The sequence below is a fragment of the Streptomyces sp. NPDC002958 genome (genome assembly GCF_055563255.1).
Genome location: NZ_JBVHDS010000010.1, coordinates 170,470 through 227,351, shown reverse-complemented (window position 1 = coordinate 227,351; position 56,882 = coordinate 170,470). Strand labels below are relative to the sequence as shown.

At 69.0% G+C, this 56,882-nt stretch carries 50 protein-coding genes and 5 pseudogenes (2 of these 55 only partly in view); 30 read left to right on the top strand and 25 right to left on the bottom strand.

The window, feature by feature from the left end:
• Positions 1-1,266: the 5' portion of a pyruvate, phosphate dikinase gene (locus tag ACZ3IC_RS20120; RefSeq protein ID WP_467417855.1), read on the bottom strand. It extends 954 nt beyond the left edge of the window; only the first 1,266 of its 2,220 coding nucleotides appear in the window; it begins with the start codon at positions 1,264-1,266; the stop codon falls past the left edge of the window.
• 4 nt (positions 1,267-1,270) lie between these two features.
• On the bottom strand, positions 1,271-2,098 hold the full coding sequence (locus ACZ3IC_RS20115; RefSeq protein WP_467417853.1) for a MaoC family dehydratase: 828 nt from the start codon (positions 2,096-2,098) through the stop codon (positions 1,271-1,273).
• 232 nt (positions 2,099-2,330) lie between these two features.
• On the opposite strand from ACZ3IC_RS20115, the gene ACZ3IC_RS20110 reads away from it, so the two are divergent.
• From ACZ3IC_RS20110 to ACZ3IC_RS20075, 8 genes are read left to right on the top strand one after another with little or no spacing between them, the layout of a single operon-like run.
• Positions 2,331-2,753, top strand: a complete 423-nt coding sequence (locus ACZ3IC_RS20110) for a phosphopantetheine-binding protein (RefSeq protein ID WP_467417852.1) — start codon at positions 2,331-2,333, stop codon at positions 2,751-2,753.
• Positions 2,746-3,906: a beta-ketoacyl-[acyl-carrier-protein] synthase family protein gene (locus ACZ3IC_RS20105; protein WP_467417851.1), complete on the top strand. Its 1,161-nt coding sequence runs from the start codon at positions 2,746-2,748 to the stop codon at positions 3,904-3,906. Before ACZ3IC_RS20110 ends, ACZ3IC_RS20105 begins: the two co-directional genes overlap by 8 nt.
• An 8-nt stretch (positions 3,907-3,914) precedes the next feature.
• Complete coding sequence (locus tag ACZ3IC_RS20100; protein WP_467417850.1) at positions 3,915-4,634, top strand: hypothetical protein; 720 nt, start codon at positions 3,915-3,917, stop codon at positions 4,632-4,634.
• Positions 4,631-5,356, top strand: a complete 726-nt coding sequence (locus ACZ3IC_RS20095; RefSeq protein ID WP_467417849.1) for a 3-oxoacyl-ACP reductase family protein — start codon at positions 4,631-4,633, stop codon at positions 5,354-5,356. The genes ACZ3IC_RS20100 and ACZ3IC_RS20095 overlap by 4 nt, the downstream gene beginning before the upstream one ends.
• Positions 5,353-6,267, top strand: coding sequence for an ACP S-malonyltransferase (locus ACZ3IC_RS20090; RefSeq protein ID WP_467417848.1), 915 nt, complete (start codon positions 5,353-5,355; stop codon positions 6,265-6,267). The genes ACZ3IC_RS20095 and ACZ3IC_RS20090 overlap by 4 nt, the downstream gene beginning before the upstream one ends.
• On the top strand, positions 6,264-7,325 hold the full coding sequence (locus tag ACZ3IC_RS20085; protein ID WP_467417847.1) for an SDR family oxidoreductase: 1,062 nt from the start codon (positions 6,264-6,266) through the stop codon (positions 7,323-7,325). The genes ACZ3IC_RS20090 and ACZ3IC_RS20085 overlap by 4 nt, the downstream gene beginning before the upstream one ends.
• On the top strand, positions 7,322-8,323 hold the full coding sequence (locus ACZ3IC_RS20080; protein WP_467417846.1) for an NAD-dependent epimerase/dehydratase family protein: 1,002 nt from the start codon (positions 7,322-7,324) through the stop codon (positions 8,321-8,323). Before ACZ3IC_RS20085 ends, ACZ3IC_RS20080 begins: the two co-directional genes overlap by 4 nt.
• Positions 8,320-9,825 (top strand): PEP-utilizing enzyme, encoded by a 1,506-nt coding sequence (locus ACZ3IC_RS20075; RefSeq protein WP_467417845.1) that lies wholly within the window; start codon positions 8,320-8,322, stop codon positions 9,823-9,825. The genes ACZ3IC_RS20080 and ACZ3IC_RS20075 overlap by 4 nt, the downstream gene beginning before the upstream one ends.
• 14 nt (positions 9,826-9,839) lie before the next feature.
• On the opposite strand, the gene ACZ3IC_RS20070 is transcribed toward ACZ3IC_RS20075, so the two are convergent.
• Positions 9,840-10,307, bottom strand: coding sequence for a hypothetical protein (locus tag ACZ3IC_RS20070; protein ID WP_467417844.1), 468 nt, complete (start codon positions 10,305-10,307; stop codon positions 9,840-9,842).
• Between the two features lie 91 nt (positions 10,308-10,398).
• Between ACZ3IC_RS20070 and ACZ3IC_RS20065 the strand changes: the two genes are divergently transcribed.
• The 6 genes from ACZ3IC_RS20065 (at position 10,399) to ACZ3IC_RS20040 (ending at position 17,755) form a co-directional block, all read left to right on the top strand.
• The gene (locus ACZ3IC_RS20065; RefSeq protein ID WP_467417843.1) at positions 10,399-11,352 is read left to right on the top strand and encodes a prenyltransferase; all 954 of its coding nucleotides are present in this window, start codon (positions 10,399-10,401) and stop codon (positions 11,350-11,352) included.
• Positions 11,339-12,796 (top strand): NAD(P)/FAD-dependent oxidoreductase, encoded by a 1,458-nt coding sequence (locus ACZ3IC_RS20060; RefSeq protein WP_467417841.1) that lies wholly within the window; start codon positions 11,339-11,341, stop codon positions 12,794-12,796. Before ACZ3IC_RS20065 ends, ACZ3IC_RS20060 begins: the two co-directional genes overlap by 14 nt.
• Before the next feature lie 22 nt (positions 12,797-12,818).
• The gene (locus ACZ3IC_RS20055) at positions 12,819-14,036 is read left to right on the top strand and encodes a cytochrome P450 (protein WP_467417840.1); all 1,218 of its coding nucleotides are present in this window, start codon (positions 12,819-12,821) and stop codon (positions 14,034-14,036) included.
• A 13-nt stretch (positions 14,037-14,049) separates the two neighbouring features.
• The gene (locus tag ACZ3IC_RS20050) at positions 14,050-14,820 is read left to right on the top strand and encodes a hypothetical protein (protein ID WP_467417838.1); all 771 of its coding nucleotides are present in this window, start codon (positions 14,050-14,052) and stop codon (positions 14,818-14,820) included.
• Positions 14,817-15,362 carry an ester cyclase gene (locus ACZ3IC_RS20045; protein ID WP_467417836.1) on the top strand — a complete coding sequence of 182 codons (546 nt, stop codon included), beginning with the start codon at positions 14,817-14,819 and terminating at the stop codon, positions 15,360-15,362. Before ACZ3IC_RS20050 ends, ACZ3IC_RS20045 begins: the two co-directional genes overlap by 4 nt.
• 137 nt (positions 15,363-15,499) lie before the next feature.
• Positions 15,500-17,755 (top strand): MMPL family transporter, encoded by a 2,256-nt coding sequence (locus ACZ3IC_RS20040; protein ID WP_467417834.1) that lies wholly within the window; start codon positions 15,500-15,502, stop codon positions 17,753-17,755.
• A gap of 52 nt (positions 17,756-17,807) precedes the next feature.
• Here ACZ3IC_RS20040 and ACZ3IC_RS20035 read toward each other — a convergent pair whose 3' ends face one another.
• Positions 17,808-18,215: a CoA-binding protein gene (locus ACZ3IC_RS20035; protein WP_467417832.1), complete on the bottom strand. Its 408-nt coding sequence runs from the start codon at positions 18,213-18,215 to the stop codon at positions 17,808-17,810.
• Between the two features lie 58 nt (positions 18,216-18,273).
• Here ACZ3IC_RS20035 and ACZ3IC_RS20030 point away from each other — a divergent pair, with 58 nt between their 5' ends.
• From ACZ3IC_RS20030 to ACZ3IC_RS20015, 4 genes are all read left to right on the top strand, one after another.
• Positions 18,274-18,900 carry a YigZ family protein gene (locus tag ACZ3IC_RS20030; protein ID WP_467417831.1) on the top strand — a complete coding sequence of 209 codons (627 nt, stop codon included), beginning with the start codon at positions 18,274-18,276 and terminating at the stop codon, positions 18,898-18,900.
• 226 nt (positions 18,901-19,126) lie between these two features.
• Complete coding sequence (locus ACZ3IC_RS20025) at positions 19,127-20,293, top strand: exonuclease SbcCD subunit D (protein WP_467417830.1); 1,167 nt, start codon at positions 19,127-19,129, stop codon at positions 20,291-20,293.
• A complete protein-coding gene (locus tag ACZ3IC_RS20020; RefSeq protein WP_467417828.1) occupies positions 20,290-23,481 on the top strand; it encodes an AAA family ATPase in 3,192 nt (1,063 codons plus the stop codon). Before ACZ3IC_RS20025 ends, ACZ3IC_RS20020 begins: the two co-directional genes overlap by 4 nt.
• Positions 23,481-23,852, top strand: a complete 372-nt coding sequence (locus ACZ3IC_RS20015; RefSeq protein WP_467417827.1) for a rhodanese-like domain-containing protein — start codon at positions 23,481-23,483, stop codon at positions 23,850-23,852. Before ACZ3IC_RS20020 ends, ACZ3IC_RS20015 begins: the two co-directional genes overlap by 1 nt.
• Positions 23,853-23,932: 80 nt before the next feature.
• Here ACZ3IC_RS20015 and ACZ3IC_RS20010 read toward each other — a convergent pair whose 3' ends face one another.
• Positions 23,933-25,618, bottom strand: a complete 1,686-nt coding sequence (locus ACZ3IC_RS20010) for a DUF885 domain-containing protein (protein WP_467417825.1) — start codon at positions 25,616-25,618, stop codon at positions 23,933-23,935.
• 48 nt (positions 25,619-25,666) lie between these two features.
• Positions 25,667-26,164: an Lrp/AsnC family transcriptional regulator gene (locus ACZ3IC_RS20005; protein WP_467417824.1), complete on the bottom strand. Its 498-nt coding sequence runs from the start codon at positions 26,162-26,164 to the stop codon at positions 25,667-25,669.
• Between the two features lie 59 nt (positions 26,165-26,223).
• Here ACZ3IC_RS20005 and ACZ3IC_RS20000 point away from each other — a divergent pair, with 59 nt between their 5' ends.
• Positions 26,224-27,540, top strand: a complete 1,317-nt coding sequence (locus tag ACZ3IC_RS20000) for a trans-sulfuration enzyme family protein (protein ID WP_467417822.1) — start codon at positions 26,224-26,226, stop codon at positions 27,538-27,540.
• Here the strand turns inward: ACZ3IC_RS20000 and ACZ3IC_RS19995 are convergent.
• The 4 genes and pseudogenes from ACZ3IC_RS19995 to ACZ3IC_RS19980 all read right to left on the bottom strand — a co-directional run.
• Entirely contained in the window at positions 27,476-28,915 is a 1,440-nt protein-coding gene (locus ACZ3IC_RS19995) for a GNAT family N-acetyltransferase (RefSeq protein WP_467417821.1), read from the bottom strand. The two genes, ACZ3IC_RS20000 and ACZ3IC_RS19995, sit on opposite strands and share 65 nt — an antisense overlap.
• Before the next feature lie 310 nt (positions 28,916-29,225).
• Positions 29,226-31,895: a DUF7824 domain-containing protein gene (locus ACZ3IC_RS19990; RefSeq protein ID WP_467417819.1), complete on the bottom strand. Its 2,670-nt coding sequence runs from the start codon at positions 31,893-31,895 to the stop codon at positions 29,226-29,228.
• Entirely contained in the window at positions 31,892-33,265 is a 1,374-nt protein-coding gene (locus ACZ3IC_RS19985; RefSeq protein WP_467417818.1) for an SWIM zinc finger family protein, read from the bottom strand. The genes ACZ3IC_RS19990 and ACZ3IC_RS19985 overlap by 4 nt, the downstream gene beginning before the upstream one ends.
• 126 nt (positions 33,266-33,391) lie before the next feature.
• A pseudogene (locus tag ACZ3IC_RS19980) lies at positions 33,392-33,769 on the bottom strand (alpha/beta fold hydrolase); the annotation flags it as partial.
• Positions 33,770-33,922: 153 nt separating this feature from the next.
• On the opposite strand from ACZ3IC_RS19980, the gene ACZ3IC_RS19975 reads away from it, so the two are divergent.
• Together ACZ3IC_RS19975 and ACZ3IC_RS19970 are read left to right on the top strand one after the other, a co-directional pair.
• Complete coding sequence (locus ACZ3IC_RS19975) at positions 33,923-34,807, top strand: RNA polymerase sigma-70 factor (protein WP_467417816.1); 885 nt, start codon at positions 33,923-33,925, stop codon at positions 34,805-34,807.
• Positions 34,808-35,111: 304 nt separating this feature from the next.
• The gene (locus tag ACZ3IC_RS19970; RefSeq protein WP_467417815.1) at positions 35,112-35,879 is read left to right on the top strand and encodes a GntR family transcriptional regulator; all 768 of its coding nucleotides are present in this window, start codon (positions 35,112-35,114) and stop codon (positions 35,877-35,879) included.
• A gap of 225 nt (positions 35,880-36,104) precedes the next feature.
• On the opposite strand, the gene ACZ3IC_RS19965 is transcribed toward ACZ3IC_RS19970, so the two are convergent.
• Entirely contained in the window at positions 36,105-36,755 is a 651-nt protein-coding gene (locus ACZ3IC_RS19965) for a response regulator (RefSeq protein WP_467417814.1), read from the bottom strand.
• Between the two features lie 4 nt (positions 36,756-36,759).
• Entirely contained in the window at positions 36,760-37,932 is a 1,173-nt protein-coding gene (locus ACZ3IC_RS19960) for a sensor histidine kinase (protein ID WP_467417813.1), read from the bottom strand.
• A gap of 108 nt (positions 37,933-38,040) precedes the next feature.
• Between ACZ3IC_RS19960 and ACZ3IC_RS19955 the strand changes: the two genes are divergently transcribed.
• The 3 genes from ACZ3IC_RS19955 to ACZ3IC_RS19945 all read left to right on the top strand — a co-directional run bounded on the left by ACZ3IC_RS19955 (position 38,041) and on the right by ACZ3IC_RS19945 (position 40,270).
• On the top strand, positions 38,041-38,985 hold the full coding sequence (locus ACZ3IC_RS19955; RefSeq protein ID WP_467417812.1) for an ATP-binding cassette domain-containing protein: 945 nt from the start codon (positions 38,041-38,043) through the stop codon (positions 38,983-38,985).
• A gap of 2 nt (positions 38,986-38,987) precedes the next feature.
• Positions 38,988-39,725 (top strand): ABC transporter permease, encoded by a 738-nt coding sequence (locus ACZ3IC_RS19950; protein WP_467417811.1) that lies wholly within the window; start codon positions 38,988-38,990, stop codon positions 39,723-39,725.
• A gap of 107 nt (positions 39,726-39,832) precedes the next feature.
• Positions 39,833-40,270, top strand: coding sequence for a hypothetical protein (locus ACZ3IC_RS19945; RefSeq protein ID WP_467417809.1), 438 nt, complete (start codon positions 39,833-39,835; stop codon positions 40,268-40,270).
• 270 nt (positions 40,271-40,540) lie between these two features.
• Here the strand turns inward: ACZ3IC_RS19945 and mug are convergent, their stop codons facing one another.
• The 3 genes from mug to ACZ3IC_RS19930 form a co-directional block, all read right to left on the bottom strand.
• Positions 40,541-41,104, bottom strand: a complete 564-nt coding sequence (gene mug, locus ACZ3IC_RS19940; protein WP_467417808.1) for a G/U mismatch-specific DNA glycosylase — start codon at positions 41,102-41,104, stop codon at positions 40,541-40,543.
• A gap of 19 nt (positions 41,105-41,123) precedes the next feature.
• A complete protein-coding gene (gene purB / locus ACZ3IC_RS19935; RefSeq protein ID WP_467417807.1) occupies positions 41,124-42,566 on the bottom strand; it encodes an adenylosuccinate lyase in 1,443 nt (480 codons plus the stop codon).
• A gap of 386 nt (positions 42,567-42,952) precedes the next feature.
• Positions 42,953-44,287 (bottom strand): aspartate aminotransferase family protein, encoded by a 1,335-nt coding sequence (locus tag ACZ3IC_RS19930; protein ID WP_467417805.1) that lies wholly within the window; start codon positions 44,285-44,287, stop codon positions 42,953-42,955.
• 90 nt (positions 44,288-44,377) lie between these two features.
• Between ACZ3IC_RS19930 and ACZ3IC_RS19925 the strand changes: the two genes are divergently transcribed.
• On the top strand, positions 44,378-45,127 hold the full coding sequence (locus ACZ3IC_RS19925) for an SDR family oxidoreductase (RefSeq protein WP_467417804.1): 750 nt from the start codon (positions 44,378-44,380) through the stop codon (positions 45,125-45,127).
• Positions 45,128-45,166: 39 nt separating this feature from the next.
• Here the strand turns inward: ACZ3IC_RS19925 and ACZ3IC_RS19920 are convergent.
• A pseudogene (locus tag ACZ3IC_RS19920) lies at positions 45,167-45,604 on the bottom strand (DUF6309 family protein); the annotation flags it as partial.
• A gap of 32 nt (positions 45,605-45,636) precedes the next feature.
• Positions 45,637-46,434 (bottom strand): phytanoyl-CoA dioxygenase family protein, encoded by a 798-nt coding sequence (locus tag ACZ3IC_RS19915; protein WP_467417802.1) that lies wholly within the window; start codon positions 46,432-46,434, stop codon positions 45,637-45,639.
• Positions 46,435-46,787: 353 nt separating this feature from the next.
• Here ACZ3IC_RS19915 and ACZ3IC_RS19910 point away from each other — a divergent pair.
• Both ACZ3IC_RS19910 and ACZ3IC_RS19905 read left to right on the top strand, forming a co-directional pair.
• Positions 46,788-47,877, top strand: a pseudogene (locus tag ACZ3IC_RS19910) (RNA-guided endonuclease InsQ/TnpB family protein); the annotation flags it as partial.
• Between the two features lie 131 nt (positions 47,878-48,008).
• Positions 48,009-48,887 (top strand): hypothetical protein, encoded by an 879-nt coding sequence (locus ACZ3IC_RS19905; RefSeq protein ID WP_467417930.1) that lies wholly within the window; start codon positions 48,009-48,011, stop codon positions 48,885-48,887.
• A gap of 288 nt (positions 48,888-49,175) precedes the next feature.
• Here the strand turns inward: ACZ3IC_RS19905 and ACZ3IC_RS19900 are convergent.
• A pseudogene (locus ACZ3IC_RS19900) lies at positions 49,176-49,424 on the bottom strand (dTDP-4-dehydrorhamnose reductase); the annotation flags it as partial.
• 137 nt (positions 49,425-49,561) lie between these two features.
• Here ACZ3IC_RS19900 and ACZ3IC_RS19895 point away from each other — a divergent pair.
• Positions 49,562-49,894: a hypothetical protein gene (locus ACZ3IC_RS19895; RefSeq protein WP_467417800.1), complete on the top strand. Its 333-nt coding sequence runs from the start codon at positions 49,562-49,564 to the stop codon at positions 49,892-49,894.
• 118 nt (positions 49,895-50,012) lie between these two features.
• Here ACZ3IC_RS19895 and ACZ3IC_RS19890 read toward each other — a convergent pair whose 3' ends face one another.
• The 4 genes and pseudogenes from ACZ3IC_RS19890 to ACZ3IC_RS19875 all read right to left on the bottom strand — a co-directional run.
• The gene (locus ACZ3IC_RS19890) at positions 50,013-50,861 is read right to left on the bottom strand and encodes an SGNH/GDSL hydrolase family protein (protein ID WP_467417799.1); all 849 of its coding nucleotides are present in this window, start codon (positions 50,859-50,861) and stop codon (positions 50,013-50,015) included.
• A gap of 581 nt (positions 50,862-51,442) precedes the next feature.
• Positions 51,443-52,462, bottom strand: a complete 1,020-nt coding sequence (locus ACZ3IC_RS19885) for a hemolysin family protein (RefSeq protein ID WP_467417798.1) — start codon at positions 52,460-52,462, stop codon at positions 51,443-51,445.
• On the bottom strand, positions 52,459-53,793 hold the full coding sequence (locus ACZ3IC_RS19880) for a hemolysin family protein (protein WP_467417796.1): 1,335 nt from the start codon (positions 53,791-53,793) through the stop codon (positions 52,459-52,461). Before ACZ3IC_RS19880 ends, ACZ3IC_RS19885 begins: the two co-directional genes overlap by 4 nt.
• A gap of 174 nt (positions 53,794-53,967) precedes the next feature.
• Positions 53,968-54,183, bottom strand: a pseudogene (locus ACZ3IC_RS19875) (GNAT family N-acetyltransferase); the annotation flags it as partial.
• A 79-nt stretch (positions 54,184-54,262) separates the two neighbouring features.
• Here ACZ3IC_RS19875 and ACZ3IC_RS19870 point away from each other — a divergent pair.
• Both ACZ3IC_RS19870 and ACZ3IC_RS19865 read left to right on the top strand, forming a co-directional pair.
• On the top strand, positions 54,263-54,490 hold the full coding sequence (locus ACZ3IC_RS19870; protein WP_351077676.1) for an antitoxin: 228 nt from the start codon (positions 54,263-54,265) through the stop codon (positions 54,488-54,490).
• On the top strand, positions 54,487-54,858 hold the full coding sequence (locus tag ACZ3IC_RS19865) for a fic family toxin-antitoxin system, toxin component (protein WP_467417795.1): 372 nt from the start codon (positions 54,487-54,489) through the stop codon (positions 54,856-54,858). The genes ACZ3IC_RS19870 and ACZ3IC_RS19865 overlap by 4 nt, the downstream gene beginning before the upstream one ends.
• Positions 54,859-54,888: 30 nt before the next feature.
• Here ACZ3IC_RS19865 and ACZ3IC_RS19860 read toward each other — a convergent pair whose 3' ends face one another.
• From ACZ3IC_RS19860 to ACZ3IC_RS19850, 3 genes are all read right to left on the bottom strand, one after another.
• Entirely contained in the window at positions 54,889-55,566 is a 678-nt protein-coding gene (locus ACZ3IC_RS19860) for a class I SAM-dependent methyltransferase (RefSeq protein ID WP_467417794.1), read from the bottom strand.
• A 275-nt stretch (positions 55,567-55,841) separates the two neighbouring features.
• Complete coding sequence (gene bioD / locus ACZ3IC_RS19855; RefSeq protein WP_467417793.1) at positions 55,842-56,531, bottom strand: dethiobiotin synthase; 690 nt, start codon at positions 56,529-56,531, stop codon at positions 55,842-55,844.
• 1 nt (position 56,532) lies between these two features.
• Positions 56,533-56,882, bottom strand: the 3' end of a protein-coding gene (locus ACZ3IC_RS19850) for an adenosylmethionine--8-amino-7-oxononanoate transaminase (RefSeq protein ID WP_467417791.1). 955 nt of this gene lie beyond the right edge of the window; the window shows 350 of its 1,305 coding nt (coding positions 956-1,305); its start codon lies beyond the right edge, outside the window; it ends in the stop codon at positions 56,533-56,535.

Sequence of the window (56,882 nt, the reverse complement as noted above, 5' to 3'; positions counted from 1 at the left end):
GTCGAAGACGCGGGTGATCGCCGAGCGCAGTTCACGCAGCGCGTGTTCCCTCGGCGAGGACCCGGGGGCCGAGGACAGCGCGGTGGCGCGGCCATGGGCCCCATACTCGCTCAGCGCTTCGCGCAGCCCGGTCGCGTGCCGCTCGACGCCGAGCCACTCGAGCGCTGCCGGGGTGAGACCGACGTTCAGCAGCGTGTCCATCATGCCCGGCATGCTCACAGGAGCTCCGGAGCGCACCGAGACCAGCAGCGGCGGGGTGCCCCCGAACCGGGTGCCGGTCCGCCGCTCCAACAGCTCGATCTCGCCGAGCACCTGGTCCCACAACTCCTCGGACAACTCGTTGCCCTGCTCGAAGTACTGGCCGCACGCCGTGGTGGTGATGGTGAACGCCGGCGGCACGGGGATGCCGAGCTGATGCATCTGCTGGAGGCCCCAGCCCTTGCCACCGAGCAGGCTGCGGTCCGCGGAGACCGAACCGTCCAGCGGAACCGTCAGCGGGACAGCGGAGGGCAGTGTGTTGTCGCCCATGCTTCGTGCGCTCCAGATCTCGGGGAAGAACCATTTCGTCGTGGTGTCGCGCAGATAGCGCGCCCCAGTGCTGCCCGCGGTGCCCGGGTTCGCCCCGATCGCATGGACCACGAGCAGATAGTGCCGGTACCGCCAGCGGTTGAAGGCGATGTCGTACTCGATCAGTTCCTCGGCGAACGCTCGGATGCCCGCGACGGATACGTCAGCGGTGGAGTAGACCTGGTTCACCGTGATGTCCGCCCTGGCCAGGAAGTGCCCGAAGGCCTGGCGGATGCTCGGCATCAGTGGGGCCCTGCCCAGCCGGCTGTCGGCGGAGCCGACCGCGTGTGCGATCCGCAGCGTGTCCTCCTGAGACAGGCCCGATGCCAGTTCCAGCGCGCGGAACTGCGAGGACTGCAGACCGCTCGCCGTGCCGAGCGCTCCGCGGAAGGCGTGGAACTCCCGGGTCGGCATGGTGTCCAGCACATCCAGGTGGGACGAGCACAACTCCATGATCTTCCGCAGGCGGCCGACCTTCCGCCCGGCCGTGTCCAGCCGGTCGGCGTTGAGGGCGATCACGATTTGGTCGATCTCGTGCAGCGCCTCGGAGAACCACAGCTCCAGCGCCTGGTGGGTGACGATGAAGAGGTACTCGTCGGGCACGTCGGTGCGGGGCTGCTGGCGGCTCAGCAGTCCGTCCAGGTCCAAATAGGCGGAGTAGGAGACCGGTTCGTCTGCGCGGCTTTCTCGCGATGCCATCTCGTCACCCGTTCCCGGCCAGCCGCAGCCAGCAGTTCTTCAGCACCGGTCGGCGGTCGAGACTCGCGCCGACCAGATAGGTGTTGGCGGCGGCGGACGTGTGCGCCGCGAAGTCGACGGTGCTGTCCGGGAACACCGGCCGGCTGAACCGGGCCCGCAGATAGTGGAGCCGGTTGTGCCGCTGGTCGCGCAACACGTTGACCAGCGCGCTGATCCCGGTGGCCAGCGTGCACATGCCGTGCACGATCCGGCCGGGGTGTCCCGCCTCGCGGGCTGCCTCGTCGTCGAGGTGCAGGGGGTTGTGGTCGTCCGCCGCGTCCGCGTAGCGACGCGGGGCGTCCGCGTCGAACTCGCAGCGCAGCGTGGTGGCAGGGGCTCCCTTGCCGGGCTGGGCCGCGCGGCGGCCGGCCGGCGGGAATCCGCTGCTGCCCTGCACGGCCAGAGTGCTCTCCATGGTGATCACCGGCCGTCCGTCGGCATCCAGCAGACGGCTGCGGATGATCGCCGCGTCGTTGAACCCGAAGCCCACCACATCGGCGACCGTCGCCTGCGCGGTCAGCTTCTCGCCCAGGTGCAGCTCGCGGTGCGCCAGCAGGCGTTGTTCCGCGTGCAGCACCCGCTGGTCCTCGGTACCCAGTTCGGGTGCCTGATAGATCGACCGCCACAGCGGCGCGACCAGCCGCACCGCGTAGAACGGCGACGCGGTGCCCCGGTCGATGTGCCGGCCGGGTTCGTCGTCGATCGCCTCGTGGTACGCGTTGCTCTCCTCGGCGTCGACGCGCAGCCCCACCGACTCGTACCGGCGGCCGATCAGAGCTCTGCGGTCTGGCATTCATCCTCCCCGTCCGGTCGGCTCGTAGCCGCGTGATCACCTTGCGCGACTGGCGTAGTCGCGACGGACGATAGGCGCTGCTGCAGATCGCTACAAAGATGCAAGTGCGGATGTATCTGTTGCATGCCACATCCTGCTTGTCGCCCGGGATTGCATGTGCGGTTTTGGATTTCATCCCCGGCAAGTGCGGTTCTGGGTTTGATCGGCCGAAGACGCCCGTGCTGAACTGCGCGTGCATGACACGTTCATCGGGTTCATTTCGAGTTCCTGCGTTTCCCGACGCGGGATTTCGACCCAGAGGAGGCTTGTGGTGTCTGTTGATCGTGGTGAGATCTTTGAGCGGCTGCGGGTGCAGATGGCGAAGAACTTGGAGATCGGTGTGGAGGAGATCGAATTGGAATCTCGCCTCGTCGATGATTTGGACGCCGATTCACTCGATCTGCTCGAGCTGATCCTCGCTCTGAAGGGCGAGTTCGGTATCGCGGTGAATGACGGTGAGGTCAAGCAATTGCTGACCGAGCTGGCCCGATTCCTGCCCGATGGGTTGGGCACCGACGGCCAGCTGTCCGATCAGGATCTGGCCGAGGTCTCGCGTCGGCTGTCGGTGGGGAACGTGGTCGAGTTCATCGCCGACCGGGTCGGTGCCGGTGTCTGAGCGGGTATTCATCACCGGGCTCGGCGCGGTGACCCCCGGCGGCTGGTCGGTCGAGGAAACCTGGGCCGGCGTGGTGGACGGCAAGCGGTTCGGTCAGCGCCTGGATCGGTTCCCGCTGTTCGACGCCGGCACCCGGGTGGGCGCCCCCGTGCCGGGCCGGGCGACCAATTCGGAAACCGCCTCGCACGCCATCGAGTTCGGGACCCATGCGGCGGCCGAGGCGCTGACGATGGCCGGGCTCGCGGGCGCGGACCGGGCGGTGGACATCGCCGTGATCGCGACGCACGGTGAGCGGCAGCTGCCCGGCCAGGGCCGGGTGGCCCAGATAGGCCCGGCCGAGGACATCGTGGCAGCCATCAGGCTCGCCTCCGGAGCACGCCGGGCCACGGGCCTGTACGGTGCGTGCGCCGGCGGCGGACTGGCCATCGGCTCCGCCATGAAACTCATCGAGTCCGGCCAGGCCGATGTCGTGCTCGCCGGAGGTGCCGACTGCCTGCTTCGCGAGATCGACTTCTTCTCGTTCTGCAGCCTGTACGCGATGACTGCGCGGGACTGCGATCCGGCCGAGGCCTCCTGCCCCTTCGACGCACGCCGGGACGGATTCCTGCTGTCCGAGGGCGCCGGGTTCGTCGTCCTCGAGTCACAGCGCCACGCCGAAGCACGCGGTGCCGAACCCCTGGCCTCCGTCGACGGATTCGGCTTCTCACAGAACGCCTATCACATGGTCGCTTCCCCGCCCGACGCGCTCGGCCCGAAGTACGCGATGAGCAGAGCGCTGGACGATGCGGGAATCAACCCGGCCGACGTGGACTACATCAACGCGCACGGCACCAGCACAAGAGACAACGACTGGTGCGAGACGCTCGCCATCCGGCTTGCGTTCGGTGCCGCCGCGGAGTCGATCCCGATCAGCTCCGTCAAGGGCTCGCTCGGCCACAGCATGGCCTCGGCGGGCGCGGTGGAGACCGTGCTGGCCGTCAAGGCACTGCGCGAGAGCGTGATCCCGCCGACGGTCAATCTCGGCACCCCGGATCCCAGGTGCGACCTGGACTACGTGCCGAACACCGCCCGTGAACGCGGCCTGCGCAAGGTCGTCAACAACAGCTTCGGGTTCGGCGGCCACAACGCGTCCCTCGTTCTCGGAAGTCTGTGAGGGAGAACATGACCAGCGAATCCACGCACGATTTCGCGCTGCTCTCCTCGATCAGTTCTGCCGAACTGCCCGAGGACCTCAAACAGCGTGCGAAGGCCGGTGTACCGCGCAAGGTGAGCCGGCTGCTGGAGCGCGCGTTCTACGCGCCGTTCGTGGCCGCGGTCGAGCTGGCGGACCGGGCCAAGGCCCTGGACAGCACCATCGATCTCGAGCGGTTCGCCCTGTTCACGGTGAGCAACTGGGACCCGTCCATCCCGATCCCGGACTTCGCGCAGGAGGACGCGCCCGACCTCGTCGAACGGCTCAGCCACTTCTACACACACCCGGCCAACCCGACGGACTGGCTGCGCCGGATGCCGAACAACCCGCTGTGCAACATCGCCATCACCACCGGCTTCCGCGGCCCGACCATGCACTACACCGGCGGCGCCGACTCGCTGTCCCTGCTGACCACGGTGGCCCTGTCCACACTGGCCAACGGCTCGGCCGGCGCGGCCATGGTGGTGGCCTTCGACCTGCCCGACGGCGACGAGCACCTGCTCGCCGAGGAGAGCGATTCCGCGGCCTGCGCGGTGCTGCTCGGCACCGGCGCGGGCGAGCGGACCGCCGCCGATCTGGCCGGCTTCGCCGCGGCGGCCGAGCCGGGAACTACCGCGGTGGGCGCGCTGGACGCCTTCATCGAGCACAGCAGGACCCGCACCGCCGAGCCGGCCGGGGAGCCCCGATGAGCACACAGGTCGCACTGGTCACCGGGGCGTCCGGCGCCCTCGGCGGGGCCTGCGCGAAAGCGCTGGACGCCAAGGGATACCGGCTGGCCCTGCACTGCACCAGTCACGAGGACAGGGCGCACAAGCTGGCCACCGAGCTGACCAACCCCTCCACCGTGGTACGCGCGGACGTCGGCGACTGGGCCTCGGTGACCGAGATGGTCGAGCGCGTGACCGACGAACTCGGCGCGGTGTCCGTACTGGTCAACTCCGGCGCCATCCGCCGGGACGGCCTCATGGCCACCCAGTCGGTGCAGGACTGGGCGGCCACCATCCAGGTCAACCTGATCGGCACGTTCCACACCAGCCGTGCCGTACTGCCGGCCATGCTGCGCGCCCGTTGGGGGCGCATCATCAACATCGTCTCGCCGGCCGGACTGATGGGGAGCAAGGGGCAGACCGCGTACTCGGCGTCCAAGGGCGGCGTCATGGCGATGACCCGGTCGCTCGCCCTGGAATGCGGGCGGCGCAACGTCACCGTGAACGCGCTGTCCCCGGGGTTCATGGCCACCGAACTCACCGACGATGTGCCCGACGAGGTGCGCAAGGGCTTCGCCGACCGCACTCCGATCCGCCGGTTCGTCACCCCGGAAGAGGTCGCCGAGGGCGTTGAACTGCTGGTGGATTCGGCCGCGATGACCGGACAGGTGCTGTCCATCGACGGAGGGCTGTCCATCTCATGACAACCAACGGCATCGACTTCTTCGGAGTCGCCTTTCCCGGCCAGGGCAACAAACGCCCGGCCGTGATCGAAGCGCTGGAGAGGTATCGGACGCACCCGGTGATCGCCGAATTCCTCGCCCGGTTCGGTGACGACCCCGAGGCGCTCGACTTCAACGACACCGCCGTCGCCCAGCCGGCGACCTACGCGGCCGGTATCGCCGCCGTTCAGGCCGCCTACGGCGAGCACCCCTCGGTGCCGCTGGTGATCGGGCACAGCCTGGGCGAACTGACCGCGGCGGCCTGCGCCGGAGTGATCGAGGTGTGGGACGGGTTCCGACTGGCCGTCCGACGCGGTGAGGTGTGCCGGGACCACGGCCGCGCCGGCGCGATGATCGCCCTGATGGGCGCCCGCGGCCCGGCCGTCGAATGGCTGCGCCGCAACGCGGTCGCGCAGACCGGTGGGGTGCTCGAGGTGGCGGGGCTGAACAGCACCCGGCAGACTGTGCTCTCCGGCGACCTGCGCACGGTGGACGCGGCCATCGCGCTCGCCGGTGACATGCAGCTGCTCGCGGAGGTACTGCCGATCGGCGGCTCGTTCCACAGCCCGCTGATGTCCGACGCGCTGCCGCACTGGCGCGCCGAGGTGGAATCGGTTCCCTTCCACCCGGCCCGATCCGTGTACATGTCCACCGTGGACGCCGAGGTGCACGACATCCCCGACGAGATCAGGGAACTGCTGATCCGGGCGCTGCTGCTGCCGGTGCGCTGGACCGACGCGGTGCGCGCGACCGGCGTCGACCGGCTCTACGACGCCGGGCCGGGCGACGCGCTGACCAGACTGGGCAGGAGAGAAGGCACTGTGCGATTCGCACCCGTTCCCGTGCCGGTGGGCGTCGGCCGGGCCGACGCGGACGTGGAGGCTCCGGCGTGACTGTTCTGATGTCCGGCGCGACCGGATTCCTGGGAATGGCGCTGCTTCGCAAGATCAGTGAGGCGAACGAGCCGGTGGTCGCCGTGATCCGTGGCCGGGACCATGACGGCCGGGCTCGGTCACTGGCCCGGCGCAGCGGCGCGGAGATCGAGTCCCTCCAGGGCGACATCCGCGCGCCCAAGTGGGGGTTGACCGACGCACAGGTCGATGGACTCAAGGGGCGGGTGCGGATCGTGCTCAGTGTGGCCGGTGATGTCGGCTGGTCCGCGCCGTGGTCGCGGCTTGCCGAGACGAACATCGACGGCGCGGCGCACGCGGCCGAACTCGCCCATGCCCTCGGCGCGAAGCTGATCCACGCCGGTTCGCTGTACGTCGGCTACGACTACGGGGCCGAGGTCGGCGAGTACCTGCTCGACGAGCGCGATCACCTGACCAAGTACGAACGGGCCAAACTGCGTGGCGAATGGTCCATCGCCAGACTCGCCCGCCGGTACGACCTGCCCGCGTTCATCGCCCGGATCCCGGCACTGTCCGGAGACCTCGAACCGGTCGCGGGCGGCGACAACGGCGCGCGCAAGGTGCCGCTGTCCCGGCTGATCACCAGCGGGCGCTGGCCCGTACTGCCATACAGCACCGGTGCCCGTCTGGACGTCTGCCCGCGGGACCTGGTCGCGGCCAAAGTGGTCGAGCTGTTCGACACCGAACCAGTGGACATCCCGGAGGTCCGCAACATCGGCCAGTCGGCCGCCGCGCCGATCGTCGAGGCCTTCATCCGGGAGGCCGCGGTGGCCAGCGAACGCGAGCCCAGTACGTTCCCGCGGCCCGTGCGGCTGCCCGCGAACTGGCTGAAGGCGGTGTCCCGGCAGGCCGACCGGCTCGAGGAGAGCCCGACCAACGCGGCGGCCATCGGACTGCGTTACTTCGCCTCCCGGACGGTCTACACCGGGGAGGGGCTGGGCCGGGACGTATCCGTACGCAGCCTGGTGCGCACCTTGGGCATGCCGTTGTCCGAGGAACCGGTCAGGCTGAACAGCTACTACTCGGGGTGGCCGACATGACCATGCTCGTCGTCGGGATCAGCGGTCACGTCGGCTCGTCCGTGGCCGCGCTGGCCGCGCAGCAGGAAGTCCCCCTGGTCGGTCTGGCCCGGAATCCTGCTCCCCACGTGGAAAAGTTCGCCAAGGTTCACCTCGGTGACGCACGGCGCGTCGATCTGGGTCTGGCTCCGGAGGAGGCCGACGCGCTGGCTGCCGAGGTGACCTCGATCGTGGTCGCGGTGGGCCGCTTCGACCTGTCCCTCTCGCTGGCCGACGCGCAGGCCGATCACATCGCCCCGCTGCGCGGGGTGCTCAAGTTCGCCGTGCGCTGTCCCAACCTGCGCACGGTGGTGCTGGTGTCCAGCCTGCTGGCGCTCGGGGACACCCGACAGCGGCTGCGCAGCGACCTCATCCCGGACACCATGCGGCACCGCAACTTCTACGAGTGGGCCAAGCTGCACGGCGAGCGCATCGCCCGCGCCTCCGGGGTGCCGGTGGACATCGTGCGCGCCGGGCATGTGGTGGCCGACGAGGACAACGGCGACAGGCCGGGCGAGCCGCAGGCGCTGTTCGAACTGTTCCGGCTGATGACTGCGGGCTGGCCGCTGGCCGTGGTGGGCAGCAACCGCTACTGGTCCTGCCCCGCCGACTTTGCCGCGCAGGTGGTCCTGGACCGCGCGCGGCACGGCACAGGCGGCTCGGCGGTGTGGGCTCTCGACCCGGCCTCGCCGACCTACGCGGAGATCTTCGATCTGATCAACGCTCGTTACGGGTTGCGGGTCAAGCGGGTACGCAGCGCCGGCCTCGCCCGCGCGCTGGCCGCGGTGGTCCGGCCCAAGTGGGTGGACCTGTCCATGAACCGTGAGGTGCTGGACTACTGCAACGCGCAGTGGGATCTGGAACTGCGGTGCCTCGACCAGTTGGTCGCCACCGGCCGGGTGACCCCGCCGCCGGACCGGGACTATCTCGTGCGGTCCCTTGACTACGAGTTCGCGCGACTGAGGGAGCAACTGCCGTGACGAGTCTGCCCGCCTTCTCGCTGGACACCCCGGCGACCGAGCGTGTGTCGGTCCACAGCGGACACAATTTCCGCGAGGTGGCACCGGAGCTCCTGTCCCCGCTGAGCTGGTCCATCATCGGACCGGGCATGGAGCGTGGATTCCGCGACGCCGCCGCCGACTTCGGCCGGGAACAGCCCACAGGGCCCCGGCCGCACTTCGTCAGCTACTTCGGTTTCCGCCCGTTCTTCAACATGACCACCGTCGAGCGGCTCGCCGACGAACTGCCTGTTGTCGACCCCGAGGACATCTGGGAGCTGCTGCTCGGCGGTGCCGGGCCGGACCGCCGACGGGAGAAGCGGCCCGGAAAACTCCATCGCGCCCGCCGGCTGCGCGGCGCGCTGTCCTTCCTCGGCAGCAACGCGCACGCCTTCGGCCGGGCCCAGGCCGACCTCGCCGCAGCCGAGGCGGCCACCCTGGACGCGATCAACTCCGGCGGCAGCTGGCAGGCCGGTTCGGCCTGCGACGCGGCCATCAGGGCCGGTCGGACCGCGTGGGCCCTGCACATCAGGACCACCAGCGTCGCTCTGGTCGCCGCTTCGGTGACCAAGCAGGTTTTGGGCCTGCAGTACGACCGGAGCACCGCGCTGGAACTGTTGCGGGCCAGCGCGCACCGCAAGGACGACGGCGGCGGTGCGAGCGCCCGCGGCGGCATCCTCACCGAGGACCTGCACCGCCTGAACAACTACGAAGTCACCGACGGCGGCGGGCCGTTCACCCGGTTCTCCTCGGCCGTACTGTCCTCGGCCGCGTCCGTGCTGCGTGGCAAGGGGGTGGCCGAACGAGCGGACACCGGACTCGACGAGGTCGGCATTCCGCTGGGCACGGCGCTCGGCCCCGTCTTCGACCGGACGGTCAGACTGCTCGGCCTCGCACTGGGCGAGCGGGAACGCTCCAAGGAGATCGGCCTGCGCGCGCTGCACTGCACCCGTGTGCTCCTGGACCGGGGCGCCTTCGGGGCCGATCCGGCCGAGGCCGCGCTGCTGGCCGTACAGGAGCTGCGCACACTGGATCCCCGGGCCCGCAAGCGGCTGGTGGACGAACGGGCCGAAGAGCTCGACGCGGCCGCCGCGCTCGACTACCCGGTGGATGTGCAGCAGAGCAACGGACTGTTGTCCGCCGCCCACCGTTCCCGGCGCGGCCGGGCCGCGAACGCCGGCCAGGCGCTGGCCCCCGGCTGGGCGGAGGGAGTGCTCGTCGAGGAGAGCGACGGTGAGGCCGGCCGCATCGTGGTCGGCGACCGGGTGGACGGCAACTATGTGCTCGCCGTCCTGCCGGACGGGGTGGTCAGCAAGTACGGCAGCGTGCTCTCGCACGTCGCGATCGTCTGCCGCGAACTGGGCATCCCCTTTGTCGCGGGGGTCGCCACCGACCCCGCCGACCTGGGGAAGCGGGCTGTGGTGGACGGCTGGACCGGCACGGTCGCAGTGGACGCCGGCAGCCCGACGGAGAAGGTGGCCTGACCGTGGCCCAGCGCTCAGCCGTCGGCGGCCGGGGACAGCAGGTGGAACGTACGACCGGTGACCAGCACGTACACCAGGTGCTTGCCGCCGTCCACGAGCAGCACCCGGCCGCTCACGCGCTGTCCCTTGCCGGACAGCGCGAGCAGCGCCAGCCACGGCAGCCAGATCGCGCCCAGGTGCGACAACTCCAGCTGCCAGCCGGACACACCGCGGCGCACCAGCGCCGCCCGGCTCAGGCCGCCGAGTGCGCCATAGCCCCAGTGCAGCGCCGCGTTCACCAGCTCGGGGGTGGCCTTCGCCGTGGCCGCCTCGTCGGCCGGGGCCCGCTGCCCGGTCAGCGCGGTGGCCACTTCGCCGGGCTGGGTGGTGATGCCGCCGCCGATGCCCCTGCGCTTCAGCTGGGCGCTGACCACGGAGTATCCGGCGGTGCCGACAATTCCGGCTACAACGGCCCTGGCTGGAATTCTGCCGAGCAACGGCATGATTTTCTCCCGGAGTTGATGAACTGACGCATCGAATTGACGCTGAGCAAAGTATTGATGTGCGAACCGCGATTCGGCAAGGGGCAAGGAAATGGTGACGGAAAACGCACCCGCGGCGCGCTTCGGTGCGGATAATTCGATGTGGGGCGTCATGGGTGCGCTCGGCCGGCTGGGAAAGGTGAAACTGTTCGAGATCTGGCTCGGACCGGTCATCGCCTGGGCACTGATTATCGGCGTGGACGGACTGCACCTGCGGTCCAGTGCCTTGTGCGCACTTTTCTTCGCGGTGATCGCTTTCGGCATGTGGGCCACTCATGCATTCGACGACATCACCGGATACCGGGACGGCAGTGATCTGCGCAATTATGCGCCGGAGAGGAATCGAAGCCAGGTCAAACCGCTGGTGCAGGGCCAATTGACGGTTCGGGCCGCGCAGATATTCGCATTCATCTGCGCGACGATAGCGTCGGTCTGCGTCGTACTGTTCTGCGTCATCGCGGATTTCCGACCGTGGTGGATCTTCGTCGGTGGCCTCGCCGTCGTCGTGCTCGGCGTGCAGTATTCGGCCGGCATCAACTTCAGCTACCGGTTCATCGGCGGCGGGGAAGCCGTCACCGGGGTCACGCTGGCGGCCAGTGTGCTGCTGCCGTACGCAGCCGCGACACAGCGGATCGGTGCGGCCGCCCTTATCCAGTCGGTGCTGTTCGGGGCCTGGCTCGTACAGGTGCTGATCTGCTCCAACAGCGCGGACGCCGACGACGACCGGCAGGTGGGGCGGCGCACGGTCGCGGCGCGCACCTCGCGGCGCGCCAACAAGGTGTTCGTGGCCGTGGTGTTCGGTTGCACCTGGCTGCTCGCCCTGCTCGGCACGGTGTCCGGTGCGCTGAGCCCATGGACACCGGTGCTGTTGCTGCCGGCCTGGGCGCTGCAGGCGTACGTGCTGCGCAACGGGATGCGCGGCCAGTGGCGGAACCGACGCAACTACAGCTTCCAGGCTCTGCGCCTGGCCGTGCTGGGACTGGTGATCGTCAATGTCCTCAACTGACCACGACGCGGTGGAAGCATTCGACGTGGTCGTCGTCGGTGCCCGGATCGCCGGGGCGGCGCTCTCGGCCCACCTGGCCAAGCAGGGCCTGTCGGTGCTGGCCATCGACCGGGCCGCCTTCCCGAGCGACACGCTGTCCACCCACCTGATCCAGGTCAGCGGAGTGCGTTCGATGCAGCAGCTGGGCGTGCTGGACCAACTGCGCCGGACCGGCGCGCCGTTCCTCACCGCGGCCAACGTGGTCTACGACGGGGTCGACCTGAGCACGCCGGTACGGGCCGAGGACGACTGGCCCCCGGGCGGCATCAGCATCAACCGGAACCTGCTCGACGAGATCCTGGTGAACGCCGCCCGCGCGGCCGGTGCCGAGATACGCACCCGCACCTCCCTGCGGGAGGTGCGGCGTGACGGCACCGGCCGGATCAACGGCGTGCTGCTGCGCACACCCGAAGGTCAACGCGCAGTCCACACCAAACTGTTGATAGGGGCCGACGGCCGCAACTCCAAGGTGAGCGAGCTGGTCGGCTCGCGCACCTACAACGTCACCGAAAACCAACGGTTCGTGTACTGGGCCGAGTTCGAAGGCGTCGTGGAGACCGGTCCGGCCTGTGTGCACCACCACCGGGACGGCGCCGCCCTGACCGTCGCGTTCCAGTCCGACGGCGGCCGCTTCGTGGTGATGATCTGCCCCGGACTTGAGGACTTCGCCGAATTCAAACGGGATCTGGAAGCCAGTTACGACGCCGCGGTGGCCGACTGCGCGCCGCTGAAACCCCTGTTGACCACGGCCCGCCGGGTCAGCCGGCCCATCGGCACCGCGTACGCGCCCGGCTACTTCCGTGACTCGGCCGGCTCGGGATGGGCGCTGATCGGGGACGCCGGCCACTTCAAGGACCCCACCCTCGGCCAGGGAATATCCGACGCGCTGCGGCAGGCCGAAATGCTGGCCGAACACCTGGCCACGGCCGATGTCGCGGACACCGGGCAACTGGATCGCAGACTGCGCCGCTGGCGCCGCTGGCGGGACCGGGATGCCGCGCCGATGTACTGGCTGGCCTGGGACTTCTCCAAGTCCGGCGAACTCCAACCGCTGGAACGGGCGTTGATGGCCTGCATCGCGACAGATCCCGTCATCCGCCAGCGGTTCGTGGACGGCGTGCTTTCCCACCGGGTGTCGCCGTACGAGGTGATCGGTCCCCGTCTGCTGCTGCGCACCGCCCGGCACATGCGCCGGACCGGACTGGGCGGCCGGGAAATCGCCCGCGTTCTCGGTGCCCGGCTGACCGCGGAACTGCGCCACCAGGTGCTGTTGCACCGGCCGCGCTACCAGCCGCTGCCCAAGCCATCCGGTGCGTCCTCGGCGGCCAAGGTGCGCTCCGGCGACGCCTGGGGCGGGGACATCGACGACGACAACACCGGTGTCGCACCGGCGGAGCGGACATGACGCACAAGAACAGGGAGCAGCTGTGAGGACAGACATAGAGTCGGTCGAATTCGCGCTGAACGCACGTGACTTCCGTGCCGACCCCTATCGAAAATACCGGGAACTGCAGGAGAACCACCGGATCTTCTGGCATGACGGCTACGCCGCGTATGTGGTGCCGCGCTACGCCGATGTGATGGACGTGCTCAAGAGCTCCAAGTGGAAGGTGCGTCCCGGCTCCAACTTCCTGGATCGCCAGCTGGCCGCCAACGAAACCGTCAACCAGCTGATGCAGGGCTTCTATTACTTCCTCGACGAGCCGGAGCACCGGCGGCTGCGCAGCATCGTGTCCACCACCTTCACCCCGCGGATCGTGCTGAACTTCCGCGAGCGGATCCAACAGATCCTGGACGAGCTGTTGGACGAGACGCTGGCCAAGAACGGCAGCGTCGAGTTCATGAGCGAGATCTCCTACCCGATGACCATCAGGGTGATCACCGAGATCCTCGGCGTGAGCAAGGAGGAGGACCACAAGTTCTTCGCGGACCTGGGCCTCGCACTGGCCGGTCTGCTGGAATGGGACGCGCCGGTGGACCGGGTGCTGGCCGGCGGCGAATCGATGATGGAGATCAGCAATCGCTTCGTCGACGTGCTGGAGGCACGGCAGGAGCAGCCACAAGGCGACCTGATCAGCGCGCTGATCCAGGCTCAGGCCGAAGGCCGGGCCTCGGACAGCTTCGAGATCATCTTCATGTGCGTGCTCCTGGTCACGGTCGGCTACGAGACGACCATGAATCATCTGGGCAACGGCGTGTTCTCACTGCTGTCCAACCTGGACCAGTTCGAACGGCTGCGCACCGAGCCCGGCATCACCTCGCGGGCCGTCGACGAACTGCTCCGTCACGAGGCGCCGGTTCAGGTCACCTCCCGGGTGGCCATCGAGGACATCGAGGTCGCCGGCACCACCATCAGGACCGGCGAACAGGTCGTGGTGCTGCTCGGCGGGGCCAACCGCGACCCCCGCGTGTTCACAGACCCGGATCGGCTCGACCTGACCCGGGAGAACGCCGGCAAGCACATGACGTTCGTGCACGGCCCGCACTACTGCCTCGGTGCCGCGCTGGCCAAGACCGAGGGCGAGATCATGTTCGACACCCTGGCCCGGCGTTTCCCCGATCTCCGGCTGAACGATCAGCACGAGTGGCGGGACACCGCCATCCTGCGGTCGCTCGACCGGCTGCCCATCGCACTGGAAGGCTGAGATGACCACCGACATGACACAGAACGTGCACGCGCGAGCCGCGCTGCGACTCGGGGGCTGGCTGGCCATCGCCGGCACGGTTCTCTCCCTCGTGGTCAATGCGCTGCATCCGCACCAGGACATCCCGACCGGGCCGTTCATGCACGAGGTGCACCACACCTCGGTCTGGATCCCGCTGCACGTCGGCATCGTCTTCGCGCAGATCCTGGACATGATGGCGATGCTTGCCATCGGCCGCACCCTGCGCAACACGGTCCGGTCCGACCTGGCGCACTACGCCGACGGCGCGGCGGTGCTCGCCGCCGGGGTGATGCTCGTCCTGATGGGACAGGACGGGTTCTCCACCAAGCACCTCGCCGACTACTACATGAACAGCACGGGCGTGACGCAGCAGGCCGCGTACCCGGTGGCCTACGCGTTCCTGCTCCTGCTGCTGGCCGGACTCGGCCTGTGGTACCTGGTGTTCTTCGGCGTGGCCATGCCGCTGTACTCCCTCGCGATGCTGCGCAGCGACCTCTACCCGCGCTGGCTCGGGCTGCTCGGTGTGATCGCCGGCTTCTGCGGACTGGTCACCGGCACCCTCATCTACGCCCTGGGCTCCTCCTTCCTGGTGACCACGCTGATGTTCCTGGTGTTCTCCGTGCTCGGCTTCGGCTGGCTGGCGTCCACCGGCGTGTGCCTGTTGCGGGCCGGCGGGAAGGGGACCACACCCACCGAGCGGCCGGCGGCCGATTCGCCCGATCAGTCACCGGCCGCGGCCGGCGTGACCGAGGAAGGGAAGTGACCGGGGTGAGCGCCGAGCAGCCGACCGGTACGAGCAGCCCAACGGCCAAGCAGGCGGCGGTCGCTGTCGTGCACCGGCTGTACGAGGCGTACAACGAGCACGACCTGGACGGTGTGCTGGCCTGCTGGCGGCCCGGTGGCGTCGAACACCTGCCGCTCGTCGGGGACATGGCTGTACCGGACCAACTGCGCGGACACCTGGCCGGTTTCTACGGCGCGTTTCCCGACGCCCGCACGGAGATCCTGGAACTGATCGCCGACGAGGACGGCAGGGTGGCCGCCCAGGTACGGCTGACCGGCACGTTCACCGGCACCCGGTTCGACGGGCTGCGCGCCAACGGCAGCCCATGGAGCGCCCGTATGGCGGAGTTCTTCGTCACCCAGGACGGACTGATCACGCGGATGGATGCCTATATGGACAACATGGATCTCGCGCGGCAACTCCAACTCCTGCCGCCCGAAGGCGGTCCGATGGAGAAGGTGCTTCGCGGCGCGTTCAACATGAAGGTCGCTCTCCGAGGGATGATCGGCTCGAAGTCCTGAGCCCAAGTGCGGATTTGGTGCCGTTTTGGATTTTCTTGTCAAGCGTGGGCACCGAAATCCATATCCCGTGGAATTGCGGCTGATACGGTCGACCGATGTCTGCTGGGGGTGGATGTGAGTTGGGGGAGAAACCACAGGTGAGAGACCGTCGGGTCGGTGCCCTCGAACGCAATCCGAAGTCGGTGCTCGCCGTCGCCGCGATCATTCTGCTGGTCACCCTCGGCTTCGGGGTCGGTGTCATCCCATCCCTTTCAGGCGGCGGATTCGATGCCACCGGTACCGAGTCGGACCGAGTGACGCAGGTCCTGCAGAGCGAGTTCGAGGTCGGGGACGTAGACGCCGTCTTCCTGACCACAGCCCGCGAAGGCTCCGTGGACAGCGGCGCGGCGAAGGCCGACGGCACCCGTTTCGGGAAGGAGCTGCGTGCCGAACCCGGCGTGGAATCGGTCACTTCCTACTGGGAGACGCCCGATATCGGCGGACTGCGCAGCCATGACGGCAAACAGGCCCTGGTGCTGGTTCAGCTGGACGGCAGCCAGAACGACAAGAGCTCGTGGCTGCGTGCGGCACACGACCGGTACGACCACGCGAAAGGTGCGCTCGGAATTCGGATCGGCGGTAATGCCGAGGTATTCCGGGCCATCCAGGACCAGATCGTTGTCGACCTGGTCATCTCCGAGGCGATCGCGGTCCCGCTGAGCCTGATCCTGTTGCTGTTCGTGTTCCGCAGCATGATGTCCGCGCTGCTGCCCCTGGCGATGGGCGCACTGTCCGCCGGTATCACATTCTTCGTGCTACGGCTGTTGTCGATGTTCACCGAAGTGTCCATCTTCTCGCTGAACCTGACCAGCGCGCTGGCTCTCGGGCTCGGCATCGACTACGGCCTGCTGGCGGTGACCAGATTCAGGGAAGAGCTGGCGGCCGGCCGGGCCGTCCCGGACGCGGTGCGGCGCACCATGCGCACGGCCGGCCGGACCGTGCTGTTCAGCGGCCTCATCGTGGGCCTGTCGCTCGCCACTCTGCTGCTGTTCCCCCTGCCGTTCCTGCGGTCCTTCGCCTACGCCGCGGTTCCCTCCGTCTTCGGGGCGGTCTTCGGCGCGCTGGTGGTGCTGCCCGCGATGCTGCGGCTGCTGGGCCACAACATCGAGAAGTGGCAGCTGCCCAGGCTGCCCGGACTCAATCCGAGCGAGGCGAGCTGGGGCCGGGTGGCCCGCTGGGCGATCCGCCGCCGGTACCCGGTGACCGCGTTGCTGGTCGTCGCGCTCGCGGTACTGGCCCTGCCGTTCCTGCACGTGAAGATCGGCAAGGACGATGAGAAGGTGTTGCCGGCCGATGCGCAGGTCCGGGCGGTGCAGCAGCAGATCAGGAGCGGCTTCGCCAGCAACACGGCGTTCCCGGTCCATGTCTACCTGCCGGGGCTCGGCGACACCCCGGACGGCAGGCGGGAACGGGCCGAGGTGCTCGCCGAGGTCACCTCGTTGCCCCACGTCAGCATGGCCCGCGCCGCGGACGGGATCTGGCAGGACGGCCGGCCGGCCTCATCACCGCCCGGTTCCGAGGCGGCGATGTCCAACAAGAACAACTCGTACCTCTCCGTGCTTCTCAAGCCGAACGTGGACGTGTATTCCACGCAGGCCGAGGAGACGGTGAGCGACATCAGGACAATCAGCTACGAGGGGCGGCACCCGGAGGTGTCCGGCGAATCGGCCCGGCTGGTCGACGACAAGCAGGTCATCGGCGATCGACTGCCATGGGCCATCGGGCTGATCATGGTCTTCAGCTTCGTACTGACCTTCCTGCTGACCGGCAGCATCGTCGTGCCGCTGAAGGCGCTGTTCCTCAACCTGCTCAGTCTCACCGCGACGTTCGGTGTGATGGTCTGGGGCTTCCAGGACGGGAATCTGGCGCAGCTGCTCGGGTTCACCTCCTCCGGCTATCTCGACAACGCCATGCCGGTGCTGATGTTCTGCGCCGCGTTCGGGCTGTCCATGGACTACGAACTGTTCCTGGTGTCCCGGATCCGTGAGGAATATCTGAAGAGCAAGGACAACAACGCCGCGGTGGTGGAGGGCATCAAGAAGACCGGTGCGGTGTTCACCTCGGCCGCGTTGCTGCTCGCCGTTGTGTTCGCCGGACTGATCGCCTCGCACGTCTCCATCATCAAAATGGCGGGCCTCGGTATCGTGCTGGCGATCCTGATGGACGCGATCGTGATCCGCTCGCTGCTGGTGCCCGCGCTGATGGGCATGATGGGCAGGGCGAACTGGTGGGCACCCGGATCCCTGCGCCGACTGCACAGCTCCGTGAATCTGTCCGAAGCGGACGACGAGGACGATGAAGCCGCAGGAACGCAACCGGCGGCCCGGGCCGGACACACCGCCAAGGTGGACTGAGACCATTGTGTGACGCCCGGCGTCCACGGCTCACGTACGGGCGAGAGTGCCCCTACGTGAGCCGCCCCACTTCGATGGCCGGGCAGCGGTCCATGACCATGTCGAGCCCGGCCGCCCGTGTGCGCTCGAACGCCTCGGTGTCGATCACTCCGAGCTGGAACCAGACCGCCTTCGCGCCCGCCGCCACCGCCTCGTCGGCCACGGCGCCCGCCAGTTCACCGTTGACGAAGACATCCACCACATCGACCGGGAACGGTATGTCGGCCAGCGAGGCATAGCCCTCCTCGCCATGGACCCGCTCCGCCTTCGGGTGCACCGGGACCACCCGCTTGCCGAAGCGCTGAAGCACCTCGGCGACGCCGTAGGCCGCGCGAGACCGGTTGTTCGACAGGCCCACCACCGCCCAGGTCTCGCCCGTGTCCCGGAGAATCCTGCGGATCGTCTCTGCGTCTGCGTACATGATCCGGACAACGGACGGCGGCTCCGGACCATTCCCGGCCGGGGCATAGGGTGGCCGGATGCAGGAGCAGTACCGGACAGTCGCCCGAGCGGGCGTGCACGAGACCGAGATCAACCGGTCGCGCTTCATCTGCGCGCTCGCCCCCGCCGCCACCGAGCAGGAGGCGCAGGACTTCATCGCACGCGTGCGTAGGGAACACCCGACCGCCACCCACAACTGCTTCGCCTACGTGATCGGTGCCGACGCGTCCGTGCAGAAGGCCGGCGACGACGGGGAGCCCGGTGGCACCGCAGGCGTACCCATGCTTCAGATGCTGACGCGCCGTGAGATGCGGTACGTCGTCGCCGTCGTCACCCGCTACTACGGCGGTGTGAAGCTCGGCGCGGGCGGACTGATCCGGGCGTACGGGGGAGTGGTCGGCGAGGCCCTCGACGAGCTCGGCACCATCACCCGGCAGCGTTTCCGCCTTGCCACGATCACCGTCGGCCATCAGCGCGCGGGCAGGCTGGAGAACGACCTCCGAGCCACCGGGCGGACCGTGCGCGAGGTCCGCTACGCGGAGGCTGTCATCATCGAGATCGGGCTGCCGGACGCCGATGTCGAGTCATTCCGCGGCTGGCTGGCCGACGCGACAGCGGGCGAGGCCCGGCTGGAGCTGGGCGGCGAGGCGTACGGGGACGTCTGACCGGGTCCCGACTTCCCCAAGAGGGCTTGCCAGTGGCAAACGACGATCCAGATCACCGCTGATATCCATGGCCATCTCACGCCGGACGCCGGTGGCAGACTGAGGTCCGTGATGGACCAGGTGCTGACCGGCGCTAGCGTAGTCGGCGATGTCGGCGGGGCCGGTGCTGGTTCGGCGCTGGTTCTGAGAGCGGAGTGAGGGGAAACGTGCAGGTCGGAGTGTCACATTGAGGATTCTGCACACATCGGACTGGCACCTCGGGCGCTCGTTTCACCGGGTCTCACTGCTAGAGGCCCAGGCCGCGTATCTGGACCACCTGGTGACGACGGTGCGCGAGCACGAGGTGGACGCGGTTCTCGTCGCGGGTGATGTGTACGACAGGGCCGTCCCGCCGCTGTCCGCGGTCGAGCTCTTCGACGATGCGCTGCACCGGCTCGCCGCCGTCGGTGTGCCCACCGTGATGATCTCCGGGAACCATGACTCGGCACGCAGGCTGGGCGTCGGCGCAGGCCTGATCGGGCGGGCCGGAATCCATCTGCGCACCGACCCCGCCCACTGTGCCACCCCCGTCGTCCTGCGCGACGCACATGGTGAGGTGGCGTTCTACGGGCTGCCCTACCTGGAACCGGCCCTGGTGAAGGACGTCCTCAAGGCGGAGCGCGCCGGACACGAGGCGGTGCTGGCCGCAGCCATGGACAGGGTGCGCGCCGACCTTGAGAGCCGCCCGGACACCACCCGGTCCGTGGTGCTCGCCCACGCCTTCGTCGCGGGCGGCGAGCCCAGCGACAGCGAGCGCGACATCACCGTCGGCGGGGTGGCCGCCGTACCCGTCGGCGTCTTCGACGGCGTCGACTATGTGGCGCTCGGGCATCTGCACGGCTGCCAGACGGTCACCGACCGGGTCCGCTACTCGGGCTCGCCGCTCGCGTACTCCTTCTCCGAGGTCGCCCACCGCAAGACGATGTGGCTGATCGACCTCGACGCCGCGGGCACGGTCGCCGCCGAGCGCATCGACTGTCCGGTGCCCCGTCCGCTCGCCAGACTCCGCGGTCGCCTTGACACCCTCGTCGACGAGCCCGCGCTGGAACAGCACCGGGAATCCTGGGTGGAGGCCACGCTCACCGACCCGGTGCGGCCGGTCGAGCCGATGGCCCGCCTCGTCGAGCGGTTCCCGCACACCCTCAGTCTCGTATTCGAACCCGACCGGGCCCCCGACGACCCGCTCGCCTCGTACGCACAGCGCCTCAAGGGGCGCGACGATCAGCAGATCGCGGAGGACTTCGTGGCACATGTGCGGGGCGGGTCCGCGGCGGATGAACAGGAGCGCACGGTGCTGCGTGGCGCTTTCGACCACGTACGGGTGGACGACGGTGTGCGCGAGGTGAACCGTTGAGACTCCACAGACTCACGCTCACCGCCTTCGGGCCGTTCGGCGCCACCCAGGACATCGACTTCGACACGCTCTCCTCGGCCGGGCTCTTTCTGCTGCACGGGCCGACCGGTGCCGGGAAGACCTCCGTCCTCGATGCCGTCTGCTACGGCCTGTACGGCGCGGTGCCCGGCGCCCGCCAGAGCCCCGGCACCTCGCTGCGCAGCGACCATGCCCCGGCGGAGCTCCCCACCGAGGTCAAGCTGGAACTGACCGTCGGCGGCCGGCGCTTCGAAATCACTCGGCGCCCCGCACAGCCCCGCCCGAAGAAAAAGGGCAACGGCTTCACGACGGAGAAGGCCCAGAGCTGGCTGCGGGAGTACGACCCCGACGACGGCTGGCAGCCGCTGAGCCGCTCACATCAGGAGATCGGTGAGGAGGTCACCCGGCTCATCGGGATGAGCCGGGACCAGTTCTGCCAGGTGGTGCTCCTGCCGCAGGGCGACTTCGCGCGCTTCCTGCGGGCCGATGCCGAGGCGCGCGGCAAACTGCTCGGCAGGCTCTTCGACACCCGCCGCTTCGCTGCGGTCGAGGAGCGCCTGGCCGAACTGCGCCGTACCACCGAAGCACAGGTCAGGGCCGGGGACGAACGCATCCTCGCGGTTGCCCAGCGGATCGCCCAGGCCGCCGGACCGGCCGCACGCGAATCTCCGCTGCCCGATATCCAGCCCGGCGAACCGGGGCTCGCCGACGGCGTGCTGGAGTGGGCCGCGACGGCCCGCAGCAGTGCCCGGGAACTGCTCGACATCGCCGCGTCCGTACTGTCCACGGCCGAAGGCCGGCAGGCGGCCGCCCGCCTGGCCCTCGACAGCGAACGCGAACTCGCCGACCTCCAACAGCGGTACGAGGAGACGCAGCGCCGCGCCACCGCACTCGAACTGAGCCGCCCCGACCACGACCGACTCCACGAACGCCTCGCGCGGGCCCGCAAGGCGGACCTCGTCGCCCCCGCACTGGAGCTGCGCGACGATGCCGAGCGCGCGTACCGGACGGCCTGCGAGACCCGTGACCACGCCCGTACGCTGCTGCCCGAAGCCCTGGCCGACGCCGGTGCCGAACAGCTGGCGGAACTGGAGCGAAGGCTCCGACAGGAACTCGGCGGACTGGACGCCGCGAGGCGCGCCGAGCGGCGCAGCGCGGAGATCGACGCCGAGAGGGCCGGACTGGAGCGCCAGGCCCGGGCCGACGACGAGCTGATCCACGAAGCGAGAGGCTGGCTGGCGGGCTGGGAATCCACCCGGCACGACCTGAGGGCACGCATCGAGGAGGCCCAGGAGGCCGCGACCCGCGCCGAGCAGCTCGCGGGTCGGCTGGAGCCTGCCCGCGCACGGCTGGACGCGGCCCGCCGCCGCGATGCGCTGGCAACCCAGGCGTCGGCCGCCGCCGAGCGGCTGGCCGTGGCCCGTGAGCAGGCCTCGGGCGCGCACGAGTCGTGGCTCGAGCTTCGCGAACGACGACTGCGCGACATTGCTGCGGAGCTGGCTGCGGAGCTGGTGGACGGCGAGGACTGCAAGGTCTGCGGCTCGGCCGACCACCCCAAGCCCGCCCGCGCGGCCGACGGGCATGTCGACCGGGCCACCGAGGAGCGGGCTCTCGAGGCGTACCGGTGGGCCGAGGAAGCGCGCACAAAGGCGGACCGGGAGCTCGGGGTCGTACGCGAGAAGCACACGGCGGCGCGCGCCGCCGCACAGTCGGCGGTGCCGCAGCCCAGGGACGGCGCCGATGCCGTTGAGCCGGCCGGTGCCGGGTGGGTGGCCGGGGCTGTTGCTGTTGAGCCTGCCATATCCGGGGAGTTGGCCGGCGGCGAGGCGGTTGTCATCGGTGTGGCCGGTGTCGAGAAGCCCCTTCCCGGTTCCGACGCCGAGACTGTCGCCGACCCCACCGTCACCGAACTCGGCACACTTGTCGACCGGTTGACGCGCATGCACGCCGAGGCGCACCGGACCGCCGCCGGTATGCACGCGGCGCGTGAGGCCCTCGCAGCCGCAGAGCGGGAACAGGCCGAGCGTCTTGAGGATCGGCAGCTGGCCGAGCGCCGGGCCGCTGCGCGTACCTCTCTGCGCGAGGGGCTGGACCGTGAACAGGCCGCGTTGGAAGCCGAGTTGGTGGCAGCCCGCAGTGAGTCCGGCAGCGTCGCCGCGCATGCCGGGCTGCTGGAGCGCCGGGTCGGTCTGCTGGCCGCGGCAGCCGAGGCGGTACGCGAGGAGGAGACGGCCGCACAGCGCCGCAAGGAGGCCGACGGCCGGCTCGCGGACGCCGCGTTCCGGGCCGGGTTCGACACTCCGCAGGCCGCGGCCGCGACCCTTCTCACCGATGCCGAACAGCGCGAACTCCAGCGCGTCATCGACGTCTGGCAGTCCGAGGCGGCTGCCGTCGCCGACCGTCTCGCCGAGACGGAGACCCGAGCCGCTGCCGACAACCGGCAGGCCGCGGTGGACGTCGCCCAGGCCGCGTACGACACGGCCGAGCGGGTGCTGCGGGACGCCTCCGCGACACTGGCCGCCGCACGCGAGCGCTGCGCCGAGCTCGGCCGGCTTTCGCGCAGCGCCACTGACGAGGTGTGCAGGCTCGGTCCGCTGCGCGAGGAGTACGACCGGGTGGCACGGCTGGCCGGGCTTACCGCGGGTACCTCAGCGGACAACGAACGCAGGATGCGGCTGGAGTCGTACGTGCTCGCCGCCCGCCTCGAACAGGTCGCCGCAGCCGCCACCGCACGGCTGCAGCGCATGTCGTCCGGCCGCTACACGCTGGTGCACTCCGATGCCCGCGCCGGAGGCCGCAGGTCGGGCCTCGGCCTGCATGTCGTCGACGCCTGGACCGGCCGCGAGCGCGACACGGCGACGCTCTCGGGCGGGGAGACGTTCTTCGCCTCGCTCGCTCTCGCGCTCGGCCTCGCCGATGTCGTCACCGACGAGGCGGGCGGCGTACGGCTGGACACCCTCTTCATCGACGAGGGCTTCGGCAGCCTGGACGACCAGACCCTCGACGAGGTGCTCGACGTACTGGACTCGCTGCGCGAGCGGGACCGCAGCGTCGGCATCGTCAGCCATGTCGCCGATCTGCGCCGCCGTATCCCCGCACAGCTCGAAGTGATGAAGGAGCGGCACGGATCGGCGGTACGGCACCGCACCACGGGCGAGGGCAGCGCCTGATGGCGCGCCGGGGGCTCACGGCCGGCAGCGAACCCGGCTTCGTACTCCTCGATTCGCGCTCCACCGAATCCTGGGACCAGGGGCAGGTCTCCGGCGCGGTCCCTCTGCCGACCGCCCTCATGACCGAGCAGGCTGGGAATCTCCTCGCCCCGGACGTTCCCGTGGTCACATACTGCTGGGGCCCGGGCTGCAGCGGCGGAACGCGTTCCGCCCTTGCCCTCGCCGAACTCGACTACCAGGTCAAGGAGATGATCGGCGGCTTCGAGCACTGGATGCGTGAAGGCTCCGAGTTCGAGACCTGGCAGGGACACGAAAGGTGCGAGGCCGATCGGCCCACCGCGCCGGTCGACTTCGAGGACTGCGGCTGCTGACCGGCCGGGCCGGACGGATGCCCCCTCCCGGCTGCTCCCGCCGGGGCGTTGACAGCGGCAGGGAGGGGGCGAGCGACGGGTCAGAGCTTGGACAGCTCGTCCACGAGATCGTCGAGTCCGAGCGGCCCCTGCGACAGGGCGGCCATGTGCCAGGCCTTGGCGTCGAACGCGTGACCGTGCGCCTTGCGGGCGTTCTCCCGGCCGAGCAGCCATGCGCGTTCGCCCAGCTTGTAGCCGATGGCCTGCCCCGGCATCGAGAGATAGCGGGTGAGTTCGCTCTCCACGAAGTCGGCCGGGCGGCCGCTGTGGTTGCCGAAGAATTCCTGGGCCAGCTCAGGAGTCCACCGCTCGCCGGGGTGGAACGGGGAGTCCGCGGGGATCTCCATCTCCGCGTGCATGCCGATGTCCACGATCACCCGGCAGGCCCGCATCATCTGCGCGTCCAGATAGCCGAGGCGGCGCTCGGCGTCCGGCAGGAAGCCCAGCTCGTCCATGAGCCGCTCCGCGTACAGCGCCCAGCCCTCGGCATTGGCGCTGACACCGCCGATCGACGCCTGGTAGCGGGAGAGGCTGTCGGCGACATGCGTCCACTGGGCGATCTGCAGGTGATGGCCCGGCACACCCTCGTGGTACCACGTGGAGACCAGGTCGTACACCGGGAAGCGGGTCTCGCCCATGGTGGGGAGCCAGGTGCGACCGGGGCGCGAGAAATCCTCGGACGGGCCCGTGTAGTACGGGGCCGCGGCGCCACCGGGCGGGGCGATGCGGGACTCCACCTTCCGTACCCGTTCGGCGAGTTCGAAGTGCGTACCGTCCAGCGCCTCAATGGCCTCGTCCATCAGACTCTGCAGCCAGTCCCGGACCTCGTCCACCCCCTCGATGTGCTTGCCGTGCACATCCAGATGGGCCAGCGCCTCCCAGGGGCCGGCGCCGGGCAGGACCTTCTCGGCCTCGGTCCTCATCTCGGCGAGCAGCCGGTGGTACTCGGACCACCCGTACGCGTACGCCTCGTCGAGATCCAGGTCGGTGCCGTTGAAGTAGCGCGACCAACGCGCGTAGCGCTCGCGGCCCACCGTGTCGGGCGCGCCCTCGATCGCGGGGGCGTACACATCGCGCATCCAGTCGCGCAGCGCCACGACCGACTCCGTGGCCCGTCGGGCGCCGACGTCCAGATCGGTACGCAGCGACGCGGGGCCGACGGCCGCGAAGTCCTGGAAGAAACCTGTCCCGCCGTCGCCGGCCCACTCGCCGAGCTGGTCGATGAAGGTGGCGGTGGCGCGCGGACCGCCGTACAGCTTGCGCTCCAGGCCGAGCGCGAGCGATTCGCGGTAGCCCTCCAGCGCGGCGGGAACCGCTCGCAGCCGGTCCACGACCGACGCCCAGTCCTCGTCGGTCTCGGTCGGCGTCACCGTGAACACTTCACGGATGCTGTGCGCCGGGGAGGCGAGGTTGGAGACCGTGCGAAGCCCCTCATCCGCTTCGTGGACGGCCAGTTCCGCCGTGAGGCGCTCACGCAGCAGGCGGCCGCAGCGGCGCTCGGCATCGCTGTCCGCGCCGGGCAGCTGTTCGGCGGCATCGAGCTTCACCAGGGTGGTGCGGGCGAGCTCGGCGAGAGCTTCCTGCCCCGCGGGGGAGAAATCGGGAAGGCGACGCGAGCTCTCCGCGACACCCAGATAGGTGCCGGCGATCGGGTCGAGCTCGATGAATGCGTCGACGTAGGCGTCGGCGACCTGACGGGGCAGCGCGCTGCTGGGAAAGTCTGACATGCGGACATCCTCGTACGGCGGAGGCCTCCGCGTCTTCATTCTTCGGACTCAGTGGCTTTTCCCGGACGATCCTACGGACGGTGGCAGCAGCGGTCCGCACTCCCACTGCTGGAATATCAGCCGGGTCTCGACCCGAGCCACTTCACGGCGTGAGGTGAATTCGTCCAGCACGAGGCGTTGCAGATCCGCGGTGTCGGTGACCGCGACATGGACCAGATAGTCGTCGGGCCCCGTCAGATGGAAGAGCGCGCGGGACTCGGGCAGCGTCCTGATGCGTTCGACGAACGGGCCGATGAGCTCTCTGCGGTGCGGACGGACCTGTACGGAGAGCAGCGCCTCCAGGCCGCGGCCGAGCCGCGCCGGGTCCAGCCGCAGCCGGTGGCCGAGAATGACACCGGAGCGGCGCAGTCTGGTCACCCGGTCCAGACAGGTCGACGGGGCGACGCCGACCTCGGCGGCCAGTTCGCGGTAGGTGGTCCGGGCATCGTTCTGCAGCAGCCGCAGAATGTGCAGGTCCACCGGGTCAAGAACGACTGAATCGGCCATCTGTCGAACGTAGCACGGGACATGCTCATGAAGGCCCGGTGTTTGTTCAGAGTGGTGTCATGGACACCGAATCCTCGATGGCGCCCTCGACGACAACCCGGTCCAGGGCGCTGGCCACCGAAGCCGTGCACGCAGGCCGCGACGATCTCGCGGCCCTCGGCCTGCACGCCCCGCCGATCGACCTGTCCACCACGTACCCCTCGTACGACTCCAGGGGCGAGGCCGAGCGGATCGACACCTTCGCCGCCACCGGCGCCAGGCTCGAAGGGCCGCCCGTCTACGCACGGCTGGACAACCCGACGACGGCCCGCTTCGAGACCGCCCTCGCCCGGCTCGAAGGAGCGGAGAGTGCCGTGTCGTTCGCCAGCGGAATGGCGGCGCTCACCGCCGTCCTGCTGGTCCGGGCGAGCATGGGGCTGCGGCATGTGGTCGCCGTCCGCCCGCTCTACGGGTGCAGTGATCACCTTCTCGGCGCCGGTTTGCTGGGCACCGAAGTGACCTGGACCGACCCGGCGGGCATCACGGAGGCGATCCGTCCGGACACCGGTCTGGTGATGGTGGAGACGCCCGCCAACCCGACGCTCGCCGAGGTCGACATCCGTGCGATCGCGCACTCCTGCGGTTCCGTGCCGCTGCTCGTCGACAACACCTTCGCCACGCCCGTACTCCAGCGACCCGTCGAACACGGCGCACGGATCGTGCTGCACAGCGCCACCAAGTACCTCGGTGGGCACGGCGACGTGATGGGCGGGGTTGTCGCCTGCGACGAGGAGTTCGCGGCCCGCCTGCGGCAAGTGCGCTTCGCCACCGGCGGGGTGCTGCACCCGATGGCGGGGTATCTGCTGCTGCGCGGCCTCGCCACGCTCCCGGTCCGGGTGCGGGCGGCTTCCGCGAGCGCCGCCGAACTGTCCCGCAGACTGACAGCCGATCCGCGTATCGCCCGGGTTCACTACCCGAAGCTGGGCGGTGCGATGGTTTCCTTCGAGGTGTATGGGGATCCACACCAGGTGATTTCGGCCGTACGGCTCATCACGCCCGCGGTCAGCCTCGGCAGTGTGGACACCCTGATCCAGCATCCGGCCTCCATCAGCCACCGCATTGTGGATGAGGGGGACCGGCAAAAGTCCGGCGTCGGGGACCGGCTGCTGCGGATGTCGGTCGGTCTGGAGGACGTCGAGGACCTGTGGGCCGATCTCTGCCAGGCGCTGAGCTCGCAGGATGGGGGCCGTAAGGAGGCCGACCGCCCTGAAGCCCGCCGCCGGGAAGTGTCCCGTCGGGAAGCCCTCCGTCAGGAAGTCCCGCTCCCGCAGGTCAGCGACCGGCCTGCTCGTGCGGGGGCAGCGACCGAACCGGAGCCGCGCCCAGCCGGGCGGTGATGACCAGCGTGCCCTCCTCGATCTGGTAGTCCAGTGGCAGGGACAGCGCGCGCATGGCGGCGACCATGCCGGTGTTGGACGCCTGGGTGACGGCGTAGACACTCTCGCAGCCCCCCTCGATGGCGAGCGTCACCAGGCGGCCGAGGAGCTCGGAGCCGATCCCCCGGCGCTGCCACTCGTCCTCGACGAGGAGGGCGACCTCGGTCTCGTCACCGTCCCACAGGAGGTGGCCGAGGGCGACCAGCCGGCCCGAGGCCGTCTGCACGGCCAGGGTGCGGCCGAAGCGGGGACTCATCAGGTGGTCCAGGTAGCGGTCGGCGTCGCGGAGCGGGCCGTGGTACCGCAGCCGCAGCGTCTGCTCGGAGCAGCGGTCGTGCATGGCGCGGGCTGCTTCGAGGTCACTGCGATCCGCGCGGCGCACGGTGATCTCGTTGCCCTCGGGAAGGGTGAGTACCTGCTCGCTGCGCGGGACGCGGGGGCGGAGCAGGGCGTCGAGCTCGACCAGGGCGCGGGCCCGGGCGAACTCGGTCGGGGTGAACGGAAGGTAGGGCCGTTCGATGGTGATGGTGTCGCCGGACGGGTCGCGCAATCGCATCACCGTCTCCTCCAGCGCGCCTTCGACGGGCGCCGTCTCATTGATTGTGCGGCCGATGATGGAGACGGCGGGCATCGAGTGGATGGTGCAACGGCCGAGCAACTGACGCAGGGCGAGGGGGAGTTCGGCCGCGTCCAGCGCCGTGCGCGTGGCGAGACCCAGGATGTGTGTCGGGGCGTCCACCAGATCGTGTGCGTCGGCCCGCTCGATCCAGGTGGAGCCGCCCCCCGCGGCGGAGATCGCCCGGCTCAGCTGTTGGGCCTGGAGCGGGGCGGGGGCGCGCAGCAAGAACTCGTCGACCGTGCCCTGTGCCAGCGGGTGTGTCTGCAGGGTGAGGATGTCGACCCGGTGCCGGGCGAGCGCGATGCACAGGGCGGCCAGGCTGCCCGGGGTGTCCCGCACCGTGGTACGCATCCGCCACAGCACCGTGTCCTCGGGGGAGGGGTACGGGCCCGCGGCGGCGGGCGTGGTCACGAGAGCGGTCGCGGAGGCGTCGGTGCCATGGGGCGAGGTCGCGCGGTGGCCGTCGGCGATGAGATCGGTGCCGGTTGGCGGCGGGGCGTGGCTGTGTCGCCGTGCCCACCAGGTGTGGAACGCCGCCGTTACCGCCAGAGCCAAGGCCGAGGCGATCAGTAGATACGGTCCGTCCGGCTGGTGCCCGATCAGGTTGGCGATCGCGTCGGCCACCGCGACCGCGGTGAACAGCGCGGCCAGCTCGGTCACATCCCGCCGCCAGTGGTGGGAGCGGCGGGCAGTCTTGGCGGATGTCGCATCAGTCATGCCTTCACTGTGACCGAGCGGTGTTGCCTGATCACGAACGCTCTGTGACTGATGGGTTAAGTGTGGATCCAGCCCCCTATCATCGTTTTCGGTGGATTAGTACCGTGATCGATTGCGGTTTCGCAGCAGCACGCAGGACCGTCGGCCCCGGGCCACGAGTCGCCGGTGAGGCAGCCCCTGTCCGGCCCCGGGCCATGGGTATAGGGCCCGGACAGGAGCCGTCGGGCCGGACGGCTCCCGCCCCGCCCGGCCCGGGCGAACCCATCGACCGGACAGGCCGCTACGGGGTACACCACGATGTCCTGGACCGTCACGTCAGTGTCGAACCCCGCTCCCAGGCGGCCTTGAGACGCACCGCTTGACGTACCAGCTGCGAGGATCCGCCGCGCGCGGCCATTTTGGCGAGCCCGGGTATCGGCTCGCTACCCACCGGACCACAGTGCTCCGCGCACTCGGCGGCCACGGAGAGCAGGTCGCTCAGCCCGCGAGGTCCTTTCTCGTGGGCCAGCAGCCCCGGCAGAGCGGCGGTCAGCACTGTGAGCACCGTCCGGTACGCGCCGGTGGCAGCCGCGGTACGGGTGGAGTCCGCGAGCCGATTGGGCTTCATCAGGTTGTATTCGAGGAGGAGCGCCAGCTCCTTGCCGAGCAACGCCGCGTCCAGCCGCTGTTGGGCCGCGAGCGTCAGTAGGGCGTCCACCGCCGACAGCCGGTCTTCCGGATGCCGGGCTCCCATCGCGTACGCCACGGTCAGATGGATGGCCTCGGCGGCCGGCCCGCCCAGTTCGGCGAGCGCGGTCAGCGGCTCGGCCGTGCCCCGGATTTCATCGGTCGTGCCGGTCGCGAGCATCGGCAGCAGCCATGCGGCCAGCGTCTCGCCGTCCTCGGGCAGAGTGGCGAGCCAGGGCCACGGGTGATAGCCCCAGTGATAGCAGAGGCGGCGTTCCGGGACATGCGGATGGCCCAGCCAGTGGAAGGAACGAGGGAACTCCTGCTGGATGAACGGGCGTTCCTTGGTAGCCATCAGGACACGCCGTGTCCAGTGGGCAGGCTGCTGTGCCCAGCCGCCGGCCGTGGGCTTCTCCTTCTCCAGATCGAACCGGAACGCGGGCGCGAGCGGCTCGCCCGTCCGTAGCCAGGCAGCCAGCCGGTCACCTTCCCGGGTGCCGAGCAGGGCGGCCGCCGCCGCGGCCTTGTGCTGACCGTTGCGCCGTACGCGCAGCAGGGCCTGGGCGAAGTCGGCGTCCCCGGGCGAGATCCCGAGCCGCTGATACGTACGCAGTCGCTCGACCAGCACGGCAGGGTCGAGCGAGCCGGTGTGCCACGTCGGGAAGGCCAGCAGGAATGGCGCGCTGCCGCTCAGCACGGCGTCGGCGGCCTCCCACAGCCGGGCCTTCAGCACCCCGTTGAGCGCGGCGTGGACGCAGGTCCCGGTGCCGGTCCAGGCGGCACGCCCGTCCTCCACGGCCTGTACCGACACCCGTCCGAGCAGTACGGCCACGACGAGCTCGATGCCCGCCTCCGAGCTGAGCCGCCGCTCGACAACGGACAGCTGCACCTCGTCGAGCCACCACTGACCCGCCAGCGCATCACGCAGCGCGCCGGTCAACGCCGACCGGTCGATGTGGGCGTGGCGGATCAGCCCGTCCAGCGCACGCTCGAAGGCGGTGACATCCGGCGATGAGGATCTCGCCAGGACCACCACCTCCTCGACGAGCTCGGACAGTCTCGCCGGTGCCGGTTCGAGACGCTGCGGGACCGGAGCGGGGGGCAGCAGTTCCTCGTACGGCTCCGCCGCCGAGCGGTCGGCCGGCAGATCACCGAACACCTCGGCCACCGCCGTGCGGTGCGCGGGACCCAACAGTTGGGCGGACAGGGCAAGTTCTTCCCGCACCGCGTCATCGACCGCAGGCAGATACCGCGCCACGAGTTTCAGCGCCCGTTCCTGGATGGAGATGTCCTCGTGCCCGAAGGCCTCGGCGACAGCGGGCAGCAGCTCGTCCGCGGTCGACGGATCGCGGCGCAGTGCCTTGCCGAGCAGCGTGAGTTGCGCCCGGACCAGCTTCTTCTCGGTGCGGAACAACATCGAACCCGAGACATCCGCCAGGGCCCGTACGGTCAGCTCACCGCGCTCGTCCAGCCGGGCAAGCACATCCTGGGCATGGCCGGCCACGGTCGAGATCCCGTCCGCCACCATGCCGATCCAGTCGGCGACCCGCTCGGCCTCCTCCTGCTCGGTCAGTGCGAGGCGACGCAACACGACCAGGAAGAAGCGCATGTCCCCGGGCTTTCCGCCACGCAGCAGCCGGGTCACACAACCATTGACGAGCACCGACCGCTCCAGCAGGCCCTCGTCGGCCAGGGCGGCCAGCGCCTCGGGCCAGCGGCACGGGTTGTCGGGTTCCTCGAACCAGGCCACCTGTGCCGGCAGCTCCGCCACCTCGAAGAGCCGCGGCACCAGATGGGTCAGATGCGGGTCGGCACGAAGGATGTCGACCAGTGGTCGCCTCCTCTGCCGCTGCCACGAAGCCGACGAGACCGCCTCGGCCCAGCCCCGCCCGAAGCCGTCCGTGGTGGGCACCGGGCACTGAGCGATCTGCACCAGCCCGCAGATCAGCTCGTATGCGGTCTCCGCCGTCGTGGCCCGCGCCGCCAGGCGATGCGCGACATCACCGAGCCAGGCGGGGTCGCGGTCCGCGAGAACTTTGAGGACCAGCGGGTAGGGGGGCTGCATCCAGTCGGGCAGATCCCGGCCGCCGATCCAGGTGGCGCAGGCCGCAGCCCCCGTGTGACAGCCCGCTCCGGCTACCAGCAAGCCCTTCCAGACCTTTTCCTGCTTGTGCCAGTGCCAGCCCCGTACCTCCTTGCGGAGCGACTTCAACTCTTCCAGGGCCGACTTGCGTTCGGCCCGGTCCATCCGGGCCAGCAGGGCCGGCACGTCTTCCTTGCGCCCATTCCGTACGGCGGTGAGCAGCTCCTTCATCGCACACCATCGGCAACCGGCGCACCGCGGCGGACCATCCGGACGGCCAGCGCGTGCTTGCACGGGCCCCGACGACCGCGGTAGTCGATCCACCACTGGCACGTACAACTCAGCATCCCGTCCTTCTCCCTCACTTGGTAACGGCGCTCTCCCGAGGTCACGGCCGCCACGTCCCCGTTGAGCACGACGGCGCCCGTGACGGCCAGCTGTCGGGCCGCCACCAGCCGCGGATTGTGCCGCTCGGCCCGGTCGGCGTCGTACGGCAGTTCGCGGTGGAAGTAGGCCGCGTCGGCGAGGTCGTAGCCGACCCGGCCCGCCGTCCCCAGCCGGGTGAGCCCGGCCCGTAACCGCTCAACCGTCAGACCAGACTGCTCCGCCAGGTCGGCGGGATCGATCCGTGGCTCCCAGGCCAGCAGCACGGACACCAGCTCGGCGTCGGCCGCGGCATCGTCGGTGGCCAGCGGATCGAGCACCCCGCCCTCACCGGAGAACCCGCGCGAGGCATCGGGCGACAGCGTCAGTGTGAACCGCATGCCAGGCAGCACCACCTCCCAGGCGCTCGCGGTTGCCGCCCCGTCGGCCACCGGCCCGTACACCCGTAGCGATGTGGCATGACGCAACACCCGCTGCAGCGTCACCAGCCGTTCCGGACCCGGCAGGCACACTGCCCCCGCCACCGGCCGTGTCGTCGGCCGCAGTGTCTTCCCGGCGGGAACCACCCACTGCGCGCCCCGCGATGCATTCCCCGAGGTACGAGGCAGCGAACGCAGGAACCGGACGGCCTCCGCCGCCGGCAGCTCGGCCCGCAGATCGAAACCCGCGGACACCACCTGGGCCTCGGCGAAGCCGCGCAGCCACCGGTCGGGCAAGGGCACCTTCTTCTCCACGACCGGACCGTCCATCGTGGTGACGGCCATCTCGTCCGGGCCCACCCGCATGTGCAGCGGATCGTCTCCGGCTATCCGTGAAAGCGCCTCCCGCAGCGGGTTGTTGACATCCACGTTCGTCGTGCCGTGCCCCGTCTGCACACCGTCCAGACCGTCCTGAAGCACATCGAGGCGTGCGTACACGCCGCAACAGCCGGAGAACGACTCAAAGCGCAACCGGTCGCCGTTGCCCGTCACCACCGGGTCGAGCGACGCGGACAGGGTGCGCTGGTAGTAGCGCGTGGACGCCACGTCCGCCACAGCCAGCAGACCGCGGGCAGCGATCACCGGCGATGTGAGAAAGCCGGAGAAGAACCGGGGGTGGGGCTCGGTGCCACGCGGTGTGAGACCACCGGCGGTCTCCAGACCGAGGAGATTCCCGGTCTGTGAGGACGCCAGAGCGGACGGGCGTGCGTAGGCCAATGCCTGAACGGATCGGGTCATGCAAGAACCGTAGAACCCACCACTGACAACCGGCCTCCTCCCAGAACGGTGCGAAGTCCTTGAGCGCTGCGCGTTCGGGCTCGTAGCGCTGTGCCAATGTGTAGTGGACATAGGCCGTCAGCCAGACGACAGGGCCGTCACCGACCGCTCGAGTTTCTCCAGGTCCATCTCCAGCGCCAGCAGGCCGCCGAGCGAGTTGCCGGCCACATGCGGCCGGTCCAGGCCGAGTTCCTCGCAGAACGCACCGAGCACCGGGACCACGCTCGCCAGGTCGTAGGGAACACCGTCGGGCAGTGCCGGGGAAACACCGAAACCGCAGAGGTCCACGGCTATCACATCCCGTTCCAAGGCCAGGACGGACAGCACTGGATCCCAGGCCTGACGGTGGTGGCCGATACGGTGGAGCAGAAGCAGCGGCTCCCCGAAACCGGTTCGTTTCTACGCCGCGGAAACGGTCCGGGGCCCTCGCGGTGAGTCGACACCGAACCAGAACCTGGTGGCCATGCTGGTGCTCCCAGGTGATCAGGCATGAATGATCCATGCCTGAAGGTGACTTGGACGTCTCGTCAATAGCAATTACCGCTCGGTACTTGCAGCTCAAGAGGGCCGGGCGATTCGTGCTGGACAGGCGGCCCGCGTGTCGGCTGGGATGGAGGGGTGACAGCCGACACCGCGACCGACATCTTCGAGGACCACCGCCCTGTGCTCACCGGCGTTGCTTACCGCATGCTGGGCAGGATCGTTGACGCCGAGGACGTGGTGCAGGAGGCGTGGCTGCGCTGGTCGTCCGCATCGCGTGAGGATGTACGGGAGCCGCGCGCCTTCCTCGTGAGGATTACCACCCGACTCGCGATCGACCGGTTGCGGCAGGCGCGGTCGCGGCGCGAGGCGTACGTCGGACCATGGCTGCCGGAGCCCTTCGTCACCGACTTCGGGCCGGCCGTGCCCGATACCGCGGAACAGGCCGTGCTCGCCGACTCCGTATCGATGGCCGTCCTTGTCGTCCTCGAATCGCTGTCACCGCTGGAACGGGCCGTCTTCGTTCTGCGTGAGGCGTTCGGTTTTCCGTACGCCGAGATTGCCGCCACCCTGGATCGGTCCGCGGCCGCCGTACGCCAGCTCGCGGGACGTGCGCGGCGCCATGTCGAGGAACGCAAGCCGCGCTACGACGTCGACCCGGCCCAGCGCCGTGACCTCACGGAGCGGTTCCTCGCTGCTGCGGCGGGCGGTGGCATCGAGGAGCTGCTGGCCCTGCTCGCGCCCGATGTGCGGCTCGTCGGTGACAGCGGCGGAAAGTCCAAGGCGCCACTGCGGGTCATCGAGAGCGCCGACAAGGTCGGCCGCTTCCTCTTTGCCGTTGCCCACGGTCAGATCCCGGACTTCGATATCCGGATCCTGGAGATCAACGGTGGGCCGGGCCTGCTGGTGCTCTCGGACAGAAAGCCCGACACCGTCCTCCAAGTGGACGTCAATAACGGGCTCATTCAATGCGTATATATCGTGCGCAACCCCGACAAGCTCGTTGGCCTGGCTGGAGAGTAGCTGGACCTCCCGGCCGCTGGGCCCGCTCTCAACCCGTGCAAGCGCCTCCGATCGCCCTGTAATCCCTTTGCCGCCCCTGCCCTGAGCCCCACGGTCATGCCGGCCGTGGGCCTTGTGCTGCGGGCGGCTCACAGCCCCACGAACGTCCTGTGAACGCTTTGCGGCGGAGCCTTGTTTCACTGCGTGACCGAAGGAGGATTGGTCTTGACCAAGGGGGTGTCCCGTCCTATGGTCTCAAAGTTAAGACAGGAACCTTTAATGAATAACGTCGCGGAAAAGCCGCTGGGCGATTGCGGAGGACAGGGTGGGGACCACGCAGCTGGAAACGGTGCAGGAGCCGAAGTACTGGCACCTCAAGACCGTGCTCAGCGAGGCACTCGACTCGGACTTCGCGGTGGGCGAGATCCTGCCCAACGAGCGTGAGCTTGCCGCCCGGTTCGGAGTCGCCCGAGCCACGCTCAGGCAGGCTCTGGAACAGCTCGAACTCGAAGGCAGACTGCAGCGCCGCCGCGGCGTCGGGACCACCGTCGCCCCGCCGCGCGTCGGGGTCGCCGTCTCCACAGCACAGCGGGACTGGTCCGACGGCGGTACCGGCGAGGCATGGCAGCCCGTGGACTGCACGACGGCGGTCGCACCGGCATCCGTGGTGGCCATGCTCGGCGTGGACGGCGACGAGCCGGTACACATCGTCCGCCGGATCCGGGTCACCCACGGACAGGCGATCGCGGCGGAACTGCTGTACGTCCCGTCGTCGTCCGTGCCCGAACTCTCCGCGATCGATGCCCCGTCCGGTCCCGCCCGGGCCCGCAGCGTCCTGCGTGAGCTGCACTGTCTCGGCCTCGACGGCCAGGACCGTTCGGTGGAGCTCGGCTCGGCGCGCGTGGACGACGCCAAGGAGCTCGACCGGCTTCCCGGCGCCCCCGTTCTCGTCGTCACCACCCGCTACCTCGTGGCGGGCGGCACCGCTGCGCTCTCCGTCGCCACCTACCGGGCCGACACCTGTCGGCTCACCTTCGGTGACTCGGGCGATCTGGAGATCAGCCATCACGGCCAGGAGCGCCAGGCCTCCTGAGCACGTCCGGCCCCGTCGGCCGCTGACGTTCAGGCTCAGCGGCGGCCCGTCACCGCTCCCTCCACCGCGAAGAGCTGCTCCTCGACATGGTCGAGAGCCAGTCGCAGGGCGCCCGTGGCCACTGCCGCCTCGTCCTCCTGCTCGTGCGCATGTCAGGCGGATGGTACTCGCTGCCCGGGTGCAGGGCGACTGCGGGCCGGAACGGGCGTGCGGAAGCGGCGGGCTTCAGCTCGGCGCGACGAATCCGGATTCGTACGCTGCGATCACCGCCTGGGTACGGTCCCTCGCACCCAACTTGGCCAAGACAGCGCTGACATGGGTCTTCACCGTCTCGACTCCGACCACGAGCTTGGCGGCGATTTCCGCATTCGATAGACCGCGGGCCATTAGCCGGAGGACCGCAGCCTCCCGCTCGGTGAGCGATGCCTGGTCCATGGCCGCGCGCGCCTTACTTGTGCCGTACTCGGCGGCGAGCTGCCGGACCGCTGCCGGGAACAGCAACGACTCGCCCTCTGCGACCAGACGCACCGCATGCACGATCTCGGCGGGCCGGGCACGTTTGAGGAGAAAACCGTCCGCTCCGGCACGCAGCGCCTCGTACACGTACTCGTCGTTCTCGAATGTGGTCACCACCAGGATCTTCGGCGGATCCGGCACGGTGCGCAGCACCACCCGCGTGGCCTCTATGCCATCCATCAGAGGCATCCTGACATCCATGGCCACCACATCGGGGCGCAGTTGACGCAGCAACGGGATCACTGCGGCGCCGTCGCCCGCCTCGCCCACCACCTCGATATCGGGCTGAGCCTCAAGAACCGCGCGCAGCCCCGCGCGGACGAGGGGTTCGTCGTCGACCAGAAGAACGGTTACCGGCATTGGATCAGCCTAGGCCCTTCAACGGAAGGCTCGCGTGCACCCTCCATTCACCATTGTGCGGACCCGTCCTGACTCTTCCGCCCAGTAGTGCGGCCCGCTCACGGATGCCCCGCAGCCCGCTCCCGCCACCAGGCGTACTCGTCGAATCAGTCAGCGGGTTGGTCACCTCCAACTCCAGCCGACCCTTCGCGACGCTGATCCGCACCCGGACGGGAACCACCCCGGAGTGACGCAGCACGTTGGTGAGGGATTCTTGAAGGATGCGATACCCCTCACGGGAGACCGCCCCCGGAAGCCGCTCCAGCGGACCGGACACGTCCGCATCGATCTTCGCCCCCGAGCCACGCGCGGAGTCCAGGAGCCGGTCCGCTTCCGCGAGCGTCGGCCGCTGTCCCACCGGCGGTCCCGATTCGCGCAGCACCCGCAGAACCCGCTCCAGATCGTCGAGCGCGTCCCGCCCGGTCTCCTCGATCGCTGCCAGTGCCCGCTCGGTGAACTCCGGGTCGTGCGCCGCCCGGGCCGCACCTGCCTGCACGACCGCGACCGTCAATGCGTGGCCGATGGAGTCGTGCAACTCCCGTGCGATGCGGTTGCGCTCCAACAACTGTTCGGTGCGCTCCTCCAGAGCGGTCAATCGTTGCACCGGCGAGGGGCCGAGGAGCCGACGGGCGATCATGGTGATCAGTTCGCCGCCCACCACGACCACGGCCAGCAGGACCAAGAGGGGAAGAGGGGCGAGCAGGGCGTACCACCAGTGCGGCTCCACCCCGCGGACCATCCATTTGTTGCTCGGTCCGTCGCCCGACGCGGTGAGTACGAGGTCAACCGCAGTCGCCGACAGCCAAACTGTCGCAAACCACACGGGGGCGGCGAGCAGCAGTCGTATCTCCAGCCACAACACGGTGCGCCAGCGATCCGCCCAGGTGGCCGCAGCGGCTGTGGAGATCGCGGCGCCGGAGCTCCCTTGCTCCGCGGGTGTGAGCAAGAGTTGTGCCTGAACCCCCTCGGCCAGCCGCATGCCGGGCAGCAACCCCACTGGCACAGCGAACACCATGGGCGCCCACGGTGTGTCCGTGGAGATGAACAACCACACGCTGCAAATCGCTCCCGGGATGAGGAGATGCAGCCACCGGGTGAAGGTGGCAGAGGTGGTCAGCAGGCGGAGAAAGCGGAACATGCTGTCATCGTGTCAGCCGGCACGGGCACGACGGCTCCCCCGTGCGGGGGAGATGATTCCCACCCCGGGGGGAGGCCAGAAGCTGGGCACGGCCGCGAGGCTGAGGACATGACCAGCATCGATGTTCATGAGCTCACGAAGGAATACGGCACGACTCGCGCCGTGGACAGCCTCGCGTTCAGCGTGCGACCCGGCCGCGTCACCGGCTTTCTCGGCCCCAACGGCGCCGGCAAGTCCACCACCATGCGACTCGTTCTCGGCCTGGACCGGCCCACCGGCGGAACAGCCACGATCGGCGGGCAGCCCTATGCCACGCTCGACGATCCGCTGCGCCGGGTGGGAGCCCTGCTCGACGCCCAGGCCGCCCATGGCTCGCGTACCGCGCGCAATCACTTGCTGGCTCTCGCAGTCAGTAACGGTATGGGGGCGCGCAGAGTGGAGGAAGTTCTGGAAGAGGCAGGCCTCGGCGCTGTCGGCAGAACGCGCATCAGGACGTTCTCACTCGGCATGCGACAGCGGCTGGGCATAGCGGCTGCCCTGCTCGGTGACCCGGAGGTCGTCATGCTGGACGAACCGTCCAACGGATTGGATCCCGAAGGCATCATCTGGATCCGTGAGCTGATGAAGCGGCTCGCCCGAGAGGGCCGCACAGTCCTGGTTTCCAGCCATCTGATGAGCGAGACATCGTCGTTCGCCGACCACCTGGTGGTCCTCGGCCGGGGCCGGCTCCTCGCCGATCTGCCGATGCAGGATTTCCTGGACTCCCGCAGCCGGCCCCGGGTGCGGGTGCGGGTGCGTACGAGCGAATCCACCCGTCTGTGCGATGCCCTGATCCGCGAGGGATATGAACCTGCACAGGGTGACGACGGACGTTGGACCGTCGAGGGTGCGAAGGCAGGGGAGATCGGTGCGATTGCCGCCGCCGAAAGCATTGCCGTGCTTGAACTCATCGACGAGCAGACCACGTTGGAACAGGCCTACCTCGACCTCACCGCCAGCACCATGGACTTCGCGTCCGCAGCGACCTCGTCTACCCACCGTCAGGAGGTTTGACCATGTCGACCACAGCAGTGCTGCGCTCCGAGTGGATCAAAATCAGATCCGTGCGGTCCGTCATCGGATCCTTGCTGGCAGTCTTCCTCGTGACGCTCGCCATCACCGCGCTCGTATTCCCCACCGTTGGCCAGGCCGAGGCGGACGATGTGAACGCCGAGCCGGTCTTCGACGCCTTCTATGCACTGAACTTCGGCCAGATCGCGGCCATCAGTTTCGGGGCTACCGCGATTTCGTCCGAGTACCTCAACGGCGCTCTGCGGATATCGCTCGCCGCCGTGCCGCGCCGCAATCTCTTCTACGCGGCCAAGATGACTCTCGTCGGTGCGCCGGCTCTTGTCGTCGGCCTTGCTACCAGCTTCAGCGCCTTCCTGGTGGGACAGATGGTCATGGGGAAGTACGCGATTGACCTGGGGGAGCCGGGCGCCCTGCGGGCAGCCTTCGGCGGCGGGATATATCTGGCCCTGATGGCCCTGTTCGCGGCCGGACTGACGGTACTGTTGCGCAGCGCCGTGGCCGTGCTCAGCCTGCTCATTCCGTTCGTTCTCATCGTCTCGTTCGTGGTTGGAGACGTCGCAGGTGGCGCCGCGCAATATCTGCCCGATCGGGCGGGACAGTTGGTGCTCCACCAGAACCCCGCAGGCAGTCTCGGACCATGGAGCGGGCTTGCAGTGACCGCAGCGTGGGCAGTGGCCGCACTGTTGGCAGGCTGGTGGGCGATCCGGCGCAGGGACGCATAGCCCGCTGCCATGTCCACGTCCTCAAGCAAGCGGCGCGAGACGGCTGAAAAACGCTCAAAGCTAATGATGCGGAGCGGGTTGTCAGTGCTGGGCGGTTTACTGGCGGCATGACCACCGCACATCACCTCCGCCTCATCGACGGGATGCGTACCCGGGACTTTCCCGCGGAGCGCATTCAGTCAGGCTCGGGAGTCAGCGGGCCCGGCTATCACACAACGTCCTTGCACGCGGACACCGATCACTGGGACGACGACGAGGCAAGGCGACTGGAACACCGGGCCCAGTGTCTCGCAGAGCATGACGCGCTGCTGACGCTGCTCACCAGCCGCTGGGGCGAGCCGCAGACGATCAGTCTGTGGAGTGTGCAGGAGCGGATGATGGCCGGTGAGGAGATTCCGGAGGCGTGGGCCGAGTCGGTTGCGGGGTGCGATTACCTCCAGCTCTGGCGGATCGAGGACCGGTGGGTCTCCATGGGGCTCTACCTGGAGGAGGAAGGACCCGGCTGTGAGCTGAGCGTCGTGGTGACGGAGATTGCCCCGCCGTGACATGAGCAGGCCTCTGCCCGCTGAGACGGAACCCGTCAGCCGTCAACTGGGGCCGACCCGGGTTCTTGCCCTCCGCGAGGGGTCCCTACGCCGACTCTCCGCGACGGTTCCCGACGCCAGCCCTCTGCGATGGGAGACGAACCGGCCACCATCTCAGCCCCCGTGCTGCGGCCGGTCACGGCTACAGCAGCACCCCTGCGCGCACCCGCACCCACAGCCGCGGCTGTGCGGCCATCGAGGTCAGCCCTCGTGCAGGGTGCCGGCCGGCTGTCAGGCTCCTTCGGTGGTGATGATGCCGTCGTGTTCGACGGAGGCGCGGAGGCGTCCGTACTCCTCCGCCATAGTCTGAGGGGTCCAGTGGGCGTTCAGGCCGCTGGGGTTGGGCAGGGCCCAGACCCCGGCGCCGCCGATTGTGTGGTCCTGCGGACCGATCCGGGCCGTGCGCTTGCCGAAGGCCGTGCGGTACGCAGTGACCCCCACGATCGCCAGCCACTGTGGTCGCAGCTGCTCGACCTTGGCAGCCAGGATCTGTCCACCCTCGCGGAACTCCTCGGCGGACAGCTCGTCCGCCCGCGCAGTGGCCCGGGCGACCACATTGGTGATGCCCAGGCCGTATCGCAGCAGCTCGGTCTGTTCTGCCGGCTTCAATTGCCGAGGGGTGAAGCCGGACCGATGGAGTACAGGCCAGAAGCGGTTGCCGGGGTGGGCGAAGTGGTGGCCCGTTGCTCCTGTCATCAGGCTCGGGTTGATTCCGCAGAACAGCACACGCAGGCCGCCCGCGACCACATCGGGAACGGTGCGGTCGCGGGCGGCCCGGAGCTCTTCGGGTGTCATCCGGCTGTCGCGGCGGCTGTCAGAGGATGGAGCCCGGCGTGTATCCGGCGGCCTCGGGGTGCTGCTTCGCGATCTCCTCGATGCGGGAGATCAGCGCGGTGACCTGGTCGCCCGCCGCTCCCGTGAAGGAGAGCTTGTCGGCCATCAGCGCGTCCAGCTGAGCACGGTCCAGCGGGAGGCGCTCGTCGGCGGCCAGCTTGTCGAGCAGCTCGTTGCGCTCGGCACCCTGCTCGCGCATGGCCAGGGCCGAGGCGACCGCGTTCTCCTTGATCGCCTCGTGGGCGACCTCACGTCCGACACCGGCGCGCACCGCACCCATGAGGACCTTGGTCGTGGCGAGGAACGGCAGGTAGCGGTCCAGCTCGCGGGCGACGACGGCCGGGAACGCGCCGAACTCGTCGAGCACCGTCAAGAAGGTCTCCAGCAGACCGTCGAATGCGAAGAACGCGTCCGGGAGCGCCACCCGGCGGACCACGGAGCAGGAGACATCGCCCTCGTTCCACTGGTCGCCCGCCAGCTCGCCGGTCATCGACGCGTAGCCGCGCAAGATCACCATCAGGCCGTTGACACGCTCGCAGGAGCGGGTGTTCATCTTGTGAGGCATCGCGGACGAGCCCACCTGACCCGGCTTGAAGCCCTCGGTCACCAGCTCGTGCCCGGCCATCAGACGGATCGTCTTCGCGACCGACGAGGGCGCCGCGGCCAGCTGCACCAGTGCGGTCACCACGTCGTAGTCGAGCGAGCGCGGGTAGACCTGGCCGACCGAGGTGAAGGCCTGAGCGAAACCGAGGTGACCGGCGATGCGCTGCTCGAGGTCGGCGAGCTTTCCGGCGTCGCCGCCCAGCAGGTCGAGCATGTCCTGGGCCGTCCCCACAGGTCCCTTGATGCCCCGCAGCGGGTAGCGGCCCAGCAGGTCCTCGAGCCGCCCGTAGGCCACCAGCAGTTCGTCCGCCGCGGTCGCGAAGCGCTTGCCGAGCGTGGTCGCCTGCGCGGCGACATTGTGGGAGCGGCCGGCCATGACCAGCTCGCGGTACTCGCCCGCAAGCTTGCCGAGCCGGGCCAGGACCGCCACTGTGCGGTCACGCATCAGCTCCAGGGACAGCCGGATCTGAAGCTGTTCGACGTTCTCGGTCAGGTCCCGGGAGGTCATGCCCTTGTGGACCTGCTCATGACCGGCGAGGGCGTTGAACTCCTCGATGCGGGCCTTGACGTCGTGGCGCGTGACCTTCTCGCGCTCGGCGATCGAGGCCAGGTCGACCTCATCGACGACACGTTCGTAATCGGTGAGGGCGGCGTCCGGCACCTCGATCCCGAGGTCCTTCTGAGCGCGCAGCACCGCCAGCCACAGTCGGCGCTCCAGCTTCACCTTCTGCTCGGGGGACCAGAGAACGGCCAGCTCCGTGGAGGCGTAGCGGCCGGCAAGGACATTGGGGATGCGAGGCTTCGCAGACACAGCAGTCACGTGTCCAGAGTTTACCTGTCGTCCTCAGTGGTTCGTGAGCGTCCGCAAAGTCCATAAGGTCCAGGTCGGAGGGTCGGAGGCTCCTGGACCACCGGCAGGCCGATGAGCGCGTCCCGCACCGTCACGGCGCCGTCCCTTGACCACGGCCCGGACGCCTCGCCTGCCCGGCTTGGCGCACCGGCCACACCGAGTACCCGGTCGAGTGCCGGATCGTGCGAGGTTGTCGGCTACGCCATGGCCGACCACCACCGCGCCTCCCTGGTCGTCGACGCTGAGCACCTCCCACGGCCGGGGTGGCCTGCGACCCGGTTGCATCGCGCACGCGGATCGCGGCAGCGAACACACATCGGCCGCTTTGCTTCGTCGAGATGCTCCGTCGCTTTGGGTCACAGGACGGCGAAGGCGTCCTCCACGGCTTCGCACGTAGCGTCCACGTCGTCCTCCGTGACAGTGGCGGCGACGAACCAGCAGGCCATGCCGTAGGCGTTGGTGTGGATTCCCCGTTTGAGGAGTTCATGGCGGAAGGCGTTGTAGCGGGCCTGGTCGGTGCGGAGCAGGTCGCGGTACTGCCGGGTCGGTGCGCCATCAGCGGTGAAAACGGTCTGAAACATGGCGCCGACGCCCTGCACCGAGCAGGGGATGTGCCGGTCGTGGGCGGCCCGCCGGATTGCCTCCATGATTCGCCGACCGCTCTCGTCGATCCGCTTGGTGACGTCCGGCTGGTTCAGCTGCTGGAGGGTGACGAGTGCGGAGGTCGCGCACAGTGGTGAGGCGTTGTAGGTCCCGCCGTGCTTGACCTGCCCCTGTGCCAGAGGTTCCATCACGTTCCGCTGCCCCGCGAAGGCGGCGATCGGGACGCCGCCACCCAGCGCCTTGGAGAAGATGGCGAGGTCCGGAACGACCCCGAACATTGTCTGGGAGCCCCCGGGGCCGGTGCGGAATCCGGTACAGACTTCGTCGAAGACGAGCAGGATTCCACGTTGTGTGCATTCCTCACGCAGCAGGTTCAGGAATCCCGGCGCGGGCATGGTGCAGGCGTTGTTGGCGACGATCGGCTCGCAGATGACGGCAGCGAATTCCCCACGATGGGCGTCCAGGACGGCGCGGAGCGCGGCGGGATCGTTCCACGGGCAGACGACCACGTCGCCGACGACCCCCGCTGGAATGCCGGGGGAATGGGGTACGGGGTGTGGAGTGGCGTAGGGGCCGGCCTCGGAGGCGGCGGGACGATTGGATATGGCCAGGCTGTCGGTCCAGCCGTGATAGTGGCCCTCGAACTTGAGGATCGTCGAGCGCCCGGTGTACCCGCGGGCGGCGCGCACGGCCCCCTGCACCGCTTCGCTCCCCGAGTTGGCGAACCGGACAAGCTCCGCACAAGGCACCATGTCACATATCAGCTCGGCGAGTTCCACCTCGGTGGTGTTGCAGGTGCCGAACATCGTGCCGGTGTGCAGGACCGCGGTGAGCGCATCGGTGAGCTGCGGGTGGGCATGCCCCAGCACCGCGCTGCCGTAGGAGATGAGGTAGTCGAGGTATTCGTTGCCGTCGACGTCCCGGATGCGCGTACCGGACCCGCTGGCCATGTAGAGCGGATAGGGGTGCGGGCCGGTCGATGTCAGCCGGGAGGAGGAGCTGATGCCGCCGGCCAGCGATGTCTGGGCGCGGTCGAACCAGGCCCGGCTGCTGTCGGACCCGCCCAACGCCTGTATATGGCCATTCATGTGCGGCTCCTGTTTGGGTGAGGGGTGCTCGGGCACGCTCGGAGAGCCCTTCGTACGCATGGGTTTCCCTGAAGAGAGGTTGGGTGGGACGTGGCTGGGGGAACGGCTGTCGTCACGGGAGCGGGAAGCGGAATCGGGCGGGCGTGCGCACTGGGTCTGCTGGCGGACGGCTGGACGGTGGTCCTGGTGGGCCGGCGCAAGGAACCGTTGGAGGAGACGGTGGCGCTCACCCCGGCCGCCAGTCGTGCCCGCGCGGTCCCGTTCCCCGCGGACATCACCGATTCCGCGGCCGTGGACAGCCTGTTCGGGTACGTCGTGGACCGGTTCGGGCGGTTGGACGTGTTGTTCAACAACGCTGCCGACACCATGCCGTACACCCCGACCGAGGAGGTGGGCATCGAGGACTGGCACCGCGTGATGGACTCCATCGCCACCGGAACCTTCCTGTGTTCCCGCGCCGCCTTCCGGGTGATGAAGCAGCAGGCACCGCGCGGGGGACGGATCATCAACAACGGGGCGCCTTCCGCTCAGGTTCCCCGGCCGGACTCCATCGCGTTCACCGCGGCCAAGCACGCGGTGGCCGGGATGACACGCTCGCTTTCCTTGGACGGCCGCCACTACGACATCTCCTGCGGCCAGATCGACATCGGCAACGTCACCCCGCAGGACCGTCCTCAGCCGGCTGTCCTGCAGGCCGACGGGTCACGGCGGGTGGAACCCACCATGGACGTGGGGCACGTCGTCGACATGGTGCGGACCATGGCCGGCCTGCCCCTCGGAGTGAACATCCAGTCCGTCCTGGTCATGCCCAGTGCAATGCCGTACGTGGGCCGGGGATAGCCCGGCCACGTACGCTTCGAACCGGTTGCCGGGCACCAGGTGCCCTGCCCGGGCCCAGGCGAGCATGCGGTGCAGCCCGTCCAGGTGGATCAGCCCCTCGCGGACCGACAGCAACTCGTAGTCACGCCCCGGAACGGGCCGTGTGCTCAGGAACGGGGCAAGGTGAGCAGCTGTGCTCTGACGGGCGAGTTTGAACGCGCACAACGGATTGGTGCGGGCGTACGAGCTGTCGAGCATCGCGAGCCGGTCCGCCGCCGCGGCCACGGTCAGCCCGGTCCTGGGAATCAGTTCCACTTCTCCGTCCTCGCCCAGGTGCCAGGGCAGCACCACGTTTCGGACCTCCGGCCCTTCCAGCAGGACCCGGTGCCAACGGCCGCGCATCTCCAGTTCGGCGTTGCGGATGTGCCCCTCGGCCTCGTCGTTTGAATTGGCCTGGTCGGATGCGTCGAAGGGGTGCTCTTGGGTGAAGCGGTCCATGACCGCGTCGAACCGTAACGCTTCCAGAACTCTCATACGCTGCGCCTCTCCGCCCTTTCGTACTCGCTGAAATGCCGCTCCGCGAAGAGCTCCGGCCGTCCCGCGCCCAGACCGCGCGACCGGGCCACCGCCAGCACCTGTCGCCAATACGGCTTGACCGGCGGCCACAGGGTGCCCGTGCGGCAGTAGGAGCCGTCGATCACGTATCGCGGGCCGCCGTCCGCATGGTTCGCGGACGCGGCCCGGCGGGTGTGAAAGAGCGCCGAGTGGAGTACTACGGTCGACCCGGGCGGCATGTCGTCGATGACCACTTCACCCGGCAGCACGCCCGTGCCCATGTGGCTGCGGGCGTCCTTCTCGGCGACTTCCAGGTGCGAGCCCGGCAGCACCACCAAGCCACCCAGCTCTGGCTGGAGTCCGCCTATGTAATGCAACGCGTGGATCATGGGGAAGCGGCGGTCGCGCTGGGGCTGTTGTTCGTAGTCGTGGTGCCAATTCTTGCCGGCTCCGTCGGCCGGTCTCCGGTCACTGTGAAGGTGGTGGAAGGCGAAGGATTCGCCCAGCAGTTCGGGGCTGCTGAGCAGGTCCATCAGTGGTGGATACACCGCGAGTTCACCGTGCGCCTCAAGGTCCAGCTCGACCACTTGGGGCGGCCCGACCTCCGGACGCAGACAGGCATCGATGGACTTTTGACGCCATCCTGTCTCCACCCACTTGTCCACCTCAGGCATGAGACGCTCGACGAGTGCGGCGGGTAGAAATCCAGGCAGTACGAGGAAGCCGTCCTCGGTGAAGTTCTCCAGGACCTTGATGGCATGGGTGCCTCTCACGTGTTGGAACCCCCGGTTCACTCGGCTGTTGCCTCACGATTGCCGCTGTGCCCGGCGTCTTCCTGTCCCAGGTCGGTATAAGTCATGCCCATGGCACCATGAAATGGCCAAAAGGAGGCGCCCGGCGTGCCCATTGCCGGATCCCCGACGGTCAACGTCACCGGCCGCTGGGCAGCCATTGATCTATCTCGTCATGGTGCCCCTGGTGCAAGGCGTCGAACCGGCAGCTTGCGGACAGCGCCACCGCCTATCTGTTCCCTTTTCTCTGGAGGACACAGTGAGACGAATCCTGTTCCCGGCACTGCTGTCAGGGGCGCTGCTTCTCGGTGCGCTCGGAGCTGCACGGCGGCTCGCAGGCCCGCAAGGACATCGACTTCCTGGCCGTCCTTCCCGCGCAGGCCGCGCAAGCGGTACTCAAGACGTACTTCCAGGCGTGGAAGAACTGCTGGGACGGCCGCGCCGACGCCCCGAACTTCAAGGGCCGGTTCCGCACGGTGATGTCCGTGGACATCCCGCAGGGCCGGGACTTGAACATCGTGCGCGTGCACCGCCGCTGGGGCATGGTCAACATTCCCAAGGTGGGCAGGCTCCGGTTCCGGTGGACCAAGGACCTGCCCGTGGGCAAGCACGCCAACGCGGAGAACCGGATCACCGGGGCACGGCTGGTCAAGGACGCGCTCGGCTGGCACATCGCCTTCCGTGTCCAGACCTTGGAGGTCGAGCCCGAGCCCCACCAGGGGCCGGACCGGCATCGACGTGGGCGTCACCGTGCCCATCGCCCTCTCCGACGGCAAGACGTACGAGCACGGCGAATGGCTGACCAGCAAGGAGGAGGCCAGGCTTCTGCACCTGGAGCGGCGCGCCGCGCAGCGCAAGCGGCACCGCAAGCCCGGCGAGCGCACCAGCCGCCGGCTGCACCGCACCTACGACCAGATCGCAGGACTTCGCGCGAAAGCCAAGCGCAGGGCCCTGGACTGGCAGCACCAGACGACCACCGCCATCGCCCGCACATACGGCACCGTCGTGGTCGAAGCACTCACCATCACGAACATGGTCAAGTCGGCCAGGGGAACCATCGAGGAGCCAGGGAAGAACGTTGCCCAGAAGTCCGGGCTGAACCGCTCCATCAGCGGGGAGGCATGGGGCCGCACGGTCACCATGCTGACGTACAAGACCGCCCGGCTCGGCGGTACCCTGCACAAGGTCCCCGCCCCCGGCACTTCCCAACGCTGCTCAGCGTGCGGCTTCACCACGCCCGGCAACCGGGAGAGCCAGGCCGTGTTCGTGTGCAAGAACCCCGACTGCGGCTGGTCGGGCAATGCCGACCACAACGCAGCCCGGAATGTCTTGCACTTGTACCGGATGGGCCTCGCGCTCATCCCGGTTGCCGGGAGGGCAGTCGTCAGGCGTGCGAAGCGCGTCAAGCCCGCTGCCGCAAGGTAAGCAGGAATCTCCCGGCTTCAGCCGGGAGAGCACTTCAAGGGTATACGGGTCCGAACCACACTGGTGCCACTGGGCTCGGGGAGACCCACGATCCGCGCTATCAGGAGCTGTCCCGCGAAGAACTGTTCGCGATGCTGGACCGCCAGGCGTTATTCGTCGCTGGTGAGAGCGACCGTCACTTCACCGCACCGGTATGGATCAGCGAGTTCGGTATCGGCAGTGACGAGACGAATCCGCAGGCCCGCGCACGGTTCGGCAACTTCGTGGACTATCTGATCGACAGGGACGCCGACTTCGCCTACTGGCCGTTGGTTGGATGGACCGGACACGGCACCTGGTCGATCCTGAACTACGACGCGCAGGGCCGCCGGTCGGGGATTCTCGACGGCAGTGACTGGCGCGCGGCCGACTGGAGCCGCCTCGTCGGCGCAGCGCAGAAGAGCGGCCCAGTCGCGGTCGCCGATACGTGGGACATGCTCAACCTCGATCACGCAGACGCGGTCCAGTTACTCCGGACACGGGCCCGGGGAGACTGGGATACGGGAGCCCGTAAGGGAGTGTGCCCCGACGGCCAGCGTCTCGCCGGTCTGGCCCACAGGGATGGTCGAGGTCTGTGCACCGACGCCGGAATTTTCCTGACCGTCCCTGCCGGGACACAGTCCACCGTGGTGCGCGACGAACGCCATGTCCAACAGGGCGACTGGGCCGGTGGATACACCAAATACCAGTGCGGAGTGGACCAGTTCGTCTCCGGGTACAGCGTGCGAGGGCAGGAGGTGTCTGCGGTGCTGTGCACTCCCGCAGGCCGCGCACTCGGGATGAGCGGTCGGACCGTCTGGTTCGACCGTGGAGACAGCCGGCCTGCCGGGGAACCGGGCGGCGAGTTCGCCCTGGGCAACTTCAAGGGCCAGTGCCGCACAGATGAGTATGGGGCGGGTGTCGCCTTCACCGGCGCCTGGGCCAAGGGCAGGACGCCGGACGCCCTTCTCTGCCGGAAGATTGAGGGCTGACGCCCGCCAGGACTCATCGGTCCGCCATCCCACAAGCCGTTCGTGACGCCAGCGCACCGAACAGGCCTCGGTCTCGTCCAGAGCCCGTCGGCTCGCAAAGACGCGGGGGAGGCCACCTTGCGGCGGGCTCGCATCACGGCACCTGTGCCGCATGCCGGAGAGTTTCGTGGCGGCCAGTGGGCGTCGGGCGCTTCCTGTCTTTTGGTAGGCATCACCGTGCCGGAGAGGGGGCGGTTCGGACTCGTTGTAGCGGACGCTCCTACCGGAGAACACGGCGTCGCTGGAGACGTGGACCAGGCGGATGCCGAGCTCGGCCGCGGCCATCGCCACGCGGATCGGGCCCTCAGTGGTGACTGCCCAGTCGGCCTTGCCGCTCGCGGCGTTGATGGCGGCGCTCGGCGCGACCTCGGTCGGCACCTCTTCGGCACGTTCGGGGTTGCACAGGTCGAGTTGGTTCCATGCGACTTTGGGGACGCCGGCGGGGTGGGAGTGGAACGTCCCGGCCGCTTCCCACCCAGCGGCCGTAACCTGGCGCATCAGCTCGGACCCGAGCAACCCATGGCCGCCGTGATCAGGACTGTCATGGCGCCATAGGGCGGGGGACTGATGTGGGACGTGCACTTGCACACGTGGCGGAAACTCGAACTTCCTTGCTCACCCATTCGAGTGAGGGCTTGAGAGGCAACGAAAGCCTCAATGCCGGTCGGGAAAGTCTGGCTTTTGGCCCGGACCACGGTGAAGGCATCGGTGATCTCCCGTGTCCGGAGCCGAAGCCGCACGTCGTCGCGCCGCTCGACGGCGTTGATCCGTTGGATGGCTGGGTCGGCATTTCCACCACGCCCACCGCCCACCCGGCCGCCGTCAGTCCGGTCGTCCCGCCCTGCAGCGGCATCTCGGGAAGCCCTGGGGCGCGCAACACACGGCACCTCCGCGAGCGCGCCCACCGGCTCATGCGTGAGCTGGAGATGCGATGGGTGCGGCTCTACGTGAGAACCTGTGAGAGCTGATCAGTAGTTGATCTACTGAAAGCACTTTGACTGGGTCTATCCGTTCGCGTGTAGAAGAGTTTCCAGATTCTACTGGCGGTTTGTGCAGGTCGGCGCCGCGGTCCGGTTTTGTGGGTTGCTACGAGAGCTCGGGCGCGTCCACCTGGCGCCACGTCCCCACCGGTCCGGGGTCGCGGGCGTCCTCTGGGGTGACCCAGAACGCCCTCCCCAGTTCGGCGCTGTACTGGGCGCCTGTCCGCCCGTCCCCGGACGAGCGGCCGGTCAGACGGCGGCCGATCCATGGCATCAGATGCCGACGGGCGAAGCGGAGGTCGTCGACGCGTCGTATCGCCCATTTCGGGGGTACGGCGGTCGGGAGCGGCGTCCGCCAGTCGATCTCCGGCGGCAGCCCGAGCGTCTGCCAGACTGCCTCCGCCACCCTGCGGTGCCCGTCTGCTGTCAGATGCAGCCGGTCGACATCCCACAGGCGGGGGTCACCCAGGGTCGGAGCACCGTACAGATCGACGACGGCTGCCCCGTGGCGGGCCGCCAATTCGTCTACCAGGGAGAACAGCTCCTCCATCCGCGGACGGAAACGTTCCATCACCGTGCCGTTGCGACCGGGGCTGCGCATGAGCACGAGCTTCCTGCACGAGGGCGCGAGGCGTTCGACGGCCTCTTCGAGCCGTCCGCGGACCATGCCCATGTCGCACTTGGGCCGCAGCGTGTCGTTGAGACCGCCGACGAGCGTGACGACATCCGCCTGCATGGCCGCGGCCACATCGACCTGTTCGTCGACGATCTGGCTGATCAGCTTGCCCCGTACGGCGAGGTTCGCGTAGCGGAATCCCGGCGTGCGGACCGCGAGCCGCCCGGCGAGGACATCGGCCCAGCCCCGGTACGAGCCGTCGGGCAGCAGGTCCGACATGCCCTCGGTGAACGAATCGCCGACCGCGACAAGACTGGTGTAGGAGGCATTCATTTCCATGGCGATGCGATCGTATCGCTGTCGGGTCCGGCCTTTCCGACAGGTGTTGGACGGTACGGTGCGTGGCAGTGCGCTCGGAGCGGCTGCGTCCGAGATTGGACAGGATGTCCTGCCGTCACCCGGCAGTGAGGCTGTCGGTTCCTTGGGAAGTCAGGGCGCGGGCCTAGGCCCCGGCGCCTCCGCCTCCTCGTGCAGGCCGTGCAAGGTGTCGACGATCAGGTGTCCGCCCATCCAGAGCGGATACGCACTCCGGCGTACGCGGCACTCCGTACCCCACGTGTGAGGCCGCGAGAAGCGCCGTGACGCCGAGCGAGGTGAATGCGCCCCGGACCGGGGTGCCGCTCTGGATGCCGAGGACGACAACGAGTGCACGCTTGTGGCGGCCGAGCGCCGAGGTGCGCAGGACGAGGGCCGTGTCGAGGGCGGGAGTGAGGGTGAGGAACCCTACGACCAGGGCGAATGATCATATTGCGGTGCTGATTGCCGTGGGCCGTCAGCCCAACCGAGCCGGGTGGAGAGTTCCTCCGCGGGAGGGGCACGGCCGGCCCCGCACCGCGCCCCCAGCCGCCCCCGCTCACCGATCAGCGTGCCTGCGGCCGACCCACCAGTTCGCGCAGCACGTCCTCCATCGTGACCATTCCGGCCAGGCGATCGTCCTCGTCGAGAACCGCCGCCAGATGTGTACGGCTGCGCCGCAGTGCGGTCAGTACGTCGTCGAGCGGTGTGGCGGCCCGCACCCGGGCGATCGGCCGCATCGCCGTCACGGGGAACGGCACATCGCGCGGCGCGGCGTCCAGAGCGTCCTTCACGTGGAGGTAGCCCAGGATCCGCTCCTCGCTGTCCATCACCGGGAAGCGCGAGAAACCGGTCTCGTGCGAGAGCCGCTCCAACTGCTCCGGCGTCGTCCCGATCCTGGCGTACATCACCCGCTCCACCGGCATCACCACATCCCGCACCGGGCGACGGCCCAGTTCGAGGGCGTGGTGCAGCCGTTCCGCCGCGCGGTCGTCGACCAGTCCGGCATCCCCGGCGTCCTGCACCAGCCGGGCCAGTTCGTCGTCGGAGAACGTGGCGGACACCTCGTCCTTCGTCTCGACCCGCAGGAGTTTCAGCAGCGCGTTGGCGAAGGCGTTGATGGCGAAGATCACTGGGCGCAGCGCCCGGGCGAGGGTCACCAGCGGCGGTCCGAGCAGCAGCGCGGCCCGGACGGGCTCGGCCAGGGCGATGTTCTTCGGCACCATTTCGCCGAGCAGCATGTGCAGATAGGTCGCCACGGACAGCGCGATCACGAACGAGATCGGATGGATCAGTCCGTGCGGTACACCCACCACGTCGAAGACGGGCTCCAGCAGATGCGCTATGGCCGGTTCGGCGACGACACCGAGGACCAGGGTGCAGAGGGTGATGCCCAGCTGCGCCGCCGCGAGCAGCGCCGATACGTGTTCGAGGCCCCAGATGACGCTGCGCGCCCGCCGGTTCCCGGCCTCGGCATCGGGCTCGATCTGGCTGCGGCGTACGGAGATCAGCGCGAACTCCGCGCCGACGAAGAAGGCATTGACGACGAGGGTCATCAGTCCGATGAAGAGCTGGACGGCGATCATCGTGCGTCCTCCGTCTGCTCGTCGCCGGGCAGTGGCGCATGCAGCAGAGCCCGCGCGGCACGGCGCCCGGAGGCGTCCACCACATCGATCCGCCAGCCGGCCAGCTCGATTGAATCACCCACGGCGGGGATGCGGCCGACCTCGGTGGCGACGAGTCCGGCGAGTGTCTCGTACGGTCCGTCCGGCACCCGCAGTCCGATCCTCTTCAGATGGTCGATGCGGGCGGCGCCGTCGGCCGACCACAGGGTCCGTCCGTCGGCGTCCTCGCCGGCCGGTGCGAGGTCCGGCGTCTCGTGCGGGTCGTGCTCGTCGCGCACCTCGCCGACCACCTCCTCGACGATGTCCTCCAGAGTCACGACGCCGGCCGTGCCGCCGTACTCGTCGATGACGACGGCCATGGTGAGCTTGCCGGACAGCCGGTCCAGGAGGCGGTCCACGGTGAGGGTCTCCGGTACGAGCAGGGGAGCGCGCAGCATCTCCGAGACGCTTGTACGGGGCCGCTGCTCGGCCGGGATGGCCAGCACGTCCTTGATGTGTGCCACGCCGACGACGGTGTCGAGGCTGCCGCGGTAGACAGGGAAGCGGGAGAGGCCGGTCGCCCGTGTGGCGTTCGCGACGTCCTCGGCGGTCGCCTGTGCCTCCAGCGCGGTGACCTGCACCCGCGGGGTCATGACATTCTCCGCCGTCAGCTCGGCCAGGTTGAGGGTGCGGACGAACAGCTCCGCGGTGTCCGCCTCCAGCGCGCCCGCCTTCGCCGAGTGCCGGGCCAGCGCCACCAGCTCCTGCGGGCTGCGGGCGGAGGCCAGCTCCTCGGCCGGTTCCAGGCCGAAGCGGCGCACGATCCGGTTCGCGGTGTTGTTGAGATGGCTGATGAACGGCCGGAACACGGCGGTGAACGCCCGCTGTGGGGGCCCCACGGTCTTCGCCACCGTGAGCGGGGAGGAGATCGCCCAGTTCTTCGGTACCAGTTCGCCGACGACCATCAGGAACACGGTGGACAGCGCTGTTCCCAGGATGAGGGCCACGGAGGACGCCACGCTCGGGGGCAGGCCCACGGCCTCCATCGGACCGCGGATCAGCTTCGCGATGGACGGTTCGGAGAGCATGCCGACCACCAGGTTGGTGACCGTGATGCCGAGCTGTGCGCCGGAGAGCTGGAAGGTGAGGCTGCGTACGGCCTTCATGGCGCCGGCCGCGCCGCGCTCACCCTGCTCCACGGCCCGTTCGAGCTGACCGCGCTCCACAGTCGTCAGAGAGAACTCAGCAGCGACGAAGGCGCCGCAGGCGAGCGAGAGCAACACCGCCACCAGCAGCAGAAGCACTTCGGTCATCGGTTCACCTCCGTCCCATGATCGGGCAGGGACAGGAGGATCGCTCGGTATCGGCGGTGTCGACTACTGGGAGGCTCGCCCATGGGCGGACGCTCACACCTTTCGGAAAAAATCGGTCAGGAGACCACCCATCGTAAAGGATCGGCAAAGTCGATATCTTTGCGAGTGATCGCTTCAGTCCGTGAAGGGCTTCACCCAGCGGCTCCACTGAGGCTCGGGTTCATAGCCCGCGGAGCGCCACGCGTGCTGCGCGAGTTCATCGTGGTCGAGCGCCATAGCGTCGCCGCGCCGCCCGCCCAGCTGCACGAATCGCTCCTCCGCGGCGGCGAGCAGCTCCCTGCCAACGCCTCGGCGCCGCTGAGCGGGATGGACCGCGAGCGAATTCCTCCATGTGGTCACGGCGACCGGTGTACGGGGCGCCGTGGGGCTCCTCTTGCCGGAGCTAGCGCACCCGCGCTAGCGTGTTGAGGTGCCCAAGACTCAGCTGAACGTGAGAGTGGACGAGGCGACCGCCGAGGCCGCGCGACAGCGCGCGCTGCAGAGGGGGATGAGCGTGAACCGCTACATAGAGGAACTCGTGAAGCAGGATGCGGGCGAGGTCGGACACACCTTTGTCGAAGCCGCGGCCGACTTCATGAAGCAGTACGAGTCGGTTTTCGCCGAGGAGTTCGGCCCGGAGCGCAAAGGCATGCGTTGAACCTCCAGATCGACCTTTCCTGGCTGCTCATGGTGGCCGAACACAAGACCCCCGGCGACCCGCAGGTCGTCGACTGGGGGGCGCTCGTGGCTGCGGTGGCGCGTCATGAGGCCGAGATCTTCGGCAGCCCCGTCTATAGCGACCCGCACTCCAGGGCCGCCGCCCTTCTGCAGGTGCTGCTCCATGTCCCCGCGCTCGAACACTCCAACGCGATGTTCTCCTCAGCCGTCGCGTATGGCTACCTCGTCGCCTCCGGGCTGAAGGTCATCACCTCGCCCGAGCAGGTGCGCGACCTGGCCCGACTGGTGAAGGAGGGCAAGGCGGACGTCCGGGCCATCGCCGACGAACTGCGCGAGTGGAGTCTGTGACATTCTCGTACGCGGTGGTGGGCCGATGCGTCAGTCCACCACGGCCGGCCGACGCGCCACACCCAGTACACACGCGGACGTGGGTAGCCGGATTCCCCAGTCCGGCATCCTGACCCTGCGGTAGGTTTCCACCGTGAAACCGGCCCTCTCGATGGCGGCCAGGGTGTCGCGCGCCGTGTGACACCCGCCCGCCACCAGCGGCCAGACCGTACGGTCCAGCACCCGCTGGGTGGCCGCCATGGCCCGGTCATCGGCCCGCACATGCTCGAAGAAGCGCAGCTCACCGCCCGGCCGCAGCACCCGCACGATCTCCGCGAGCGAACGCTCCACATTCCGTACGGTGCACAGCACCAGTGACGTGACGGCCCCGTCGAACGCCTCGCTCTTCACCGGCAGGGCCTCCGCCGTACCCGGCACCACGTCCACCGGAATTCCGGCACACAGTGCCGAGCGCACCGCCAACTGCCGCAGGCTGCGCTCGGGTTCGATGGCCACCACCTCCGACACCGCGGGAGGGTAGTGCGCGAAGTTCAGGCCGTTGCCCGCACCTATCTCGATGACCCGGCCGGACAGACCGGCCAACAGCTCCGAGCGCACCGCGGCCAGCCCCGCCCCGGTCTCCGCGGCCACGCTCATCCGGGCGTAGATCCGGGCGAAGACGGGGTGGTGCACCGCGTCCTCCGGGATTTTCGTGCTGCGCAGACGCATGAGGGACCTCCTCGACCGGACTCTCGACCAGAAAACACGGCTAAGACCGACCGGCACATGGGAGGCGGCGTCGCGGTGCTGGGCACGCGCATCTGCGGCGTTGTCGTCAGTCAACAACTCCCCCATAGCCTTAAAGGCATGGGGGACCCCCTTCGCGTTGCCTCCCTCCTCCGCCTTGCAGCTGCACGCACCCAGCACTGCTCCTTCTTCCACCCCCCATTTGCCGGTCGATCCAATTCGATTCTCCCCCGCCCCGCCCCGCGCCGCTCAGCCGCTCATTCGGCCAGCCGATTCCCGCCCAGCTCCGCCGCCAGCCAACTCCCGGCCCGCGCACGGAAGTCAGCGGGCGCCAGCGCCCCCGCACCGGTCGGCACCGCACCCAGCAGCGGGGCACCCGCCGCCACCGGAAGGTCCTCCAGATTGCAGCGCGCCGCGAGGTCCGGCTCGGCGGGCATGCTGCCCACCACCACACCGAGGCACTCCAGCCCCCGGGCCCGCAGGGCCTCCGAGGTCAGGGCGGTGGAATTGAGCGTGCCCAGTCCGGCCGGTGCCACGACCAGCACGGGTGCAGCCAGCAGCCGGGCCGCGTCGGCGAGGGTCGCGCCTTCGTCGTCGTACCGTACGAGCAGTCCGCCCGCGCCCTCGACCAGCACCAGATCGTGTTCGGTCGCCAGCTTCTCGGCCGCCTCGGCGATCTCGTACGGTCGTACCGGCGGGAGACCGGCCCTGCGGGCGGCCGTGGCAGGCGCCAACGGCTCAGGGAAGCGAGCCAGTTCGACCGCGGTCACATGGCCGCCCGCCAGCCGTACCACCTCGGCGGCATCCCCCAGATCGCCGGGAGCCAGCCCCGTCTGCGCGGGCTTGAGCACCGCGACGCTGCGATCTCGGCATGCCGCCGCCACGGCCGCGGTCACGATCGTCTTGCCGATCTCCGTGCCCGTACCCGTCACCACCAGAACCGTCATCTCAGCCCTCCTGCGCTGCCGCGCACACGGCGCGGCAGATCCGCGCCACATCCTCGTCACCGGTCACATACGGCGGCATCGTGTAGACGAGGTCGCGGAACGGCCGCAGCCACACGCCCTCCCGGACCGCCGCCCGGGTCGCGGCCTCCATGTCCACCTCGTGATCGAGCTGTACGACGCCGATCGCTCCCAGCACCCGCACTTCCCGCACCCCGGGCAGCTCCGCTGCCGGGACGAGGCCGTCCCGCAACCCCGTACCGATCCGCTCGACCTCCTGCTCCCAGTCCTGGCCGAGCAGCAGGTCGATGGAGGCGCACGCCACCGCCGAGGCGAGCGGATTGCCCATGAACG

Bases quoted from the DNA above. Each gene is read 5' to 3' on its own strand.
- ACZ3IC_RS20115 (WP_467417853.1), bottom strand. From the start codon at position 2,098: ATGCCAGACCGCAGAGCTCTGATCGGCCGCCGGTACGAGTCGGTGGGG.
- ACZ3IC_RS20100 (WP_467417850.1), top strand. From the start codon at position 3,915: ATGACCAGCGAATCCACGCACGATTTCGCGCTGCTCTCCTCGATCAGT.
- ACZ3IC_RS20095 (WP_467417849.1), top strand. From the start codon at position 4,631: ATGAGCACACAGGTCGCACTGGTCACCGGGGCGTCCGGCGCCCTCGGC.
- ACZ3IC_RS20090 (WP_467417848.1), top strand. From the start codon at position 5,353: ATGACAACCAACGGCATCGACTTCTTCGGAGTCGCCTTTCCCGGCCAG.
- ACZ3IC_RS20080 (WP_467417846.1), top strand. From the start codon at position 7,322: ATGACCATGCTCGTCGTCGGGATCAGCGGTCACGTCGGCTCGTCCGTG.
- ACZ3IC_RS20070 (WP_467417844.1), bottom strand. From the start codon at position 10,307: ATGCCGTTGCTCGGCAGAATTCCAGCCAGGGCCGTTGTAGCCGGAATT.
- ACZ3IC_RS20065 (WP_467417843.1), top strand. From the start codon at position 10,399: ATGGTGACGGAAAACGCACCCGCGGCGCGCTTCGGTGCGGATAATTCG.
- ACZ3IC_RS20060 (WP_467417841.1), top strand. From the start codon at position 11,339: ATGTCCTCAACTGACCACGACGCGGTGGAAGCATTCGACGTGGTCGTC.
- ACZ3IC_RS20050 (WP_467417838.1), top strand. From the start codon at position 14,050: ATGACACAGAACGTGCACGCGCGAGCCGCGCTGCGACTCGGGGGCTGG.
- ACZ3IC_RS20035 (WP_467417832.1), bottom strand. From the start codon at position 18,215: ATGTACGCAGACGCAGAGACGATCCGCAGGATTCTCCGGGACACGGGC.
- ACZ3IC_RS20030 (WP_467417831.1), top strand. From the start codon at position 18,274: ATGCAGGAGCAGTACCGGACAGTCGCCCGAGCGGGCGTGCACGAGACC.
- ACZ3IC_RS20015 (WP_467417827.1), top strand. From the start codon at position 23,481: ATGGCGCGCCGGGGGCTCACGGCCGGCAGCGAACCCGGCTTCGTACTC.
- ACZ3IC_RS20010 (WP_467417825.1), bottom strand. From the start codon at position 25,618: ATGTCAGACTTTCCCAGCAGCGCGCTGCCCCGTCAGGTCGCCGACGCC.
- ACZ3IC_RS20005 (WP_467417824.1), bottom strand. From the start codon at position 26,164: ATGGCCGATTCAGTCGTTCTTGACCCGGTGGACCTGCACATTCTGCGG.
- ACZ3IC_RS20000 (WP_467417822.1), top strand. From the start codon at position 26,224: ATGGACACCGAATCCTCGATGGCGCCCTCGACGACAACCCGGTCCAGG.
- ACZ3IC_RS19995 (WP_467417821.1), bottom strand. From the start codon at position 28,915: ATGACTGATGCGACATCCGCCAAGACTGCCCGCCGCTCCCACCACTGG.
- ACZ3IC_RS19990 (WP_467417819.1), bottom strand. From the start codon at position 31,895: ATGAAGGAGCTGCTCACCGCCGTACGGAATGGGCGCAAGGAAGACGTG.
- ACZ3IC_RS19985 (WP_467417818.1), bottom strand. From the start codon at position 33,265: ATGACCCGATCCGTTCAGGCATTGGCCTACGCACGCCCGTCCGCTCTG.
- ACZ3IC_RS19965 (WP_467417814.1), bottom strand. From the start codon at position 36,755: ATGCCGGTAACCGTTCTTCTGGTCGACGACGAACCCCTCGTCCGCGCG.
- ACZ3IC_RS19960 (WP_467417813.1), bottom strand. From the start codon at position 37,932: ATGTTCCGCTTTCTCCGCCTGCTGACCACCTCTGCCACCTTCACCCGG.
- ACZ3IC_RS19955 (WP_467417812.1), top strand. From the start codon at position 38,041: ATGACCAGCATCGATGTTCATGAGCTCACGAAGGAATACGGCACGACT.
- ACZ3IC_RS19950 (WP_467417811.1), top strand. From the start codon at position 38,988: ATGTCGACCACAGCAGTGCTGCGCTCCGAGTGGATCAAAATCAGATCC.
- ACZ3IC_RS19945 (WP_467417809.1), top strand. From the start codon at position 39,833: ATGACCACCGCACATCACCTCCGCCTCATCGACGGGATGCGTACCCGG.
- mug (WP_467417808.1), bottom strand. From the start codon at position 41,104: ATGACACCCGAAGAGCTCCGGGCCGCCCGCGACCGCACCGTTCCCGAT.
- ACZ3IC_RS19930 (WP_467417805.1), bottom strand. From the start codon at position 44,287: ATGAATGGCCATATACAGGCGTTGGGCGGGTCCGACAGCAGCCGGGCC.
- ACZ3IC_RS19905 (WP_467417930.1), top strand. From the start codon at position 48,009: ATGCTGGACCGCCAGGCGTTATTCGTCGCTGGTGAGAGCGACCGTCAC.
- ACZ3IC_RS19890 (WP_467417799.1), bottom strand. From the start codon at position 50,861: ATGGAAATGAATGCCTCCTACACCAGTCTTGTCGCGGTCGGCGATTCG.
- ACZ3IC_RS19885 (WP_467417798.1), bottom strand. From the start codon at position 52,462: ATGATCGCCGTCCAGCTCTTCATCGGACTGATGACCCTCGTCGTCAAT.
- ACZ3IC_RS19880 (WP_467417796.1), bottom strand. From the start codon at position 53,793: ATGACCGAAGTGCTTCTGCTGCTGGTGGCGGTGTTGCTCTCGCTCGCC.
- ACZ3IC_RS19860 (WP_467417794.1), bottom strand. From the start codon at position 55,566: ATGCGTCTGCGCAGCACGAAAATCCCGGAGGACGCGGTGCACCACCCC.
- bioD (WP_467417793.1), bottom strand. From the start codon at position 56,531: ATGACGGTTCTGGTGGTGACGGGTACGGGCACGGAGATCGGCAAGACG.